Source organism: Paenibacillus sp. FSL R7-0163, assembly GCF_037969975.1.
In the GTDB taxonomy this organism is placed as follows: domain Bacteria; phylum Bacillota; class Bacilli; order Paenibacillales; family Paenibacillaceae; genus Paenibacillus_AQ; species Paenibacillus_AQ odorifer.
The window spans coordinates 1,038,085-1,095,755 of sequence record NZ_CP150224.1; the positions used below are offsets into that span (position 1 = coordinate 1,038,085).

Genomic DNA, 57,671 nt, shown 5'->3' on the forward strand with positions numbered 1-57,671 from the left:
TCCATGGTGGGCGTTCCTTTTTTATGTCGTAGTAGTCGGATTATAATGCTCAACAGGAGATGCTCGCGAATGACTGAACGCACAATGTAGAAGCATGCTCTAAATACTGCGTACTTTTGATTTGCCTTTGGGGCAAATTGCTTCGTAAAGAATTAATCCAGCAATAACTCTAGCCCCCGGTCACCGCGGTTGAGTTTACAAGTACCCACTAAGGAGAAGTAACCGATGAAAACGAAAATACTCTTTTACTATCTGTGATAATTGCATTTACATGCACCGCAGTCACACTGGAGCCAACCACAAGAATAATGAATAGGGTGTGTCTCAGTGCCTAAAGGAGCATGACATCTCCAGCATTTAGTGTGACGTATTCCATATTTCATAATTTGTTTTTCTTTGATATGCGTTTGGAAGTATTCTTTTTGTGATTTTTTTCGTTTTTCTTCCTCTTCTTTCCTAAGTTGTTCATTTTGTTGAATTATGAATTTTCTTTCAGCTTCAATCTTTTTAATAGCGAGTGCTTCTTGAACGTACCCTTGAATTAAGGAAATATCATTTTTCAAGCAACATACTATCTCTGTTACATTCTGTCGTTCATCGGAAATCATTCCATATAGGTTAACGCCATTGTTAAAGTCATCTTGCGATAAATTAAGCATATCAAGATTTCCTGACACTAATGAACGACTTATCATAACGTTTCCAATGGATAAAAATCCTGAACTCAATTTCATGCTCAATATGCTATCTTTATGCAGATAATTATTACCTTTAATTTCAATGATGGCGAATTGTCTGTTTACTGTTGGAGTATAAGTTAATTTATTATCGATTTTTATAGTATTTGATTCCGAAAGTTTCTGATATTCTCTATCTTCTATTATTGTAAGAAGACCCTGTAATACTCCTTTGAAAAATCCCATATTATGTACTCTCCTTTTATTTAAATCAGGTTTATTTTACCATGTGAAATAGTTTAATAGTGAGGAAATTTGAATTGTATTTGACTGAGGATTAGTAACATAAGGACTCTGGAGTATGAAAGATTTGTTATGGACAGAAAAAAAGAAAGAGTTATCCGGTATCCGATAAAATAGCTGTTGGGGCACTCTTTCTTGCTGCAAACTTACTTATACTAAACACCAAACTTCGTTTGAGTAGGGAGCATTTTTGGTATGAGGCTCCTATCGGACCCAGCTGACCCTTAAAGAGGTTTTTCTCCACATTTGCAATTCTAACGGACTCCATAGTCGCTATTGGCATAAAAAGTACCGCATTTGAGTCTCTTTCTAGGCATTAGCGTCCATGGAGTCCGAAACCATGCTCCAAAGGCTGAAAATCAGCAAATAGCGGCATCTAGGTCCGATAGCTCGAGGTGAAGGAGGTTAGTTCGTTAGCTCGTTAGTGCCATGCTCCTCGCAGATGTAGTTGCAGAAATTACAATGAGAAGTAGCCTATAAAGGAACAGTCAGTAGTTTCACCTCTGCAACCAGCATATCTAGTATGCGAGCTCATAAACCATACAGTAAAGCACAAAACGGCACTGCTCCAAACCATGAAATGGTTTGGAAGCAGCGCCGTTTTTGTTAGCAGTCAGCTAAATTCCTCCAATGGAGAGCAAGGCGATCGAAACGATGTACCCAATTGCTTCCGACCGCAGTCCCAATCTCAATCTCAATCTCGATCGCAGTCCCGATCGCAGTCCCGATCGCAATCGCGATCCCAACCGCAGCCCTAGTCGCAGTCCCGATCGCAATCCCAATCCCAATCACACTCCTAGTCGCATTCGCAATCGCAGTCCCGATCACAGTCCTAATCTCAGTCGCAATCCCGATCCCAACCGCAGTCCCAACCACAGGCCCTGGGTTTCCACCAACATCCCTAAAGTTTCATGCTGTCCCACAGCTGCTGGAATGCCCCGGATTCGACCTCGAAGAATACCGGTGCCTGACCGTAGCGTACAAGTCCTTGACCGAACAGCGTCAGCTCTACTCGGGCGTTGTCTTCCAGCTGCAGATAGATGATCTTGCGGTCTTCGCTGTCGTAGATGCCTTGCTCGATCAGCGGCTCTGCTGCCAGCGGTTTAGCCGCTTGGAGTGCTGTCAGGAAGCCATCAAGCGCCTCGCCATTGGCGATTGGCGCCTGCTGCTGGAGGCCGTTGTTCCAGCTGTTGAAGCTTTCCGACTGAGCTGAAGTAACTCGGCCTTCAAGATTCAGCTTGCCGAATAGGTCGGCGCCGCTGTTTATGGTGATGCCGTTCGTGTGCTCATACAGTTCAGCGAATACCTCGCCGTTGATTTCCGAATAGGACATAATCAGGAAGCTGGAATCATAGCCCTTCACGGAATAGAGATCCGTTTCGCCGATGTTCGAGGCTAACTCAATATATTCGTCGTTACCGCTCCATTCGTTGATGCCGCCTGTAGTGCGTCCTAACTTGTCACCGCGCAGAGCGGCAGCATCGGCAGCGTCGATGCGAGTCGCTGACTGTGTGTAAATATTATTTTTATACACGACCAAGGCGATCATATCTGCCTTCACGCCAGATTCCTTATCTGGCAGTTTCAGCTTGGGAATGACAATGCTGCCCGATGTAGCTGTGCCCGAATTGCCAGCATTGCTTACACCCGGAGTTACCTGGGCAACCTGCCCCGGGGAGCTCTGACTGTTCAACTGCTGCCATATACTAGGCCCAGCCAGACCGATTCCTGCGGCGAGCACGACACTTGCCGCGATATAAACCGTCTTGCGCGGACGTTTCCGCTCCTGCCGCTGCTCCATTTTGTCGAACAATTCTTTTTTCATTTCTTCACCTGGTTTCATCGAATCCACCGCTTTCTTATATGTTGTTCGAAACTGATCTTCCTTCACTGTGGTTCCACTCCTTCCAGCTCCAGTTTTAACAGTTGCCGTCCCCGCTGAAGTCTCATCTTCACGGCAGACTGGCTAATCTGCAGAATCTTGCTGATCTCCTGGATGGGATAGTCCTCGTAATAATAAAGATGGATTACGGTTTTATACTTCATGGGCATCGCCATAACTAACTGCAGCAGAGCCCAATCCTCGGGGCTGTCTGCCGCAATTGGCTCAGCGCTCTCCAGCTTAACCTCGCGCTTGCGCCAGCCTCTGCCCAGTAGTGTTTTACAATGGTTGGTGATTACCCGGATCAGCCATGCCTTCTGATGTTCGGCATCTTTGAACTTTGGCGCTTTTTCTATTAGCTTGATGAAGGTATCCTGAGTGGCTTCTTCGGCATCTTGCCGGCTGCCTAGATGGACCAAAGCGATCCGGAACAGCATATCTGCGTAAATTTCGTAACTCTTCATCACATGATTTCCCGGCCGGGTCATGGATCGCTGCATGATACTGTGCCCCCCTTTACCTATAACACCATTTAGGACGGCATTAGGTCACATTTTGTTCCTGAGAAAATTTCTTTGTGTTTGAGAGTAGAGAATGCCTATTCATAAATTATCGCCAGAGGGTTATGGACTCAGAAGTCGTTATTTGCATATAAATAGACTTTTGAGCAAGTTCGCGGACCCCAGTGACGCTATTCCTTAAAAAGTGGGCCTTGTAAGGTGTTTCTCATGCCAATAAAGGCGATGGGGTCCGTTACACTTCGAAATGGAGGGTTATGCAACGCATAAGATCAACTGTGTCCGATAGCTGCTAAGCACCACGCCAATATTGTCTACGCAAACGCTGGTTACTTATTTAGAACAGGGGAGATCAAAAAAACGCATTTGCCCAAGCACCAATTGCTGACTGCTGGACAAACGCGTCTTTTTAATAGAGTGACTCCTTCACGGGAGATCCTCTTCGATATGTTTATATGTATAGCTAGGATCATTACCTTTAACAGGAGCCCTGCTGTATTGATAGATCCTTCCATTTTCTTTTCGATAAAAGTATCTTGCGTAGGGTTCGTCTGCGAAAATCACCGTGGTACTTACGAGGGGAGCTTTGGCAATCTGGGTGTATACTTTATAAAAATCTTCCTTCTTATAATTTCTCGTCTCTATTAGATAATGAATGACTTCTCTGTTCATATGATTTCGGAAGGAGTGGAGGGCTAAGGATGTTATTCCACAGATTAAAAGGATTAGAACGATGAAGATTAGTTTTGTATTTTTCTTCATTAATTCCCTCCATATAGATAATTTGTATATAGTATAAGATAATATACAGAGACTATTATGTCATTCATAGATATCTTGTAAATGTACAAATAAGAAAGGAGGTAAGAATATGACGCAGGAAGAAGAGAAAATACTGGAGCTGGAGCAGCGAATTAAGGTGCTGGAAAACCAAGCAAGGCCGAGGCTGCCGGGGATGAAAATTTTATGGTTTTTAATTTGGGGTTGTGTAATACAAAAAGGCAGCAAATACCGATAGTAATCCAGGCGTAGGCGAATGAAGAATTGCCGGGACATACTATATTTGCTGCCTTTTAACTTATGAAGAATAATGATTCTCTTTTAGTCTTCTTTGGGTTCTTGCAATAAAATGGAGAAGGTCCCCGTTTCGTGATCCACCTCAATCGTCTCAATGCCCACAAAATCCGGGATTTCGGGGTGTACTGCATCTACATTATAATCCGGATGAGTCAGTAATAATTCAATTACTTTAATGGCTTCCATGTCGTTCCCCCTCACGAGAAATTCCACCATAAATGAATATGCAGAGAACTATTGCAACTAAGCTTATTATCTCCGTGATCCGTTGCGAATATGTGTCAGTCGTTCTTCGTTTCTTCCCATCACGGCCAATAATTGCCCTTGGAACACACGTCTTTGGATCTGATCAATCCGCTGTAAGGCCAGCTCGGCAGGTACTTGGAATTCTGCTGCAAGATAGGAGATGGCATCTTCCCGTTGCTCAGGCAATGTCATGCGGGAGATCATGGAGTAAGGCGTCGCCGCATACAAGATAAAACGCTCTGATTCGTCCTCCTGTGCCCGCGTGAAATGCTCTGGCATCAAGGTCTGATTATCGCTGCCATGGCGAAGTAGATGACACAGTTCATGAAGAAACTCTAGCCGTTGAAGATTGGCTGGAAGGCGGTTGTCGATAAACAGGCTGTACATTCCTGCAGACGCTTCAATGCTCTTGCTTCTCACATCCAAATAATGAACCCAGATATTAAGCCGCTCTGCAATATACGATATTGAAATTTGCGAAGGCTGATGAAGATTTAATCGCTTGTATAGATCCTCCGTCCATTTCTCAAGCACAGTCATTTGATAATATGATTTCATGTTCTCCAACTTATTCACCTCGTTTAAAATCACTAATAAATCACTAATGGGATCGTATGTTCGCATAAATGCGCAAAAGAAAAGCCCGAAGGGCTATGTAGAGTAAAAAAAGTCTAAGGATACATAGGAACGTTAGTTCTCATGTACCCTTAGCATAAAGCAATTACACACTAATATCAAGTGTTTTTCCCAAATTCGGAGCAACGCTTTTGCCCAGCATTTCCACCATAGTTTGGCTCTGGGTTTCAGCCTGATTCTTGGCAATATTCATGACCTGTATCCCAACATTTTGAGCTAAGGATGCTTGGCTCATTGCCATTGATAATGCAGCTATATCCATATTGCACCTCCTTTGTGTATATCCTGTTTATCGACTGTCCGCCTTCAATTCATTAGGTGATTGGCATTTGTTTGCCAATTCGCCCAAACGGCTTATCTCCTTTTTACATATCTTGTGCTGTAGTCATTAATCATTAGGAGGAATTGAAAATGGGTATGGAACATGGTTGTGGTTGTAACGTAGGTCCGGTAGTAAGTCCAGCATCAGTAGGTCCGGTGTGTAGTCCTTGGACTTCTACAGGAGCAATCCTGGTACTTTTCATCTTGCTGGTTATCATCACTAAAGCTTGCTTATTCTAAGTTAGCTGATGTGAAGTGTAGCCCCGTCTGGCGAATGCCAGGTGGGGCTATTCTGTTGCCTGGGGATGGTCAGACAGATCGTTATTTAAACATAAATTCCACCCGGGTTCCGTCTGCATAATCCTCCAGCTGATTGCCAACCCAGCTTCCTGCCCCGCGGTTATCGCTTGGCGTTATGTATTCAATGTCGGCACCAACGCCGCCTTCCTCACACATAGCCATTGGCCATTCATCCCGGTCATATCCCTTTTTAGTAGGGATCCCTTTTAAGGACTCTTTGCGGTTCTCTTCAGCCTGCTCTCGGTTAATCGTACATGTGGCGGATTCACCTTTCGCAATGGCATCCTGAATATGCTTGGCGGTCTCAGGATAGCGGTCTGATGGGAAGGTTAGCTGAACAACACTCGAATTGGATGGAGACGAGGGGTCTGTAGGCTCTCCGTTTTGTTCAAACCAGTAACTAGCCAAAGCAAGTAATGCAACAATGATGAGACTGGAGATCCATTTTTTCACTTTCAATTCTGCTCCTCCTTTTTTGGCACTTAAAATAGTATATCTTATATCATAATTCAGTGCGATTTAATATAATTAGGGAAAATAAAGGAGGACGTAACTGGATATGGAGTACATAATTACCATTGAGGATCAGACGCTTATTGCGGCTGCCGAAGATATAATTACCAGACGTTATGAATGGGGGCGTCATCATGTGGGTGCAGCGCTTCGTACTAAAACAGGAGAGATTTTTACAGCGGTACATGTGGAAGCCAGCATGGGGAGGATTACAGTCTGTGCAGAAGCGATGGTGATTGGCAAAGCGATATCCGAAGGTTATAAGGAATTTGATACGATTGTTGCGGTAAGGCATTCTGATCCAGACAGCGAGGAAAAAGAGATTAAAGTAGTCTCTCCCTGCGGCATGTGCCGAGAGTTAATTGCGGATTACGGAATAGACTGCAAGATAATTGTATCGGAGGATGACCGATTAGCTAAATATGAAATCACTGAGCTATTGCCTTTAAGGTACACGAGATAAGAAAAAAGTAATGAGGAGCCGCTGAGCTCCTTTTTTTGTTGAGCCGTGAAATTATTCAGCAGTTCCTTATATCGTCCCAACTTATTTTACAACTTCATGTCCATTCGCTGAGTTCATGTCACTATTGTCCCCATACTATAACTTAAAAAGATTTAAAAGGATGGTGAGAATAGATGGAGCAGCGGATTATTCGTCAGATGGTTGATTCAGCATCAAGGTTCGTGGGCGATGTGCAGTGGCAGATGGCTTTTCGCAGATTACAAATGGCTCCGGCGGATTCGGGACTGTCGTCCTCGGCTCAGCTATTGCTGAATACCCTCTATTACTTGCAGGGAAAGGGTGTGATAAGCGGCCAACATGATTATTTGGAAAGTGCAGACGAGCTCATGGAGAAGCTTAAAAATACCAGTGGGCAATATGCTGCGCTTCATGGCTACGAGCTGGGCGCAATCAATAATCAGTCCCAGGCTCTAATTGACAATCAGCGGAATTGGGTCGTCAACAGTGCGATACGCTGGTCTAGGGCCGGCGGGATCGTAACGATGTGTTATCACGCTGCATTACCGGGGACAGCGCCAACTTGGGGGAATGTAAATACGAGCCTAAGCAATGCTGATTTTGATAAATATATAACCTCAGGTACCACCCAGTATAATGCGCTGTTAGCTGATCTGGATAAGATAGCCCTGTCGCTGAAAAAGCTTAATGACGCAGGGATTCCTGTACTTTGGCGGCCGTATCATGAAATGAATGGTGGATGGTTTTGGTGGGGGCAAAAGAGCAATTACGCTGCATTGTGGAACCTTATGTTCGATCGTTTTACCAATTATCATAAGCTGCATAATTTATTGTGGGTTTGGAGTCCAAATGCAAAAAATCAGTGGTGTGATGAGCCGGCAGAATACTATCCGGGCAGTGATAAGGTAGATGTGCTGGCGCTCGACATTTATGACGCGGATTTCAAGATTAGCCATTATGATAATTTATGGGATCTGGGTCGTGGCAAGCTGATTGCGATTGGTGAGAATGGAGAGCTTCCGTCTGCTGAACTGTTGTCCAAAACGCAGCCCAAATGGTCTTATCAGCTGACCTGGGGGAAACTCCTCTATGAGAAGAACACCGATGCTGTTATAAAAGCTTTTATGAACGACAAAATGGTATTCACACGAGAGGAGTATGCTGCTGAGGCCGCCGCTTTCGCTGCTATCGGGGATAGTGTGCTGGAGAGTGGACTCTGTGGGCAATACTACAATAACATGACGCTTAGCGGTACACCTGCACTTTTGCGCACGGATGCCAATATTAACTTTTCATGGAGACAAGGATCGCCTGATCCTGCCATTCGTGTAGATGCGTTCTCTGTGCGGTGGAGTGGGAAGCTGACGGCTGCTTTTAGCGAGGTTTATACCATTTATTCCTACTCTGATGATGGGATACGGGTATGGATTGATGGCGGGCTAGTCATTGATAGTTGGGTGAATCAGAGCGGCCAGGAACGAAAAGGAAGCATTAGTCTGATAGCAGGTAAGCCGTATGAAATAAAGGTGGAGTATTATGAGAATGCGGGCGACGCCCGGGTTGTTTTGCAGTGGGAGAGTCCTAGCCAGATCAAGGTGGTTATCCCAGCGGGGGCATTTTATCTTCCTTAAAAAAGAGTACTTCAAGTGTACAAGCGCAAGCAAAAAGCCCCGGTTTTCCGGGGCCTTTTTACGTATGAGCGTCTTAAATTTGTTCGCGGTAGCTAATGTTGTTGGCGATCTTCTCGTCACGAACGGCTTTGCGCAGAACATCTTTGACGGTTTGGGCATCATGGATTTTTCGAAAAAGAAGCTGAGGCGCTGAGGCATCATCAGAAAATACAGTTAATGACCCGATGCCAAGCATCCGGTCCATTATTGACTGTTTCACGGATAAATCGCGTACGCGCAGCAATTCGATTTCTTCAACATTTTTACCGATAAGTCCGGTCTTTAACATAATGCGCTGACTTGTAATGGTATATGAAGTTGTGTTAAGAGCTATAATTCCTTTAAGTCGATCTGAGATGCCGGCAGGTTTGCCTTTCCAGAGCACAACTTCTTGATTGACATGATTATCTTCTGCTGGTCGATGGGCGGTCACTGGAGCGGTACCGTTAAGGCTGGTTCCACATTCTCCACAAAATTTAGCGCCCTGCTTGTATTCCGCTCCGCAGGTGGTGCAATAAGGCATAAATACCCTCCTTTTCTGATCACAATTAAAATAATTATAACATAACAGTCATTTTACATATATTTCATTTGCGCTTTACACAAACCGACATTATCCTGTTAAGTGGAGGGATAAATAATGAAAAAAGCTTTACTAATAGGAATGCTGATGATGACTGTCATCCTTAGCGCCTGCAGCAATAATTCAACTTCATCGGCACCTGCCACGGAGGAAGAAGTGCAGGAGACCGTGCAAAACTTCTACAATGAAATGTCTAAACTTGAAGAGTCGGGAAAATCTTCTTTAGCGGAGTTCAATGAAGCCATTGCGGGTTATTCAGCAGGAGAACTCACGGACAAGCAGTTGGAGAAGAAAATTAAGCAATTCCAGAGTACCGCAACTGATTTATCGAATCAAGCCGAGAAAGTAAAAATTTCCTCCAGCTTGCCTGAAGACATTCGTAAGTTGCTTGAAGAGTCTAAAATTTCCTTTGAAAGTGCTTATTCTTTAAAAAAAGAGGCTTCTCAGGGCGCAGATTCCGCAAATGTTACGGCTGAGCAATTTAATGAATTGAATCAAAAAGCTGATATAGCGATGTTGTTCGGTATCTCCAAGCTTAACGAGGCAAGAGAAGCAACAGGACTTATAGACTCCGAAGGTCAGGCTACCTCAGAGTCTGGGGACGTTGTTCAAGAATAAATCAAATCAGGCGCTGCGCAGTTTATCTGTCAGCGTCTTTTTGCTGCGAATTTTAGCTTGAATAGATATACATTAATATACATCTTTTGAATAAAGAGTGACCCTTAAAAAGGTATCTTTTTCCTGATTATTGATTAATATGCGAAGATGCGGATATAATACAAACATACGTTCGTGTTGAGAGGAATAGATATATAATTAAGGAGGGGTTACCATGGGCAAAAAGCTGGAGAAAAACGGGCTGTGGGAAAGCAGCCGCATGATGCTGCCGGAGCATAAGATACGAATTATAAGAGATGAACGGGAAACGCTGCGCCGCATCAAGCCTATTCTGGATGAGCAGAAGCTGGAGGAGATTGAATGTACACTGGCTTTGTCGTTGCGGAGTCATATACGAGTGACAGTTGTTCTTTTTGACCCTTTTGAAAATACGATGTTAAGTGGTTTTGTGACTTCCATTCACACCCACTCGCGTGAGTTTAAGCTGCAGTGGGCGGAGGAATGGAAGTGGATCGATGTGGATGATATTGTCGAGGTCTACATCGTTTAATGCTGAGAACCGTTGCCTTCGCTTTTCTCATAAGCGATTAAGGTAACGGTAGGATTACCGGTCAGATGTGCAATGGAAGCTTCAGCATTCCGAATAATTTCCAGTGCTTCTTCCTGTTCACTAAGGGCTGCAACTTTATAGCTATCGCTATGAATATCCATATGTCTCCCACCTTTCGTTAAATATTTTGTCCTTTTTTGTGGAAATCATCCTAAAGGGGACAGGGGTACAGGCAAATAGGGCAGCGGCATCATTGAATATACCAAAGGGGTGATTCTATGCTGACTTTGGAGCAATTGAGGGAAAAATCCGCGGCGCGTCTGGTCGGGCTTCATCCTGTCTTGGCGGCAGGTGCGAATGTTTTGATTCAGCAAAGCCATGCGAGAGGAGTCCCTATCGTTATTACTCAGGGTCTACGGACCATTGCTGAGCAAAATGCTTTGTATGCGCAGGGGAGAAGCAAACCAGGACCGATAGTTACCAACGCTAAAGGCGGTACCAGCTATCATAATTATGGTCTTGCGTTTGATTTTGCGCTTTTGCTGCCGAATGGCACTAGCCTTTCTTGGGATATCAATCGTGATGGTGATAAGGATAAGACAGCGGATTGGCAAGAGGTTGTACAGGAGGCTAAGCGGCTTGGTTTAGAATGGGGCGGGGACTGGACCTCTTTTAAAGATTATTCACATCTGCAAATGACTTTCGGTTTAACTATAGATCAACTTCGGGCAGGTAAACGTCCAACGACGGACCAAGCCAAAGAGGCTTTAAAAAAGATTACCGGAGGGGATGATCAGGTGAACAAAGACGTTACAGTGACCATTAACCTAAACGGCCGCAAGCTTACCGATGGCGTTCTTGATACCGGAATAACCTATGTGCCCATACGTGCGCTGGCTGAGGCGCTTGGAGCAAAGGTTACTTATGATGCTGTGACTAAGACAGTTAATGTAGTAAAAGAGTAAAACCACCATGCATAGACAGTGCCGTCCAAGGGGAAATTATCAGTGATAACTAACCTTAAAGGGAGGCATAACACTGTGAACAAGCTGATAACAAGCCTTGCATGCGGTACTGTATTATCAATGAGTCTAATGGGAGCTAGCTATGCATCAAATGCCGTGGGATCAGCAGCATTGGGCGGTATCCCAGCCGCGAATACCGGGATGGATGGGACTGCGGAACACACTCGGATGATGAATACGGAAGGCAATTTAATGAACGGCACCACGGGAACAATGAATCAGCATGAGAGCATTATGAAAGATAAGATCCGCATCGATGATAATTACAGACCTAACAACTACAGAACCAACAGCACTGTCAACCCGGCAACCAACACCACACAGACCGGCAAATACCGTGCAACTAGTACAACAACGAATGCTGCAACTAACAAAGGATCTAACTGGGGCTGGCTCGGTCTGCTTGGACTTTTGGGTCTTGCCGGAATGAGAAGCAGAAGTGACGAGCGTAGATAATCCGCGTCTATAATAACCCGTGTCGGTTCTGGCTGAACGGGTTATTTTTATTGTGAATAATTTTTTTTCGAAAAAGGATTGCGCGTTATCGATATTCATGATATTATATTTCTTGTCGCGTTATATGTGAACAACGTATGAAGCTTCAACACATAATATGCCGGGGTGGCGGAACAGGCAGACGCACAGGACTTAAAATCCTGCGGTACGTGAGTACCGTACGGGTTCGACCCCCGTCCTCGGCATCACAGTGAAAACCTTGAGAAATCAAGGTTTTTTTTTGTTTTTCTTGAGTAAAACTTCCGTCAAAAACTAAAGGTTCTGTGTGTCTTGGAATCACATCCGAGCTCACAGAATCAGGTTGATAACACTCCTTTTCAGTGCTTGTTTAATCACAAGCTCTGGAGGGAGTTTTTTAATATGTAAGATTTCATGAACCGCCGTATATCAAACGGTAAGCAGAGTGGTATGAGAGATCCGAGCCTTTTGATTACTGTCGAATAACATCTTAATTTGTTGTATTATTAATTAATCTAGTTTTCAAGAACCAAGGAGGGTTAAGGTTTGCTTACACTGAGAAGAGCTGAGCCGTGTCAAAGTAAAAAGCTCAGTCTCACATCGCTGCTTACGGGCTTGGTTACGCTGGTGGTTCTACTAACCTCAAGCATTCTTCTGATTGGCTCTTACGAGTCCAAAAAACAGTCCTTGATGGAGACTACACTCCATCTGAATTACTACAACGCTGACCGAATGACCAAAACAATGGATTCCTTATTTCAGTCCATGCGCAGCAGTTTGGAATACAGTGCTGACACACTCTCCGATGACGAAACCTCAACGCCGAAGCAAGTGGATGATAATTTGGAACTGATGCGCAATAGTAGCAATTACTTCAATTCTATCGCCGTGCTCGATGCCGACGGGCTGATCCGCAATGTAGTACCGGCTAGTTTGGGGTCAGTAGGAAACCATATTACTTCTAAGGTCGGTTTGGAAGCTCTGGCGTTAAAAAAACCTTACATATCCTCCCCCTACATGACCCAAACCACCAATAGACTAATCGTTTTTATGAGTCAGCCGATTTTTAGCAAGAATGGTACATATCGCGGTATTTTGAGCGGCACATTTTATCTGCAGGAGAACAATATTTTGTCTATGATTTTTGGCGACAATAACGTGGACGATTCTGGCTCCTATTATTATATTGTGGATTCCAGCGGGCATCTGTTGTACCACCCGGATAAGCAGCTCATTGGGGAGGATGTCAGCAATAACAAGGTTGTGCAGAAACTCATGAATGGGGAGAGTGGGGAACAGCAAGTGCGTAACACCCGTGACGTTGAAATGCTTGCCGGATACTCCAGCGTTCCAGCCAACGGATGGGGAATTGTGGTCGTTTCGCCGATTAGTGTCATCCATCATCAACTGATGGGGCACCTTCGGACCATTCTCTGGTATTCGTTGTTTCCGTTCATTATCCTCCTGATGGGCGTCATTCTCGTAGCACGCAAGCTGGCCCGGCCTTTTGTGTACCTGGCAAATCTGGTGAGCAGGATGGGCAAGGAGAAGATTGAATTGCCAGAAGCGAAGCCGCAATGGAGCCGAGAGGCAGATCTGCTGACCAAGGCTGTGTTGCTTGCCGTGACGGATATTCAGAAGCAGACGGATCAACTGACCCAAGAGGCTACGACGGATGCTCTGACCGGTTTAATGAACCGGAGATCGTTAGAGTATACGATGAGTCAATGGATTGACTCAGGACAACCGTTTTCGCTCATTGTACTGGATGTAGACAAATTCAAACTCGTGAACGACACTTACGGTCATCTCATCGGCGACGAAGTGCTGAAACATGTAGCCAAAGTTATAGTTACCTCGGTTCGTCCAGACGATGTTTGCTACCGCTACGGCGGTGAAGAGTTCATCATCTTGCTAGCCCACACAAGACCTGAGGAAGCTTTCATCATAGCTGAAAGAGTCCGGCGGGCAATGGAACAAAGCAGGGGGCCAATCGAGACACAGGTTACAATCTCTCTAGGAATCGCCCATTATCCTTTTCATACATTGGAGCGGGAGGGGCTGCTGGAGAAGGCGGATCAGGCGTTATACTTGGCCAAGAGCAGGGGAAGAAACCAGACTATGGTCGCTGATGTTTGAAACAATGGCTCGAAATATAGAAGCATATAAACCTCCTTTGCTATATCTGACTAAATCAGATGAAGTAGAAGGAGGTTTTGTCAATGGCTATACGTTTAACAAAAGTTAAAAAGGCAGCAATAGCAATAATGGAAGAAGCATTAAACAGTCTATCAATTAGAAGAAAGCGAATAACCTCAATGAACAAGCAGTCCTTGATTACCCATACATATCAATCTACGTTTCAAACATCTACCCGACACTACAGAATCAGATGATGAGTTTAGCCGTCAACTACGCTCATTTGCGCATATCCTGTTGTGCTGTACGTGCTAGCCCGAGCCCCATATGCAGTGTTTGAATTCAGTTTAGTGAGATATAGTTTTCCACCTTGCGGTAAGTTATTTGCATAACCTACATCCGAACCAGTGTTAAGATTTGTGAAACCGGCATTATAGCTTGTCCCTGGTAAAGAATCACCTATCATTGTGACTCTATTAGCGCTGGAATAAAAGGTGTAAAACGGTAGTGACGCTCCAGAATTTGAGGGTTCAAATAAGTAGACAAACCCAACATAATTCGCGGCTAGGGTATGAAAATCATAAGTTTGAGGCTTAGTTAACTGTTCTTTTCGTACATCTTCTTTCAATTTAGGAACATCCCAACCTGGAAAAAGGTCCGAAAATTCTGGAAGTTCTACTAACATTCCATCGGGCAACTCATAGCCAACCTGACCATCAACAGTCCAAGAAGTACTGTATATTATAGAATTCCTTGCATTCAAGATGTCGTCTTTCCATTCCGTAGGAGCTGCGTCAACATCCTGATAAGCGAGCTTCTCTTCCGACAGGGAAGCGAAGTAGTTCTGCTGATTACTTGCAAGCGCAAAGCTTGGAGTGAGGAGGAGGAGGAGAGCCAGGGCCGAGAAAACAAAGAGAGATTTCTTTTTCATTAATTAGTAGCCTCCATTCTAAAATTGGGAATTTGGTTTTTCGTTCAACGTGAAAGTATTCGTTAATTGTTCATCGGAATTGCCTCCGTTTCATTAGTGTTAAACTATGAAAATGCTTCTTCATAATATATATGTCTTAATGTATCGAATTGGGGACAAAGATTTTCAAAAATATCCCAATATTGTTTTTGTGTGTGATAAATAGGATAAAATATTTCTATTTTATAGATTTGACATGAATTCAAGACAAATGTAGAATATCATTGTAGACAGTTGTCTTAAAGGAGTTGATTAATAGAAATAATGAGAAAATTGCCAGATGCAGAGTTTGATATCATGAAAGTTGTGTGGGCCAATGATTCATCTATAACGACTAATGTTATTATGCAACAGCTTGGAAATGATAGGAAATGGAAAGCGCAAACGGTCATTTCTCTTATGTTACGGTTGGTTGAGCGTGGCTTTATTCGAACTGAAAAAAAGGGAAAAGAGCGCACTTATTTCCCTTTAATTAACAAAGAGGAGTACCTGAAATTTGAAACAGGCGACTTTATGGAGCGTTTTCATGCGAATTCATTCGTTAGCTTGGTTGCTACGCTATATGCTAGTAACAAAGTAAAGGACAGTGACCTCGATCAATTGGAAAATTGGCTGAAAGATAAGAGGGAGTGATATGCAGGGATTTTTAGTTACCGTGCTCCAATGCTCTGTATCTATGTCATTGCTGACGCTTGTGTACGCGGCAATACAGCCCTTTATATCCAAACGATATGTCGCAAAGTGGAATTATAGGGTTTGGCTGCTGCTTGCGGTAGGCTGGATATTCCCCTTTCGTCCACAGATTGACCTATTAGTTCTCCCTGTGACCATGCCGGATCTTCCTGCAACGCTTGTTCCATCCATAATCCGTACTGTCCCCTTAATGGACTTTGGGGATAGGGGGGATGCTTGGGCAACAATCTCTTTATGGTGGGTGCTTACAGCGATTTGGGGGTGCGGTATTGTAATCATAATACTGTATCATGCTCTACGGCATAGTCGTTTTATGAAGACGGTACGTCGTTGGAGTGATCCTGTAACCGATGCGAAGGTTCAAGGGATTTTAGACAGTGTAAGGTCGGAACTCGGGATTAAAAAGCATATAGGTTTATGCGTATGTGAAAGCGTTACAAGTCCTATGTTCATTGGCTTTATACAGCCTGTCATTTTACTGCCGCGAGTGAAACTATCAGATGATGAAGTGTATCTAATTCTAAAGCATGAGTTGATTCATCTTAAACGGCATGACCTCTGGTGCAAGGCCATGATCTTGATTGCAACCTCGTTTCATTGGTTCAATCCAGTTGTCTATCTTATGGCAAAAGCGGCAGCGGAACAATGTGAAATCTCTTGTGACGCATTGGTTTTACAAAACGCAGATCATCAACGGCGAATACAATATGGGGAAATCATTATTACTGTTGCGAGGAATGGGGCGAAGCTCCAAACAGCATTATCAAGTAATTTTTATGGAGGGAAAAAAGGTTTGAAAAATCGCATTTCTTCAATCATGGACCTAAAAGAGAAGAAAAATGGTGTTCTATTCCTTTGTGTGGCGCTGATAGGAATTATATGGATAGGGTCCGCGTTAACCGTTTCAGCTAACGCAGATGAACCTCAAGCATCTACTACTACCGAAGTTGTTACTTCGTCGTATGACAGAAATGACAATATTGATAGCGATAGTGAAATTGTTAATGAGGTAACACGCCTCAAAGAGCTATTGCGCCGCTATGCAAATAACCTAGGATATAAATGATGAATAGGAAGAAGGCAACCTTTTAGAGGGTTGCTTTTTTATTTTTAATTTTTTTTGAAAAAGTGTTCCTATTATCTGTTTATAGGGTAGTATTGAAATACCAATATTTATATGTTTATATAAAATTATAACTAAAGTAGATTGTATTTCATAAAAAGGAAATGGTGGTGAGAAGGCGGTGCTAAATGATAATCAACGTCGCACCATAAAAGTATTATATACGGAAATGTATAGTTCATTGTTGGCATATGCACAAAGCAAGTTGAATGACCGCACACTGGCCGAAGAAGCCGTTCAGGACACATTTAGAATCGCATGTGCTAAAGCCGACAAATTTCTATTTTGTTCCAATCCGAAAGGCTGGCTATTTAATACATTAAAGAATGTTATTAAAAACAAAGTTCGCAGTCGGGCATACCTTAAAAATATAGTAGTAACTTCATTCGAAATAGATGAAAACGTTATCTTTGAGGATAGTGACGTACTTGATGTTGACTTTATATTTTCTGACTTAACCAATATTGAAGACTATAAATTACTTAAAAAAATTACTCTGGAGAAGTATTCAATGATGGAGGCGGCTAATGAAATTGGGATTTCTGTAGAGGCCTGTAAAAAACGGGTTCAGCGAGTAAAGAAGAAGTTAAAAAAAGTTTTGAAAAACATAGTTTAACCAGCCAGCAATCATGAAAATAATATAAGTGTTCTGGCGCAAAAAAACAGTGGCGCAGCAAGTATTGTATTCAACCTTGTTATGCAGGAGAGGTTACGGCTATCGTGGAGCTGCTTAATAAGCAGAGAAATGGATAGGACCGGCAACATTTGTTCATCATCTGAAGGATGCGTTCATTATGCCTGGTGTACATGATAACCATGTATTTTTTACCGGTTACATGTCCATGCACCGTGGAGTGGATCTGACGAATGTCGCTACAATCCAAGAGGCTTTAGAGTTGCTAAAACAAGAGGCAAAAAAAACCTTATAGCAAAATGTATACGCTTACGGGTGGAGTGAAGAGTGTTGGGGCGAGCTTCCGGGGCAAAGCTTATTAGACGAAGCTTTTACTGACAGGGCTGTAATCGCCATTAATTTGACGAAAAGCTATTGTTGGATGAACAAGCTTGCCCAGGATAAGTATCAGTTTCTCCCTAACCAATGCAGCGCGGAATCACGCGCCCGTCTCCTTCATGACATGATGCAGGATCAGGAATTAGTCAGACAAGAGTTTTTGGACTTTGCCCGAATGCTTGCTAAGCGGGGTGTAACTTCGATAAAAGATATAGGCTTTGACAGGCATAGCGGTTTGCTGCCGGTCCTTGAAGAGCTGGAAGCAGCGGGAGAGCTGCCGTTGCAGGTCCATTTCGCGCTTGGATGCTTATATGGCTGCTGTGGCCGGAAAAGAAAATGAAAGCCGGTTTTATAATTACAAGTCCATGCTTGAGGCCAATGTTCCGATTACGATGGGTAGAAATGGAAACGGTTAAACTTAAAATAAAATGGTCCCTTCCTCATAGTTATACATTGATTTTTCTGATTATCGTGGCTATTGCCGGATTAACCTGGATTGTCCCGAGCGGCCAATTTGACCGCCAGGAAGTGCTGGTGGATGGTTCCTCCAGAACAGCCATCATCCCGGGAACCTATCATACCGTTCCTAAAATCAGTGAGCAAGGGGATTTGAGACAAGGATTTGCCCAAATTGCCAGTGCGCCGTTGGAGGGAATCATCAATGGTGCTGATGTCGTCGCCTTCGTCCTGATTGTAGGGGGAGCTTTTAGAATTATTCTGCAGACGGGGGCGATTGACCGGGCACTGATAGCTTTAGCCGGAAGACTCAAAAGTAAAGGGATATTACTGATTCCGATAGCCATGGTGATTTTCAGCGGTATTCCAAAATGATATTCTAAACCGCCAACGCTTCATCAAGGAGAACGATGGGATAGAAGTAAGTTTCTCGAATCGGGATAAATTAATTATTGGCGGCTTCATCTTTACCTTGGGACTTATTGTCTGGGGAATACTGAGCAAAGGCTGGTATATGACTGAGATCGGAGCGCTTTTCTTTGCACTTGGTATTTTTTCAGGGATTGTCACCCGGATGAGTCAAAAGGAAATTGCCGAGAATTTTGTTAAAGGTTGCGGAGAATTTATCTACGTGTGAGTTGTAATTTATCTTGTTGCGTTTGTAACGATTTTTGGTACAAGTATCTTAGTCCTGATGGTCAAGAAACCCTTGATTTATCAGGGCTTTTTTAATGGTTTTCCTTGAGTATTATTAAAGATACTCTAAATGGCTAAAACTGATTTTAGGTTCAAAAGCTCGTGGATCAATTGTTGGCACAAATCGTAGTGTGGAGGCGGTTAAATGAACACTATTGGGGCAAATATTAAACAACTACGAAAAATACATAATCTTAATCAAACGGATTTAGCTAATAAAATCGGTGTTTCTCAAGGCAGCCTTAGTGATTTGGAATCTGGAAAAGGTAAGCCGGCAATAGAGACGGTTTTCTCAATTTGCTCTGAGTTCGGTTGTTCTTATGAATGGCTTTTAACCGGGAAGGAGCATTCAACTATTGGTGAATTAAGTGGTACAGTAGTGGAGTTATTGCAGACTGTTAAGGGGCTTAACAATAGAGAACAGCTAGAACTGTGACAGATCGCAAAAATTAAGCGTGATTTACTGTAAAGATGATCAAGCGGAAATAAAAACGTAAAATTGAAATTTTGACGTAGTTTTACATCTTCACATCCAGATGTCGAAGCAGCAAATGGAAGCAGTACATTGTTACCAGACCTATACATGGAATACCACATGAAGCAGACCAGATTGCCCGCCGCCATAATAAGTGAACACTGCGTTGCCGCCAGTATTCAGTTGGGGCAGGACTTCGCTCAACGTTCCCCCCATCTCTGTTTCATGCTTCATAGAATCGCCCTTGAAACCGTCAGTTTGGCTAATTGTATTATTTTTTACGTATGAGGCAACAAAATCAGTGAGCTCTGCTACTGTTGGATCGTTCAACATTTGCCGCAGAAAGGCATCAAACGGAATGGACTGACCGTCACAAGCATAATTACTCAATCGCGCAGCTTCCCGTCAACTTGAGCCATGATTAGTGAATCCGCACCATGTTATGCGGAGGGCCCCCTGCCTATTGATAATAAGGGACGGAATCCGCTAAATAATCATGCCCTGTCTTGACACCGGACTGGAGCAGCCATATGGTACAAGTGACAAGAACATACAAACATAGGGAGATACATGCTCAAGAAGGGGGAACTATGAATACATTCACAGCCTATGGCCGTAAGATCCGGCAGCAGATCGCCGGCAGGTATTACCGGATATCCATCAAACAGAGGATTCTGTTCTCGTTCATCGTGCTGATTACGCTGTCCATCGGTGCAATGGGCAGCTTCTCGTATTGGATTGCCGCGCAGGAGATCGAGGATAATGCCTACGCCGGCAGCCGGGAGACCGTAAGCAAGACGGCACAGCTGCTGGATTCCCGCCTGAATGATGTGGCGCTGTCTGTGCAGTCCCTGATGCTGAGCGATGCGTACCGCAAGATGATGCTCGATGTGTTCAGCCATGATGTGTCGAATTACTATGTCCATCTGTCGGATCTGCAATATGTGCTCTCCCAGGTAACGTTCAATCAGCCGATCATCGAAAACGTGCTGATCGTTACCCCGATTGGCGATTTCTATTCCACTACGCAGATCCGGGCGCAGGACAACTCGTTCTACGGCTCGGAATTATATGATCTGAGCAAGGAGCGGCCAGGCGGCTACTGGGCCAAAGGACATTATGACCGGTTGTTCACGGGCAGCCAGCGGGTGGTCTCCTTCGTAGTCCGGGGGATTTATGAATACCCTTACACGCCGATCAGCAATGTATTTATTGTGGTCAATATCAGGGAGAGCCGGATAGATGAGCTGCTGAATACAGGCGGAGAACAAGCAGGGAGAAATTATTATCTGGTGAGCGGGGAAGGAGAGGCGGTGGTGGAGTCCCGCTGGCCGTTCCGGGGCAGGTTCCCCTGGAAGCCGGTGCTTGCCGAAGCCGGGAAAGCGGCCGATCCGCAGGACCACTACTACAGCTATGGCGGCAAGAAGTATCTGGTTAATTATACAAGCTCAGCGGTATCACCCGACTGGATCATCTCCGGCATGCAGTCGCGGGACCAGCTGCTGGGCAAGCTGCAGCGGGTGCAGCGCATTACCCTCTATGTCATCGTTGTTTTCCTGCTGGCCACCTGGCTGATCTCCAACCAGCTGACATCTGTGCTGCTGAAGCCCCTGTTCAAGCTGCGGCGGCTGATGCGCAGAGTCGAAGAGAACCAGCTCAGCGTGGTGTATGAGAGCCGTTATGAGGACGAGGTTGCCCAGGTCGGCTTTCAGTTCAACCGGATGATGTCAGAGATTAAGACGCTGATCGCGGATGTGAAGACCAAGGAGGAGGACAAGCGGCATGCAGAGATCCGCGCGCTTACGGCCCAGATGGAGCCGCACTTTCTGTACAATACACTCAATACCATCTATTGCAAATCGGTCATGGGGGAGAATGACGATGTAAATGAGATGATCCTGTCGTTGTCGCAGATGTTCCAGATCGGGCTCAGCGGCGGCAAGGATCTGATTACCCTTGCGGATGAGCTGTCCCACGTGCGGCAGTATTTCGCTATTCAGCAGAAATGCTATGAAGGTCTGTTCGAATACACGGTGACGGTAGAGGATGAGGCACTGCTTACCTGTCTGATGCCCAAGATTATCCTGCAGCCGGTGGTGGAGAACAGCATCCAGCATGGATTCAGCGACCGGACTTTAGGAGGCAGGATAGACATCACGGTCAGCCGGGAGCAGGGGCTGCTGCATATTTGCATTACCGACAATGGACGGGGACTTGATGCTGTACGGGTCAAGCAGGGGATGCTCAGTGCTCCGCAGTCGAGGAAAGGTTATGCCCTGTTCAACATCAGGCACCGGCTGGCGCTGTATTACGGGGACGAAGCCCGTATGGATGTGGGCGGCGAACCAAGTAAGGGATCACGGACGGATCTGTGGATTCCCTCAGAAGAGGAGAGATGAAGGATGGACCGGAAGCTGGAGCTGGAAAGGTTCAAATTATGTGTAATCGACGATATTAAAAGTGTGGTGGAGATGGTCTCGAGCAAGCCGCCATGGCAGGAGCACGGTATTGAGGTAGTCGGTACAGCGCTGGACGGTGAAGCGGGGCTGCAGATTATCCGCGAGACCCGGCCGGACATTGTGCTGACTGATATCCGGATGCCAAGAATGGACGGCCTGCAGATGACCCGGGCGATTCTGGAGGAACTGCCGGACTGCAAGATTATTATCCTCAGCGCCTACTCGGAGTTCTCTTATGCCCAGGAAGCCATCCGACTAGGGGCGCTTGATTTCGTCAAGAAGCCCTTTTCCCTGAACGAGATTGTGCAGGCTGTGCTGAAGGCCAGGGAGTTGTGCCGGGAGGAGCGTCAGGAGACCACCAGACTTGCTGTGATGGAGGCCAAAATTAGAGAAAGTCTGCCTATTCTCCGCCAAGAATATCTCATCTTCCTGCTGCACCACCAGACGACAGAATCGGATGCACGTTCCCGCTGGGCCTATCTCGATATCCCTCTGGACCAGCATGATTTCTTCGTGTTTGTCGCCGAAATCGATCATTTCACGGAGAAGCTGAGCGGCCAGCCTGTGCAGGAGGTCGAGCTGCTGCGGTTCAGCCTGCATAATATTCTCGAAGAGACGATTTCCGCCTGGACCCGCGGCGTTATCATCCGGGAGGCGACAGACCGGTACGTCTGCATCATGAACGGCTCGGACCCGGATACGGCCGCGCTGGTTACGGAGGCCTGCTGCACGAATGTAAGCCGATTCTCCCGGCATACACTTTCCATTGGCGTGGGGCTGGGCGCAGCGGCGATTCAGGAGCTGGGCACAGCGTACAGGCAGGCGATTAGCGCGCTGGGTTATCATTTCTACACCGGAGGAAACGGGGTCTACATTTACAGCAATGTCGAGAATAAACCGCTCGCACTTCACAGCTACTCCGCCGCCGTCGAGCAGGAGCTGCTGTTCGCCCTGCGTTCCGGCAATTCTGCCAAAAGCCTGCAGATGCTCGATCAGCTATTCGCGGAGCTGCTGGACAGCGGGCTTTTGCCTGAGCCGCGTTATGTGGAAAGCGTCGGCTATGAGCTGGGCTACAGGATCTGCCGGGTCCTGCTGGAGCAGTTCCCCTACGGGCAGGTGGAGCCGCTGGAGCGCAGGATTGCCGTCATGAAGAACCGGGTGCATCCTTCCCTGCAGGATATCCGGGACCTGCTGTCCGGGCTGTGCCGGGAGGCCTGTGCGCTGGTTACGGAGGTCCGTTCCCTGGAGTCCACACGGATTATCCGCCAGGCCGCCGCTTATATCGATAGCCATCTGGATACGGGGCTGTCGCTGGAGCAGGTGGCGAAGCAGATTAACCTCAGCCAGGGGTATTTCTCCAACCTGTTCAAGAAGGTGCAGGGGATTTCGTTTCAGCAGTATGTGATGCACGAGAAGATGGAGAAGGCTAAGGCGATGCTGATCAGCGGCCGGCAGGTTCAGGAGATCGCCCAGGATCTCGGGTATGAGCACAGGCGCTATTTCAGCGAGGTGTTCAAGAAATATACCGGAATGACCCCGTCCGAGTTCAAACTGCATTATCTTGGAAAAGAATAAAAATGCGCAGGGGAGGCATGTCCGCAGGGCGGAGGTGGCCTCCCTTCACTGTATAAAGCTCCTGCAGAAATCTGCCCTTAAAGTGGGCTTACCCGCCTTATCCGGATACGCCAATCCGTCTATAATCAGGTTGTAAGCGAATACAACAGGGATATATAAGGGGGAACTACCAATGATGAAGCGTATGCTAATAACATCTCTGAGCCTGGTCCTGGCACTTGGCCTGACAGCCTGCGGCAACGGTAACGGTGGCAATGCTGCAGAAGGTAAGGGAGACGGGAAGACAGGCGGCTCGGGGGACAAGACCAAAATCAGCTACTGGACCGGCGACCGTCATGATGCGGATTTCGTGAAGGACAAGGTAGCCGAGTTCAACGCAACCAATACTGACGGGATTGAGGTGGAGCTGGTCGTCAAGGGCGACGACTTCGATACCGCACTCGATCTGTCCTTCCAGACCTCCGATGCGCCGGATGTAATCCGGGTGAAGGAGAATACCATCCAGACCTTCTACAAAAAAGGCTTTCTCGCTCCCATTGACGAGTTCCTCACCGATGAGCTGAAGACGAAATTCCCGGTCATGCCGGATCTGAATGAATTTGACGGCAAGCGTTACAGTCTGCCGAATTATGGAACAACCATGCGTCTAGTATACAACAAGGATCTGTTCGCCAAAGCAGGCGTTGAGCATCCGCCAGCTACCCTGCAGGAGCTGGTGGATACCGCCAAAAAATTGACGGAAGCCGGTAAAGCGGACGGCGCTTACGGCTTCGCCCAGAACTTCAAAAGCCCCGGAAGCGCGTTTGCGCGTTCGGCGCGGGTGATTGCGGAGATGAGCGGCTACGGCGGTTTCGGGTATGATTTCAAGACGGCCCGCTACGATTTCAGCGGCTTCGAATCGATCATCAATGCCTTTAAGCAGATCCGGGACAACGGCAGCATGCTGCCGGGTGTGGAATCGCTGGATATTGATCCGCTGCGGGCGCAGTTTGCAGAGGGCAAAATCGGAATGTATATGTCCTACTCCTCGGAGCCGGGCGTCTACAAGAATCAGTTCCCGGCCAAGATTGACTGGGCAGCCGCTCCGGTTCCGACCATCGACGGCACCGTGAAGGGGGCTTCGGGCTTCCTCGGGGGCCAGTGGCTGGCGCTGAGCTCGAAGTCGGAGCACAAAGGAGCAGCCTGGAAGTTCATGGAGTTCATGTACGGCGATCAGGTGCTGACGGATTATCAGGAAAAAGGCTTTGGCATCTCCATGGTACCATCCGTCAGCGCAGTAGCCAAGACACCGGATGTGAACGGCATTGAAGGCTTCCTGCCGAACAAGCACGATGGAGTGTGGCCGGTCTATCCGTCTGTAGCACCGGAAGGGATGAAATCGGATGACGCCTTCTTCAAGTATATGCTGAACGGCGGCGATCTGAAGGCAATTATCGCCGATCTGAACAAACGCTATAACACTGCACTGGACAGCGTGATTGCGAATGATGGCGTGAAGGCCGAGCCGGATGCCGGCTTTGACCCCGCCGCATTGGGCGGCAAGTTCGCCAAGTAGATGGAAGGTCAGGGATAGAGATATAGGCCAAAGCAGAGGGATGAGGAAGCAGCTTTCCCATCCCTCTGCTCTGGCCGCAAGGGAGAGGAGCCGGAAGAAACCAGATGAACAAAACAAAACAAGCCTTATTTTCATACAGCTTTATCTTTCCAAGTGCCTTGCTCACGTTGGTCCTCGGGATTTATCCGATTGCCTGGGCGTTCCGCTATATGTTCTATGATTACAAAGGGTTCGGAACGGCCCGGTTTACCGGGCTGGCCAATTTCAGCCGCATCCTGAAGGATACCCAGTTCTGGGATTCGGTGGTGAACACGTTTGTCTATGCAGGCGGCAAGCTGCTGATCACTATTCCGCTGGCTCTGCTGCTGGCCTCCATATTGAATCGGGGGCTGCGGGGCAGACAGCTGCTGCGGGGGATTTTCTTCATGCCGACCGTCATCAGTACCGCCGTAATGGCCGTAGTCTTCTTCACGATCTTTAACTCGTATAACGGGATTCTCAACCAGTTCCTGATCCGTTCGGGCCTTTCCGATTCCGGTGTGGACTGGCTGGGGCCGAAATATGCCATGCTCACCGTCATTTTGGTTGCGGCTTGGGGGGCGGTCGGCAATTACATGCTGCTCTTCCTCGCCGGTCTGCAGAATATCCCGGAGGATGTTTATGAAGCCTCTTCCCTGGACGGAGCAGGCAGACTCCAGCAGTTCCGCTATGTCACCCTGCCGATGCTCGGGCCTGTCATGCAGATGGTCATTATGCTGGCGATCATTACAGCTTTGAAGGGATACGAGAGCATTATGGTGCTGACCGAAGGCGGTCCTGTAGGCAAGACAGAGGTGATGTTCCTGTATTTGTACAAATTATTTTTCCCTGTCGGCGGAGGCAGCGCGGCGGTCCAGGTCCAAGAGTTCGGATACGGCAGTGCGGTCGCCTTCGTGTCTGCGGTCATCGTCGGGATCATATCGCTCATTTATTTCTACGCATCCAGACGTATGAATCAGACCGATTGAGGAGAGAGGCTATTATGAGAATAAGAACCATACTGGGCAATATCATCCTGTGGATTTTTTTGCTGGCATTTGCTTTTATCACCCTGATTCCGGTTGTTATCACCATTCTCGGCTCCTTCAAGACAAATGCCGAACTGACTGCGGGAGCCACCTTCCTGCCGGATAGCTGGCATTTCTCGAACTATGCCGAAGCCTGGGCACAGGCGAATTTCTCCAGATATACGCTGAACAGCCTGATTGTCTCTCTGGCGGCGGTGGTTGGCACGCTGCTGGTATCATCCATGGCGGCTTATGTGGTGGACCGGATGGATTTTGCAGGCAAGAAACTGTATATCGGCCTGCAATCCTTTACTATGTTCGTGGCAGTAGGGGCGGTCGTGCTGCGTCCGCAGTTTGATCTGATGGTCAAGCTTCATCTGCACAGCAGCCTGTGGGGGGTCATATTGATTCTGATCTCCGCCCATGCTTCGATCTTCTTCATTCTGTCCAGCTTCATGAAGGGGATTCCCCGTGAGCTGGATGAGGCGGCGCTGATGGACGGCAGCTCCCCCGGCCGCACCTTCTGGCGGATTATTCTGCCGCTGCTCGGACCTGGACTCGGCGTAGGTGCGCTGTTCACCTTCCGCGGCGCGTGGAATGAATATCTGCTGCCACTCGTGTTCACGATGACGAAGCCGGAGCTGCAGACGCTGACTGTCGGGCTGGCGAACCTGAAATACGGGATTTCGGCCGCTTCCCAGACCCACTATATGATGGCAGGCGCCTGCTTGTCCATTCTGCCGATTCTCGTAGCCTATCTGTTCGCCAACAAATCCTTCATGCAGATGACAGCCGGTTCCCTCAAAGGGTAGCGGTCCGGCCCTGCGCAACCCATATTCCATATTTAAAATTCAAGGAGGTACATCCCATGACTCAACACGCTCCGGCAATTCTGCAATCTGCCCCGTTCATCCGGCGGTATCCGGGCAATCCTGTGCTGGATGCAACGAAGGTTCCTTACCCCACCGCACTGGTATTCAATGCCGGTGTAACGAAATTTAACGGCAAGTATGTGATGATCTTCCGTAATGATTACGGCTCACTGGTAGATCAGACGCTTGAGCCGCACCACACCACGGATCTCGGCATTGCTTACAGTGACGACGGGCTGAGCTGGACCGCCGGCCCGAAGCCAGTGTTCAAAATTCATGACGAGGAAATTATCCGCGCCTACGACCCGCGCCTGACCGTGATCGGCGGCCGTTGTTATATGTGTTTTGCCGTGGATACGCACCATGGCATCCGCGGCGGAATTGCCGTTACCGATGATCTGGAACACTTCGAGGTGCTCAGCCTGTCTACACCGGACCTGCGCAATATGGTACTGTTTCCCGAGTTGATCGGCGGCAAGTATGTCCGGCTGGAGCGTCCCTTCACGGTATACAGCCGCGGCGGCCGGGACCGCTTCGATGCCTGGATCTCCGAGTCGCCGGACCTGAAGCATTGGGGCAACTCCAGCCTACTGCTCGCCGTCGAGCAGGTGCCGTTTGCCAATGACAAGGTTGGCCCGGCCGCACCTCCGGTCCGGACGGATAAGGGCTGGCTGACCACCTTCCATGCGGTGGATGTGGACCCGGCCAGAGGCAAGCAAGGTTGGGAGGACACCTGGAAGAAGCGCTATACCGCCGGAATTATGCTGCTGGATCTGGAGGACCCCCGCAAGGTGATCGGCATGAGCAGGCAGCCCCTGCTGGTACCGGAGACAGACTATGAGATTGGCGGGGGATTCCGCAATCATGTGATTTTTCCGGGAGGGATGATTCTGGAGGAAGACGGCGAGGTCAAGATCTATTACGGCTCTGCGGATACGGTGGAATGTCTGGCAACGGCCCATGTGGACGATCTGCTCCGGCTCTGTCTGGAGCCGGAGCATAGATAAGATTGGAAGCAGGCTGAGGGCGGAAATGCGGAGTAACAGTAGGGCCATGTGCCATGATTGGAGCGGCTTGCGCGGAGATTGTGCATAAAATGCAACAATACAGCTCAGTAGTAGCGACCAACGCAGAAATCCTGCACAAGGTGAACAAAACCGGGGCCGTATTTTAAAAGGAAACTTTGCTGATGCAGAAAAGGTTAGTATTACTCTGCCACTTCCGAAGCTGAACAGGAATATGTCGACTTTATGAAAAGAGTAATAGAGCATCACTGGTGAAATCATTATTCACTGATGACAGAGTATTTTCTGAAGATATGAAAGAGGTGTTTATTTATGCTAAAAAGGTTAAAACTATTAAGTTTAATTGTTTGTATGCTCGCCAGTCTTTTAGCTGTCGTTCCTTTGACAGCAAGAGCGGCGGGCACAATTGTAAGCTATCCATTACCGTCGATCTATACCACGACCAGTCAATACACGGTAACAGCAGACTCTACAAATATACCGGTAATCGACACTTCGGCGGTATTTGTAAACTATAATTATTGTAATTTCTCTTTTTCAGGAACTACTACAATCACAATAACAGCAAGCGAGACAATCAATACCTATAATATTTCTCCCAAAGCTTTGGGAATCACTGCAACAAAGAGCGGAAATACACTTACATTTACACTTTCATCACCAACATATCTTATAGTTAAAATCAACAACCTGAAAGATCTGGTTATTGCGGCAGATGCTCTTGAAACCAATGTTCCGGCTTCATCCGGTACAGGTATATACAATGTTAAAACTCAATACGGTGCCGACAGTACCGGTGCCGCTATGGCTACAACTGCAATACAAAACGCCATAAATGCGGCTAACGCAGCAGGTGGCGGTATAGTATACGTTCCAGCCGGTGTTTATAAGTGCGGAAACCTTGTTTTAAAAAGCAATGTTTCGGTTTATCTGGAGGGTGGTTCTGTTATAAGGGGTTCAGGAAATCCAAGCGATTACACTACCCATTTTCATAAGAATTCTCTGGGTAAGGATGGAACATGGTTTATTTATACTGAAACAAATGCAAACAATATTAAGATATACGGCAGGGGGACTATTGACGGCAATGGCCATTATATGAGAAATACAAACAATTATTTGAACAATATTCTTGTACCCTTGCAGTGCAGCAACTTCACGGTTGACGGCATAACAATAAGAGACAGCGGTGGCTGGGCTACAATAGTTACAAGATCTAATAACGTAACATTCCAGAATACAAAGCACTTCAACAACAATGAACTTGATTATGAAAATGATGCAATCGACATTCAAGAGAGCCAGAATGTACTCATAAAGCACACTGTAGCAGTATCGGAGGATGACACATACTCATTTAAGACATGGGATGTAGAAACTACGGATATAGCTGCAAACTGGCCTGGAAGTCCTGAAAGCCAGTCAAATGTAGTTGTGGATGATGCTTTGGCTTGGAGCAGATGTGGAGCATTTAAGGTTGGAGATGGAGTGAAACAGCTTCAGGATGGCATAGTTGTTAAAAACTCTTATGTATACCGGTGCTGGCGTGCTTTAGCAGTAGGTCATCTTTATGGAACTCCAGCAGCACAAAACATCATATTTGACAATATAGATGTAGAAGGCTTCTGGCCAAGATCCGGTGTTCACTCCAGATGGTTTGATCTTTCTGCGAAAACCGGTCCGATAAAAAATGTGGTCTATAATAATATAAATTTACGCGCTTTAGGTGAAGTTTCAATAATGAAGGGTTGGAGTGACACATCTACTGTCTCCGGAGTTACATTAAACAATGTTCGCGTCGGTGGAGTTGCGGCAACTACATTGGCAGAATTGAAAATAACAGATACTAACAGCTATGCTGCAGCTCCAAAATTCAACACATTGAAATTTGAAGCGGAAGGCTATAACCTTAGTTCAGGTGTTATTTCCTATGAGGCAAGCACTGATGGTGGGCTGGATGTTGGTGGAGGGAGTAATGGCGACTATATAGCATTTAAAAATGTAGATTTTGGTAGTACAGCTAAAACAAGTATTGATTTGAAGGTTGCATCCGCTAATTCCGGCGGAAGAATAGAATTCCACTTGGACAGTCCTACGGGCACTATGCTGGGTTATTGGACAGCAGAAAGCACAGGCGGATGGCAGACATGGTCAGTCAAGAATATCCCGCTTAATGCCGGGACCGCCGTAGGGACCCATACCGTATATGTAACTTTTGTTAAGTCAGATTCAACCACAGTTGCAAATTTAACCTGGTTCCAGTTCAAATAGAATGGAAACGGTTTGATTTAATTGCAATAAGATGGATCTAGCTATTGTTGTGGCAGAATCGCCGAATTGAGGCCTTTTTAATGCCAAGATGAAATATAACTCACACTACGCTGCTGTGATCATCGGTTTGGCCCGGGGGATCCTCGTCGTTGCAGAGAACGGGATGATTATCGATACCATTTTGAATGGCCTGGCTACTATGCTTAAGGGTTTGCCGAATTACTTGTTCACCACCATCATGCTGGTCGTGCATAATATTATTACGTTCTTGGTTCCTTCTTCATCCGGAGAGGCGGCCTTGACGATGCCTGTGCTTGCACCATTAGGCGATCTTGTGGATGTTAACCGCGAAGCGGTAGTAACCGCATACCAATTTGGAAATGGATTAACGAATCTCATTTCGCCAACAGGCGGTGTGCTGCTGGCAGGTTTGGCCATCGCCCGGATCAATTTTGGACAATGGTTAAAGGTAATTCTCAAGCTGTTTCCGATTCTTTGGCTGGTGGCGGCAATCTTTGCCGCAGTTTCCTCAGCTGTAGGCATGTAGTGGATAAAAAATATTGCAAAGCCATGCGGGATTCCCCGCAGAAGATAATTAAAATCCCAAGGTCATACTGACCTTGGGATTTTTGACTCTATATATTAATCCTATTCCCCTCACATCCCATCTGTAGAAAATGAATCGTCCTCCTAACTAATTTATTTTTGTTTATTTTAACAATTAATCGCACTCTCCCCTTTGTTGTATATTTCCTCCTGATTTGTGGCCACAAATAATGTATGCTAAGAATTTAATCCGTTATTTACCTATCCGTCAGTTTCTGCCGTTCCAAACAGCAGAATACAAACTGTTCAGAAGATAACGCTTCCACGTATGATGTATTCATAACCAGCTGAGTGCTTCATCCGATACTAGTATCACAAATGAGGGAATTTAAGGTGAGAGAATATACGATTGTTAATATTTTATATACCCGCAAGAGTCCTGTGCGCATGAGTGAGCTGATTGCCGAAGTGGGTTTGTCCGAACGGACTCTCCGTGACGTAATCCGTGCACTCGACAAAACAGGAGAGGCGAATGGTTTTGGTATCCGCATGATCCGCGGCCAGGGTTATCTATTGGAGATTGGTGATGAAGCCAAATTCAGTAGCTACCAGGAAAAAGGAATGCTGCAGCTGGATCAGGTGGATCTAGATAATAAGCAGTCACGCCAGCAGTATTTGCTATTTTATCTCTTGCAGAACGATGGCTATCAGTCTATGGATAACATGGCGGAAGAAATCGGCGTCAGCCGTTCTACCATTATTTCTGATCTGAAGGAAGTAGAGCAGCGACTGGCCGCTTTCCGGCTTAGCTTGAAACGCCGGGCTCATTATGGCATGAAAATCGAGGGGGAAGAGCAAGACTTCCGCAAAGCCTTTTCTTACTTTATCTTGCAATCGGGTCATACGCTGCAGCATACGGAGGATTTTCATGCTTTTAGTAAGGATTTTGATGCTGAGCAGCTTAAGGGATTTCTACTGCAAATCCTCAAGGAAAAAGAACTGAAGATCTCGGATGTGTTTCTGGATAATATCTTGACCCATCTGTTTATTCTTCTATACCGGGTTTCCAAGCACAATTTCATTGTGGCTGGTCAAGCCTTGCAGGGAACACCTGAGCCGCTGTATCAGGATATTGCTAGGAGCATCGCAGATTTTATCTCCTCTCACTACCGGATTAAGCTTCCGGCGGATGAAATTGATTATTTGGCGCTGCACATTTCTGGCAAGACCATTATGGAGCGGATGTCGGAAGAGACCAAATCGCATCTGCGGGAGGGAATTACGGCTATTCTGGAGCGCTTGGACCGCGAGTTCCTCACTGGATTCACTCAAGATCACGAGCTGCGCGAAGCGCTTCTATTGCATATGTTCCCGCTGCTGAACCGGTTGTATTACAATCTTCAGCTCGGCAATCCATTGGTGGAGGATGTTTACAGCCAGTATGCCAATGTGTTCGTCATTTCCTTCCGCTTCGCTGAGATTGTAGAGGAGCAGTACGGGTTTCGGATGTCGCGCGATGAGGCAGGGTATGTCGCGTTGCATTTTGCCACCCATCTGGAACGGATGCAGCAGCGCAATCTGGAGAAGTTCAAGCGAATTGCCGTGATCTGCTCGACGGGAGGGGGCAGTGCCCAGTTAATCCGGCTGAAGCTGGAAGCGGTATTCCCCAAAGCGTCGGTGATCACAGCCTCCATTACGGAGGTGGAGGAGATCAGCAGCAAGCCTGTGGATCTGATTCTCTCTACTGTACCGCTGGCAACAGAGATTAAGGAAAAACCGGTGATCCATATCAAACAGCTGCTGGATGATCAAGAGATTCAGCGGATCAAAGAAATATTGTCTTTGCAGATTAATCGTACAGAACCGTCCTACAAGCTGATGGATTTCAAGGATTTGTTCCGCAGGGAGCTGTTCCATCTGTCTGGTTCGGACGAAGATTACATGGAGCTGTTAAAGCAGCGCTGCCGGGAGATCGTGGGCAATCATTATGCAGCTGACGATTTCCCTGAACAAGTGCTGCTCAGAGAGCAGAAATTCACCACCATTTACAAAAATGGGGTGGCCGGCCCGCATCCGATGCGGATGAGCGCGATCCGCGACTGTATCAGTGTAACCGTGTTGAAGAAACCGCTGATCTATGAGGGGAAGCCGGTCCAGTTGATTTTTCTGATCAATCTGGGTCCGGGGCAGTTGTTCCTGCACAAAGAGATCAGCAAGCTGCTACTGGTTCTAATGGAGAAGGAAGACAGCCGTAACCGGCTGCTAAACACGAATAGTTATGAGCAATTTATGAATGAGATAGAGAACCTACTATAAATAAAATGACGATACGGAGTGGAGAACCCATGGATTATGAACAAACGATTATGCAGATTATTGCCAGCAGCGGAGAGGCTAGAAGCCTTAGCCTAAAAGCGGTAAGAACCGCGCGCGCCGGAAACCTGGAAGAAGCGGGCGAGATGATTAAGAATGCCAAGACCAGCCTGACCAAAGCACACAAAGTGCAAACGGGGCTGATCCAGGCTGAAGGCCGGGGCGAAAAGACAGAAATTACGCTGCTGATGATTCACGCGCAGGATCATTTGATGAATGCCCTGACGGTTAGAGAACTGGCTGTGGAATTGATCGAAGAAATCAAAGAACGCAAAGCACTCGAACTAGAATTGAAAGGATCGGTGAACTAAGATGAAAAAAATATTGCTCGCCTGTGCAGGCGGATTCTCGACAAGTATGCTGGTGGAACGGATGAAAGAATCGGCACGGACACAAGGGGTTGAAGTGGTTATTGATGCAGTGGCGGAGAGTGATATCGCCGATCAAAAGCCTTTTGACATCATTATGCTTGGACCACAAATGGGACACGCCGAAGGCGATCTGGCCGCAGAATATCCGAACATTCCAGTAACTACGATCGATATGATGGACTATGGCATGATGGATGGGGACAAGGTGCTGGCTACAGCACTTGAACTGATGGAGAAGGGGGCTTAAGTCATGGCAGGCGGCGCAGAATGGAGAGCCAAGATCCAGAAAGTCAGCACGAAAATCCAAAAAAACACCTATATCAGCGCTATTTCCAACGGTCTGATGGCCTTGATGCCAATATTGATTCTGGGCGCTATTTTTTCCCTGATTAATGCACTCAAGCTTGATCCTTATCAGAATTTCCTGGAAAGCACTGGACTCAAAACTTATACTTCGATTCCGGCAACCGTAACCACCGATTTGATCGCACTCTACGCGGTGTTCTCCATCGCTTATAATTTTGCTACCCAACATAAGCAGCAAGGCTTTTCGGCAGGGATTTTGGCGCTGATGAGTTTCTTGCTAGTTACACCAAAAGGACTGCTGGATGACGGTGTGACCAAAGCATTTGGTTACTCCTGGTTGGGCGCCAAGGGATTGTTTGTGGCAATCATCCTGGCACTGCTGGTAGGTAAGATCTATACCTTTGTATTGGAAAAGAAATTCTATATCAAAATGCCGAAGGGTGTTCCGCCCACGGTCGAGAAATCTTTTGCCGCGCTTACGCCTGGTTTTATCGTAGCGGTTCTGATGCTAGTGCTGACGGCGATTTTCGCCGCAACGAAATATGGCAATATGCACGAGTTTGTCTTCTCGATTATCCAGCTGCCACTGACTAGTCTGGGGGGTACCTGGTGGGCGATGCTGATCTGCATCTTCGTAATTCACCTGCTGTGGTTCTTTGGAGTTCACGGCACCTTGGTAGTCTATTCCGTTGTCGGCCCGATTTGGGTGGCTTTGGGACTTGAGAATCTGGACGCTTACCAAAGAGGTGTGGAAGGTACGCATATCATTGGTTCACCGTTCTTCCCGGTTTATGTACTGATCGGTGGTGCGGGGGCAACGTTAGGTCTCATTATTGCGATGTTGTTCGCCAAATCTACACGTTATAAGACACTTGGTAAACTGGCAATTATCCCAAGTCTGATCGGTGTCAATGAGCCGGTGATTTTCGGGATGCCATTGGTGCTGAATGTTCGGTTTATGATTCCGTTTATCCTGACTCCGCTGGTGAGTAGTGGTCTGGCGATTCTTCTGACGACGCTGGGTATCCTTCCTGTGCTGCACGGGATTCAGGTGCCGCTGGGCATTCCGGTGCTGGTTAATGGCTGGATGAACGGGGGCTGGCGCGTAAGTGCGTTTCAGCTGGTTATGATTGGTGCAAGCTTCATGATCTACTATCCATTTTTCAAAAAAGCCGATGCCGAAGCGCTGGAGCAAGAACAGCAGGCTGAAGCTAAAGCGGCAGCAACCGCTGCCACCAATTAATAAAAGGAGGCTCAACCGATGACTTATCCATTTCCGGAAAACTTCCTGTGGGGCGGTGCGGTAGCCGCCAATCAGGTCGAAGGCGCGTATAATGAAGGCGGCAAGGGTTTGTCCACTGCTGATGTAGTCAAATATTGTCCTCCAAAGGAACGGCAGAGCCTGGAACAGCTATTGTCCATGTCCGGCCCACAGCTAGAAGAGGCCATACAGGATGATAATCAGGGAAATTACCCCAAACGCAGAGGGATTGATTTCTACCACCGCTACAAAGAAGATATCGCCTTGTTCGCTGAGATGGGTTTTAAGGTATTCCGTATGTCCATCTCCTGGCCACGTATTTATCCGAATGGCGATGAGCAGGTACCTAACGAGGCAGGATTGCGTTTCTACGACGATGTTTTTGATGAGTTGCGCAAATACAATATCGAGCCGCTGGTCACCATTTCCCATTATGAAATGCCGGTGCACCTAGTCACCAAATACAACGGCTGGGAATCCAGAGAACTGGTTGAACTGTTCGTCCGTTATGCGGAGACTGTGTTTACCCGTTACCGGGATAAGGTGAAGTATTGGCTGACTTTCAACGAAATTAACTGTACGCTCAAAGCGCCGTTTCTGGGCGCAGGGATTATTCTGGATGGCAAGTCAAATGAGAAGCAGGTTGCTTTTCAGGCTTTGCATCACCAGTTCGTAGCCAGTGCGCTTGCGATTAAGCGGGGCCGGGAGATCAATCCGCAGTTCCAGATTGGCTGCATGCTGGCCCGCAAGCTGCTCTACCCACATTCCTGTCATCCCGGTGATGTACTGAAAGCGCAAGCGGAGAACCAAATGGCAATGTTCTGCTCCGATGTTCAGGTTAGAGGCTATTATCCTTCTTATATCCGCCGGCATTTGGAGCAGCATGGAGTGACAATAACCATGTTGCCGGGGGACGAAGCTTTGCTGCGGGACAATCTTGTAGATTTTCTTTCCTTTAGTTACTACATGTCCTCAGTAGTCAGTGTGGATGAGAGCATCACGGCCACCACGGAAGGTAACCTGTCCTCAGGGCTGAAGAATCCCTTCCTGAAAACTTCCGACTGGGGCTGGCAGATCGATCCAAAGGGGCTGCGGTTTGTGCTCAAGGAGATGCATGACCGCTACCTGCTTCCTTTGTTCGTAGTAGAGAATGGTCTGGGTGCTGCAGATGTACTCGAACTGGATGGCACCATCCGTGATCCATACCGGATAGAGTATCTGGCACAGCATATTGAGCAGATGGCGGAAGCCATTGCCGATGGCGTGGAGCTAATGGGCTACACCAGCTGGGGCTGTATTGATCTGATCTCGGCTTCCACCTCGGAGATGCGCAAGCGGTACGGCTTCATTTATGTTGATCAGGATGATGCAGGCAATGGAACGCTGCTGCGTCTGCGTAAGGACAGCTTTTACTGGTACAAAAAGGTCATAACCTCTAACGGAGCAAATTTAAGCTATTAGTGCGGCGTTATAGTCCTTGTTCATTTTTTACGAAAACCTTGAGAAATCAAGGTTTTTTTGTTTTTTTAATAAGGAATAGGAAGCTTGTGAGTTTCTTCTTATAACGAAGTTTTATCCGGGAAGGCACTTAACTTATGGGCAAGCCGCTTTTTGGCCGACTATTTTTTTAGGTATTCCGAGAAGTTCTCCTGAAAGTCCAGTGAATGAATATCTTCCCGAAGATGGTGGTGGATTAGCGGACCGATATTGGTGGTTTCCTTTTGCACCATAAGCTCAAGAATGGATTGGTGTTCGCTCCAGATTTCTTCCAGCTTGTCGGTTTTTAGCATGTGCAGTCTGCGGTACCTGAGATAATGTACATTCGACTGCTGAATCAGAGTCCACAGATACTCACGTCCAGCAAGCCTGTACAAGGCCCGGTGAAACTCGTCGTCTAAATTAAGGAAAGAATCTACAGCGTTCTCCTGCCCGATGACCTCTTTCTGGTTCTTAAGAATTTCCTTCAGCTCGTGCACTCCGGGTAGTAAAAGCTGTGCAGAAAGATCCTTGAGGATCTCCTTTTCCAGTGTGCAACGCAAGTATGTGATTTGTTCAACAGATTCAAGATCAATGAAGGAGACAATATTACCCTTTTTCGGATAGATATCGGTATAAGATTCCAGTGCAAGCTGTTTGAGAACATCACGCAACGGCGTACGTGAAATCTGAAACCGCTCAGACAAGGCTGTTTCACTTAGAATGGTACCTGGCTTTAAAGCCAGCGTGAGGATTTCTTGCTTCAGTGTGTTTAGAATATCAGCTTTGATTGACATTTTTGTTCCTGCTTTCAATTATTGATGACAGATACAGTACTAGTATACATGATAAGTTCGTTCATTAAAATCATCGGGATAAAAATAGGGCGGATATCCCTTGTTTTCAGGATAAAATTCCTGATCAAATTGTGATTGACAAAGAATTGTTCTTATTCTATGATCAAGTAAATCTTGTATACAAGATAGTTGAAAACGAATTCACAGGAGGGTTTATCAATGAACATGACGTGGAGATGGTATGGCGAGGGCAATGACAATATCACGCTGGATCATATTCGGCAGATTCCGGGTGTTATGGGGATTGTCTGGTCTTTGCACGAGAAAGTAGCCGGAGAAGTGTGGGAAATGGAACGGATCCAAGAAGTGGCGGATCAAATCACCAGCAAGGGTTTCAGCACGGCTGTAGTAGAAAGCGTCAACGTTCATGATGATATCAAAATCGGCTTGCCGACCCGTGATAAATATATCGATATTTATATCGACACCATTCGTAAACTCGCCAAGGTTGGCGTTAAGGTGATCTGCTATAATTTTATGCCTGTTTTCGATTGGACCCGCACAGAGCTGTATAAAGAGTTGCCTGATGGCTCGAATGCTCTCTTTTATGAAAAGGCTGCCATTACCGATAATCCGCGTGAGATGGTGGACCGGATTCTGAAGGGAGCTGGACAGTTCACGATGCCGGGCTGGGAGCCGGAGCGGCTGGCAAAGCTGGATGAGCTGTTTGCGGCTTATGCGGATGTGACGGAAGATAAACTGTTCGACAACCTCCAGTATTTCCTGGAACGCATTATTCCAGTATGCGAGGAAGTGGACATCAAGATGGCTATTCATCCGGATGATCCGGCTTGGCCGATCTTTGGACTGCCGCGTATTATCCGCAACCGGGATATGATCCGCCGCTTCTTGGATTTGGTGGACAGCCCGTACAACGGTTTGACGTTCTGCACAGGGTCACTCGGCACGAATCCGGATAACGATCTGCCAGCGATGATCCGCGAGTTCCATGACCGTATTCATTTTGCCCATATCCGTAATGTGAAGGTATTTGAGAATGGTGATTTCATTGAGGTGTCGCACCGTGGGCGTGACGGAAGTGTTGATGTGGCCGAGGTGGTCAAAGCCTATCATGAGAACGGATACATCGGTTATGTACGTCCGGATCACGGACGGCATCTGTGGGGGGAAGAGAAGAACTGCCGCCCGGGTTATGGCTTGTATGATAGAGCTATGGGCATCATGTATTTGCTTGGTGTCTGGGATAGCTTGGATAACGTCAAGGAGGCAAAATAAATGCTGCAACTGACCAGAAGCAGTATCCAAGGGGAAAAGGCAGCTTGGAAAGCTGCTGGTGTGGAGCTTCCGCAGTTCGACTATGAGCAGGTAGCAAACAATACACAGCTTAAACCGGAATGGATTCATTTCGGTGCCGGTAATATTTTCAGGGGCTTCGTGGCAAATGCTCATCAGAAGCTGCTGGATGGCAGGAAGTCGGATACAGGTATTATTGCGGTGGAAACCTTTGATTTCGAAATGATTGATAAAGTTTACAAGCCCTACGACAATCTGACCCTTTTAGTGCTGATGAATGCTCGTGGTGATTTTCAGAAAAGAGTAGTCAGCAGTATTGTGGAGGGAATCGCAGCGGACAAAAACCGTGAAGCAGAGTACCGTCGATTGATCGAGGTGTTCGAGAATCCCAGCCTGCAAATGGCCAGCTTCACCATCACGGAGAAGGGATACTCGTTGACGGATCCGCACGATAAATATCTTGGCATTGTGAAAAAGGATATCGAGAGCGGACCGGAGCATCCTGTTCATGTCATGAGCATTGTAGCTTCGCTTGCTTATCGAAGATATCTGAAAGGCCAATATCCGATGACCTTTGTCAGCATGGACAACTGCTCACACAATGGCGACAAGTTGAAGAACGGTATTGTGTCCATCGCTAAGGAATGGGCCCAAAGAGGACTTGTTGTGGAAGACTTTGTGCGCTATCTGGAAGATGAACGATTAATAACCTTTCCATTGTCCATGATCGATAAAATCACACCACGTCCTTCGGAGAGTGTACAGGCCGCGCTTCTGGAACAGGGAATTGGTGATATGGATGTAATCATTACCTCCAAAAACACATATACCGCTCCTTTCGTAAATGCCGAGATTAGCGAATACCTTGTAGTGGAGGACAACTTTACGAACGGACGTCCACCACTAGAGGAAGCCGGAATTATTTTTACGGACCGGGAGACAGTCAACAAGGTGGAGACGATGAAAGTAACGACCTGCCTTAATCCGCTGCATACGGCGCTTGCTGTTTCCGGTTGTCTGCTTGGCTACACCTTGATCGCGGATGAGATGAAGGACGATACTTTGCGGAGGTTTGTGGAGATAATCGGTTACAAAGAAGGTCTGCCCGTCGTAGTGGACCCGGGGATTCTCAGTCCAAAGCAGTTCCTGGACGAAGTCCTTACGGAGCGTTTTGCCAATCCATTTATCCCCGATACTCCACAGCGGATTGCTACAGACACTTCGCAGAAGGTGGGTATACGGTTCGGTGAAACTATTAAATCCTATATTCGACGGGAGGAGCTCGATCCAGCGCAGCTAACAGCGATTCCACTGGCTATCGCGGTGTGGTGTCGTTACTTACTTGGAGTGAATGATGCTGGAGAGGTCTTCACATTGAGTTCAGATCCGTTACTAGAAACACTGCAGGGTTACCTGCAAGGAGTTTCGCTTGGAGACCAAACCGCAAGTGTGCGCCCCATTCTTGAAGATGAGCGACTTTTTGGGGTTCCGTTGTACGCAATTGGTCTAGGCGATAAGATTGAGGTTATGTTCCAGGAAATGATGGCAGGCCCAGGAGCGGTACGGAGAACATTAGAGAACTATTTGAAGTGAAAGCTAGGCAGTTAAGTAGATTTGATTTAATATAGGAGAAAATAAAGCAAAAAAAGTCCCTAGGCAATCAATCGGGGCTTTTTTTGTATGATTTTAAAAAATCCAAACAAAGTGTGAAAAGAATCTTATGTAAAATGAGAAGAACGAAAGTTAAACTAAAAACATGGCGAATAACCGGTGTTCGTCAACAGAGCGACGAATTTTGAGGGGGTTCAACACTATGTTGTGGGGCGGGCAGAAAGGCCGGCAAAGTAGAAGCGGCGAAAAGGAAGCGGGATTTATACCGTAGAATGAGGCGGATGGAGTGGTTGCGGAGACAATAGAGGCATTAATGCCCTAAAATGTTGCGGATCGAGCGGATGTGGCGAAAGGAACGGGATAAATCCCACAGAATGCAGCTGATCGGGCGAATACGGAGAAATCTACGGGATAATTGCTTTAGAATGCAGCGGATGGAGCAGATGTGGAGAAATGGACAGGATAAATCCCGCAGAATGCAACGGATCGAGCATACGGAGAAATCTACGGTATAAATCCCGTAGAATGCAGCTGATCGAGCGAATACGGAGAAATCTACGGTATAAATCCCGCAGAATGTACCGGATCGAGCATATACGGAGAATTCTACGGTATAAATCCCGCAGAATGCAGCGGATCGGGCGGATGCGGAGAAATGAGCGGTATAAATCCCGCAGAATGCAGTCGATCGAGCGGATGTGGCGAAAAGAACGGTATAAATCCCGCAGAATGTACCGGATCGAGCGAATACGGTGAAATCTACGGTATAAATCCCGCAGAATGTACCGGATCGGGCGGATACGGGGAAATGAACGGGATAAATCCCGCAGAATGCGGCTGATCGAGCGAATGTGGCGAAATGAGCGGTATAAATCCCGTAGAATGCAACGGATCGGGCGAATACGGGGAAATGAGCGGTATAAATCCCGCAGAATGTACCGGATCGAGCGAATGTGGCGAAAAGAACGGTATAAATCCCGCAGAATGTACCGGATCGAGCGGATGTGGCGAAAAGAACGGTATAAATCCCGCAGAATGCAGCGGATCGGGCGAATACGGGGAAATGAGCGGTATAAATCCCGCAGAATGTACCGGATCGAGCGAATGTGGCGAAATGAACGGGATAAATCCCGCAGAATATATCGGATCGAGCGAATACGGTGAAATCTACGGTATAAATCCCGCAGAATGCAGCGGATCGGGCGGATACGGTGAAATGAGCGGTATAAATCCCGCAGAATGTACCGGATCGAGCGAATGTGGCGAAATAAACGGCATAAATCCCGCAGAAAGCAAAGGATCGAGCGGACCGGTCCGGATCAATACACCTTAAAGGAGTGATTCCGCCCATTAACCGGAGAACCACTCCTTTTTTATAGCCAACTTTATAATCCAATCAACGACGACCTCCGTGATCGTTAACTGTGTAAATTGCTGAACTCGATTCGCGAGCTGAAGGACCTAGTAAACTCTTTTTCGATTATTGTTTTCATGATATTGTGATGTACTTTGAGTTGTGATTGATCGGCGTGGTCTCTAAGGAGTTCAAAGAGCGCTGCTGATTTTTTGAAGCCTGTATCATCGTCTAGCTTGATGCTTAATAATAAGATTTCTAGAATAGTGTTGATTGTATCGTACATATTCTCTTGTTTATAGTAATACATCGCCAGCAGATAAATGTAATCCTCATGGTATCTGATATTCACAATAGTCTCATGTTCTCCTATGTCATCAACATTGATTTTGAATTCCTTCAGAATCCAATCAACGGAATAATCATGTATTATCGAAGATTCTAAGATTGTAATGAGTCCCGGCAATAACTCTTCATCATCACTTTTTCTAATAAACTCAACGTATTTATGTAGGACTCCCATTTTGCCTTCCAACAGATCGATAACGTATGAATTGGCTTTTGCTATATTGCGGTAATATTCGACTTCATTAATACCCTCTTCATCTAAACCTACTATCCAGCCCAGGTCAGCATACTTCTGAATACATATTTTTGCCTCGTCAAACTTACCGGATTTTTGTAGTGCTATACCTTTTGCGCATGAGCTATATCCAAAATAATAGGGGATACTCCGTTTCAGTTTAGGACCTCTTATGAGGTTACTATTGTTTTCATATATGACGGAAATTTGTTCATGTAGCTTGTCTGCAATTTCAATCATGGCATCCCAATTTTCAAATGAAAATGATGCCTTAAGCATCTGAATCAAGGAATCCACATTCAACCCTTCCAAATCCAACTTCAATCCTATCTCCCTTTCTAGAGCATATCATGCATCGATTAAGATAATTGTATTTCATTTCTAAATTATTCATTTATTTTACATTAAATCATGTGATTTCCATCACGTTACATAAGGTTAAAAGGGTCTTTATTAATAATTTTCAAAATAGATCCAGCCCATATTATCTTCCTTAAGTTTCTATTGTTGGAGGAATAATGTTTGTTCTGTTGTTCATTTGTCCCCTTGTTTTTGGGTTATTTGTACGTAAAATGCGGAAATGTACCTATCGTGGAACTCGTTCTTCCTTTATGATCATCCCGTAAAGAAAGCGCTATCAAATAAATTTTAACCACATTTTATGAGGGGGTAAGGATGATTTGAAGCGAATGGGAAAAAAGCTGGGAATGAGCCTGTTGGTATTTATAATTGCAGCAGCGCAGTTCGGTTTCACAGGAACGAAGGGCAATGTGGCACTAGCAGCTGAGAAGAGTATGGCGCAAAAGCCCTATATGGGCTGGAGCAGTTACAGCATGCAGGTGTACGACGGTGCAGGCAACTGGACCTCGGCCGAAAGCATCAAAAAACAATCGGATGTTATGCATGAGAATTTGCAAGCCCATGGGTATGAATACATCAATATTGATGCGGGCTGGAATGGCAGCATGGATGAATACGGCAGACCGATTCCAAGTGAGACCTTATATCCTAACGGATTTCAAGAGGTCATCGACTATGTTCATAATAATGGACAGAGAATTGGAATCTATATGATTCCGGGGGTATCCATCGATGCCTATAATCAGAATCTAGAGATTTACGGAACGGGTGGCCAATGCCGTATACAGGACATTACAGCCAAGCCGCTTACCATTATGGATTATTGGAATTCCTACACTTATAAAATTGATTTCACGAATCCATGTGCCCAGAAGTATGTGGATTCTATTGCGGATATGATTGGCGAGTGGGGCATTGATTTCGTCAAATTTGACAGCGTGACTCCTGGCTCGGGGATTGACAACTTGAGCCGTGATGCGCGCGGCGATGTAGAGGCATGGTCTAAGGCTTTTGACAGAAATAACATCTGGTTTGAGCTGTCCTGGGCGCTCGATCACAATTACGTGGATTTCTGGAAAAAGTATGCCAACGGTTGGCGAATTGACTGGGATGTTGAAGCTTACGATGGCAGTGGGCTGACAGCCTGGCCGAGTATTTCCCGCTTGTTCCCCAAAGCAGCACTTTGGTGGAGGGATGCAGGTCCTGGTGGCTGGAATGATTTTGATTCTCTGAACGTTGGTAACGGATCTATGGATGGTCTGACCAAAGACGAGCGGAAATCCGCGATGACATTCTGGTCAATCTCTTCCGTGCCATTGTATACAGGTAATGACATGACTAGGCTGGACAGCTATGGTCTAGAACTGCTTACCAATGATGAGGTAATTGCCGTAAATCAGGCAGGACGTCCAGGCCATCCGGTATCTATGGATACCCAGCAGCAGGTTTGGTATGCCAATAATGGAGATGGCACTTACAGCGTAGCTCTGTTCAATTTGGGCAGTCGGAGTGCGGAGGTGAAAGTCAAATGGAGTGATCTCGGCCTTGAGGGCCCGGCTTCCGTTCGCGATTTATGGAGTCACACTGAGCTGGGAGACTTTGAGAAGGAATTTAGCGGAGGGATACTTGAACCTCATGCGTCGCGGATGCTTAAAGTTACAGCATTAGGTGGCACCTCTACAGTCAATGATGATGATACAGGTATGCGCTACAGCGGGGATTGGAAGCGAAATGGTGGCAAAGAGCTGCTAGAAGGAAAGCAAGATTTGAGCATTACGATCAAGGATTCCTCGTCTGCTCCGTCGATGGCTTCACAATCGGATGTTACGAACTATGGGACTGACCCGTCTGAGAATTCGTCTGCTGCGAACAAGGCAACGGTCACTAATGTAGTATACATTAATGATAATGACAGCGGCATTAAATATAATGGCGCATGGCAGGTAAGCTCATCTAGAGGATTGGGTGATTATAAAGACGATGTGCATTATGCCGAGAAGAACGGTGATTCCTTTGAGTACACCTTTACGGGCACTGGCATTGACCTGCTGACCGAAAAGCATGAATCTCAGGGAGATATGATTATTACGCTGGACCATGAGGCTGCACAGACCGTTAGTGCTTATAAAACGGGATCAAGAGAGGTACAGCAAAATCTGTACAGTGTCTCGGGACTGGCTAACGGCTCTCACACACTTAAAGTGGTCAAAAGCTCAGGTGATTTTATGCTGCTTGACGCGTTTAAGGTGACTACAGAAACTCCAGCAGGAGGACAGAATAGTACCATTACTCCGACATCTGCTAGATTCGACCAAGCAACAGAACAACAAGAGGATGTTACTGTCACCCTGAATTTGAATGGTAATACACTGAGCTGTATTGAAAATAATGGCGAGGCACTTTCGGAAGACGATTTTACGGTGACGAATGACAAATTGACCATCCATAAGCAATACCTTGCGCAGCAGCCGGCAGGCACAACCGACTTGATTTTCATTTTTAACGCTGGTGATCCACAGACCCTGTCGATACAAATTAGCGATTCTACAGGCATTCATTATGTGATGATTAATAACGATGATTCGACAGTTAAGTACAATGGCACTTGGAACCGCAGCAGTGGCAGAGGATTGGGCGACTATAAAGACGATGTGCAATATACGGAGCAGAATGGTGATTCTTTTGAATATACCTTCAGAGGAACGGGGATTCAGCTGTTCACAGAGGTAGATGAGTCACAGGGTGATATGGATATTTATGTTGACGATCAATTTAAGGAAACAGTCAGTGCCTATCATCATGGACAAATGTCACTTCAGAACCTTTACAGCATTTCTGGCTTACCGGATGGTATGCACACGCTCAAGGTTGTGAAGAAATCAGGCAGATTTATGCTTCTTGATATGTTCAAGGTAGAAATTCCGAATATGATTAATCCGATCGCTGCCAGCTTTGATAAAGCTGCTTCCGCTCAGGAAGATATTGAGGTGACATTACTGCAGCAAGCGGAAAGCTTTGCCGGCATTACTAACGGATCATATGATCTGGTTCTGGGGACTGATTATTCAGTAGCAGGTAACCGTGTTACACTGAATAAATCTTATCTTGCTGCACAGCCAGTGGGCACGCTGAACCTTAAGTTTACTGTAGGGGGAGATTATCTTAATGATGTTCACTCTACATCAGTGGACGGTGATTCCTTTGAATATACCTTCAAGGGTACCGGAATCAGCCTGATTACACCTATTGGTCCAGAGCAAGGTGATATGGATATTTATGTGGATGGACAACGGGTCCAAACCGTGAATGCGTATAGTCAGAGCCGCCTGAGCCGTCAGGAAATTTATAGTATTTCGGGATTGGAAGGCGGGATACACACGCTTAAAGCTGTGAAGAAATCTGGTGATTTCATGCTGACGGATCAATTGAAATTCACAGTTTCAACGATTCCTGTTGTATCTCCGACACCAACGCCAAGTCCGACACCAACATCAACACCAACATCAACACCAACATCAACGGATTCGGGTGGCTCGTACATTCCAGCTCAGCCTTCTTCCACACCTGCCTTGACTCCGACGCCAACTCCGGCAACTGGAAACGAGGATGGATCTGCAGGGAATGGCGAGTCTAATACGATCCGTCATACAGCATATATCAAAGGTTATCCGGGTGGGTTCTTCCAGCCGGAGCACGAAATTACGCGTGCTGAGATGGCAACGATTCTTGCCAATGTTTCTGAGAAGGGGGCTACTGGAGCAGGTGTCGTGTTCAGTGATGTGCCTTCTGGTTACTGGGGTGCTGATGCCATAACTAAAGTAGCGAAGATGGGACTAATAAAGGGTTACAGCGATGGCACCTTTAAGCCTAATCAAATGTTGACGCGTGCAGAAATGGCCACTCTGGTGACCCTGCTTAGAACGGATTCGATGCAGAAGGGTTCCGGTTTCTCTGACATCAATGGACATTGGGCACAGGCGGCGATTTTGCAAGCCCAAGGTACCGGCATTTTCACTGGTTATAATGACGGGACTTTCCGTCCTAATGCCAAGCTTACTCGTGCCGAAGCTGTTGTGGCTATGAATAGAGCTTTAGGCAGAGGTCCCCTAATCAATGTAACGAATCCACAGTGGGCAGATGTTCCGGCAACGCATTGGGCCTTCGGCGACATTGAAGAAGCTTCGACGGATCATGTCTTTACATCTGGATCAGAGGCCAGAGATCAGAAGAAGAACTGATTGTCTAGCCAAAGTAATGATGAAGGGGGCCGTTACTGGCCCCTTTTTTCTAAACAGGAGGGCCATGTAAGGGTCACACATCGAAACAGCTGACACACTATAGATAAAATATCGGAATTGCCGATAAAAGGCAGTGATAACGGCGTAGATCGCTGTTTTTTTCCATTTCTGAAGAGGTGCAGGAGGGTGAAGTGAGTTCGAACCCTTGACTATGAAGCAAAATGTTTTAATCTATGGTAATGATAGCGCTATCGAAATGTCATATTGAGGGAGGCTAACTACGCTGAAATATTCCAATATCTTTCGTAAATTTCTAATCTCTTATGTGGTCATTTTGGCCATACCCAGCATTGGCGGGTACATGTCCTATCTAACCTCAATCTCCGTGACACAGTCCATCTCGATTGAGAATGGAGTCACTCAGCTTCAGAAAAGTCAGGAGATATTGGAGCGCCGTATGGCGGAGGTTGAAGGCTTTACCAGGCAATTGGCGGTCAACCAGGAGCTAAATGTTCTTATGAATGAAAGTGAAAATGAGACGAATGTGTATGGGATTTGGAAAACGATGCGGAATGTTTTGACTTTCGGCCAGACTAATGATTTTTTGCAAAACTATTATATTTACCTCGCCAACTATAATCTTATCCTAACCCCAGGTTCGACCTATCGTCCGGAGCATTACTACTCTAATTTCAACTATAAGGATCTTTCGTTACAGGATTGGAGAAAAGAAGTGCTTGAGACAACCCACCGCAGCGAGATCAAGCCACTTAGTGATTTTGTCAGCAGGGGGATGCAAACCTCGGTCATTACCTATATGCAGTCACTCCCCTTGGATAGCTTTAATGATTCCTCGCCGGCTGTTGCAGTCGTGATTATTGATGAAAAAAATATTTCCAGCTTGCTCTCAGGCCTGACCGAGCGATACGGGGGCTGGGTGCATATTAGTGACGCTAAAGGGAATACGATTGTTCTGCAAGGAAGCGATGAGCAGAAAATGGTCAAAATGCTCGACGATCCAGCTTTTGATAAGAATAAGGTCAGTCAGTTCTACAAGGATGATCTGGTGGTTACTACCCGTTCCGATTCCAATGGCTGGGTGTATCAGACCGGGATTCCTCAAGATATTTTGATGGAGAATGCTAACAAGATCAAAAGAATCTCCATACAAATTACGGGAGGCACTCTAATTATCGGTTTGATTGCCGGACTGGTATTAGCTTACCGTAACAGCGCGCCAATCAATCGTATGCTCAGCGTCATGAAGGAGCAATTCGGTAAAGAAGAAGCCTCGGAGAGGAATGAATTTGACTTTTTGAGCGGAAATATTGCCGATATGATTACCAAAAATAAGCTGCTCGAGTCCGAGCTTAACCGCCAGCTTCCTCTGGTCCGAGATGCCTTCCTGAAACGGCTGATTGCCGGTGAATTCAAGACGCGGGATGAAATTATCTCTGCAGCCAAGCAGGCGGATATCAGCATGAATCAGGATACTGGCTACGTAGGAATTGTTCAAATTAACGGTTATGCGGGTATGGACAGTGTTGAAATTCTGAACGAGTTGAGCGCTTCCCGGCTGCTGCTGAAACAGACCTTGGCTGATCTTGGCGTGGATGTCTTGATGACGGATATGGGCTCTGATAAAGTTGTAACGCTGTTCTTTTCTAGGGAAGAAGGAGCTGACAAGGAACAGGAAGCAGCGAATATCACCCAGACGATGGAGGAGCTCGCTCAAAATGTCTTTAATGAGTACCGCATTACCATTCTGGCGGGCTTCGGGGATCTATTCACAGAGGTAACGGAGGTTAGCCTTTCATATGATCAAGCGAAGCAGGCGCTGGAATATGCAGTTTACATGAATAAGAAAGGAATTATCTGGAGTAGTGAAGCTCAGATCGAGAATACAACTTATTATTATCCGCTGGATTCGGAGCAACGGTTAATCAGCACGATTCGAGCCGGAGAGCTAGAAGAAGCCGAACGGATTGTGCGTGCGATTATCGCCCAGAATATGGAGCAGCGAGAATTATCCATCGAAATGAAGCACCAGCTTGTCGGGGAAATGAAGGGGACTTTTCTCAAGCTATTGGATCAAAAGGTATTTACCGAATATTCAGAGATCGAGAGTGTCAAACGGCGGGTCATAGACATTGGCTCATCAGAGTCGCTTGAGACGATCCAGAACGAATTTTTTGACATTATGGAAGAGCTGTGCGGACTCATTGCGAATAAAAAGAAAGATATTCATATTCAGATCATCAAGCAAATTAAGGACTACACAGCAAAAAACTATTCGGATACGGAACTGACCCTCTACCGGGTGGCGGAACAGGTGGAGCGGCCGGAAAAATACATTTCCCAGCTGTTTAAAGAGGTAACGGGTGTCAACTTCTCCGACCATTTGATAAAAGTCAGAATGGATCAAGCCATTATCCTGCTCAAAGAGAATGGATTAACGGTGGATGAGATTGCCGTGCGGGTGGGCTACAACAGTTCACATTCCTTCAGACGCGCATTTAAAAGGTTGATGGGTGTCTCCCCGAGTACCTATAGACAATCTGTGGATGAATAAAAAAATATGCCATAACATACGGCTGCACTGTCCACTTTGGACGATGCAGTCTTTTTTCTGATTTCAACCCTGCAATTTGGAAAAATGGCCGTTCTACTGCTATTTTGTGCTCCTCAGATAAGGCGATTTGTACGCTGAAGTCCCCAAGTGTACCTTTCTTTTGGAGATAAAAGTCATCTATGATCAATCCGTAGAAAGCGCTATCAAAAATCACAGACATCTGCTTAGGGGGAATTGTTCTGGAGAAAGAAATAGTATTACATCGCAAGTCGTTGCCGAAAAGCAAAGGCCCCGCATTCTTACAAAATGCTCGCAAAAGCATAAAAAAGCACTGGCAGTTACATCTGCTTGTGATTCCGCCTTTGCTGTTTTTTATCATCTTCAAGTATTATCCGATGCTGAACACTGTCCTAGCCTTTAAGGACTACAACGTCATAAAAGGGATATGGGGAAGTCCATGGGTCGGATTTAAAAACTTCCAGCTCTTCTTTGAGAATCCGCAGTTTTGGACGCTGCTCAAGAATACTATTATGCTTAGTGGCTATCAGTTGCTGGCGGGTTTTCCAATCCCGATTATTCTTGCTCTCATGATTAATGAGGTACGGGGAGGAAGGTTTAAGAAATTCGTTCAGCTTGTATCGTTTGCTCCTTATTTCATCTCGACGGTTGTCATGGTGTCAATCGTTATGCTATTTCTGGCCCCACGGCTCGGTTTTGCCAACATTGCACTCAACTTCTTCGGACTGGATTCTATTAACTTCCTAGGTGAACCCGGCATGTTCCGTTCGATTTATGTGTGGTCTGATATTTGGCAGACAGCGGGCTACAGTGCAGTCGTATATTTGGCAGCGCTTGCAGGGATAGATCCAACACTTTATGAAGCTGCCAAAGTTGATGGAGCCTCGCGGTTTCAAAAAATCCGTCACGTCGATTTGCCAGGGATTGTGCCAACTATTGTTATCATTTTGATTCTGAATGTAGGGAATGTAATGGCGATCGGCTTTGAAAAAGTCTACCTGCTACAGAACCCGCTTAACCTCGTTAATTCTGAGATCATTGCCACTTATGTCTACCGGGTCGGTCTGTTGAATGCCAATTACAGCTTTGCAACTGCGGTGGGCCTGTTCAACTCCATCATCAACCTGGTTCTCTTATTTACAGTAAACGGTCTGGCGAAAAGAATCACGAAGAACAGCATCTGGTAGGAAAGGAGCTTATCTATGGCAGCAGCAGTTCAAAAAAAGATTAAAGAATCCGTCGGCGACAAAGCGTTCCTGATCACAATCTATATTGTGCTCACTCTTGTGGTAATCGCTGTACTTTATCCGCTTATTTTTATCATCAGCAGCTCAATCAGTAGTCCGGCAGCCGTGACCTCTGGTCGTGTCTGGCTCTGGCCTGTGGATATATCTTTCAAAGGTTTTAAAGTATTGCTGAATACGCCTGAGATTATCACTGGTTATGGAAACTCAATTTTCTACACCGCAGCGGGAACGCTGATTAGTATAACTTTAACGGTTATGATTGCTTATCCACTGTCTCGAAAAGGTTTTTTCGGACGAAATACACTGATGATGATCATTACCTTCACCATGATCTTCAGTGGGGGGCTAATTCCCACCTATTTGGTTGTGAAGGAGATGCATCTGATCGACACTCGCTGGGCGCTGTTGATTCCGAACGCCATTTGGGTCTGGCAGGTCATTATTGCCCGCTCCTTCTTTCAATCCTCGATTCCGGAGGAGCTTTTGGAAGCTAGTGAAATCGACGGCTGTAGTGATATGAGATTCATCTGGAGCGTGGTACTCCCGTTATCCAAACCGATTCTCGCAGTGTTGGTGCTTATGTACGCGGTAGGTCAATGGAATGCCTATTTCGATGCGTTGATTTATCTGAAATCAGCAGATTTGTTCCCCTTACAGCTTGTCCTGCGAAGCATCATCATTCAGAACAACAGCGCTGGTGGGGCTATGGACGTGGGGAAACTGGTCGAGAAACAACAGCTTTCCGAGCTGCTGAAGTATTCCTTAATTGTGATTGCCACCTTGCCGGTACTTGTTATCTATCCTTTCGTACAGCGTTATTTTGTACAGGGGATGCTTGTTGGTTCCGTCAAGGGTTGATCTTAGGAATCTCTTTTTTTGGAAAGGAGGTATGCCCGGAGTACACACTTAAGGTATCATCGTATCACCTGCTAAATTACAAAAGGGAGTGATAATATTTGAAGAAGCAAAGCTTGATAACTTTACTAATTCTGGTCATGGCATTTACGGTTGTAATTAGCGGATGTGCAAATAAAAATACAGGTAACGCATCCAGCACGCAGCAGGGCTCTGGTTCGGGTTCGTCTGGCAAGCCGGTTGAGATCAGCGTGTTCTCAGTTCAGGAATCCGGCATCGACCTTTCGACCAATAAATTCACAAAACATGTAGAAGAGAAATTTAATTTCAAATTCAACTGGCAGATCAATCCATCGGATGGTGCTCAGGAAAAACGCCAGATCTCACTGGCGAGTGGCGACTATCCAGATGCCTACCTGCTTACTCACTATATTGATCAATTCTCACAGGCCGATCTACTGAAATACGGCAAGCAAGGTGTACTCATTCCGCTAAATGATCTGATTGATAAATATGCTCCTAATATTAAAGCAGCCATGGAAAAGAACTCTGACCTAAGAACGTTTAATACTGCACCTGATGGCAACATTTACGGACTTGTAGCTTATACAGAATGTTTCCACTGTTCCTATCCTAGCAAAATGTGGCTGAATACTGAGTGGATGAAAAAGCTTAACTTGGAGATGCCGAAGACCACTGAGGAATTTAAAAATGTACTGAAAGCCTTTAAAACGCAAGACCCGAACGGCAACGGCAAAGCGGATGAAGTGCCGCTAAGCGGTTCCATCGAGGAGTTCGGCGTACGGATCGTTCCTTTCTTGATGAACGCATTTGTTTATGATGATGATCGTAATTACCTGAACATGAAGGATGGAAAGGTGCAATCTGCTGCCATTACTCCGGAGTGGAAAGAAGGATTGACCTATATTAAATCCCTGTTTGACGAAGGGTTAATTGATCCGGGTGCCTTTACACAAAACGCGGAAGCTTTTAAGAAAATCGGTGAAAATGCTGATGCAGAAATTCTAGGCGCAGGTGCAGGTATGCACCCAGCGATCTTCGTAAACATCGACCCGGGGAATACCCGCTCAGCACATTACAACCCGCTTCCTCCGATTTCGGGACCTTCAGGAATTTCTTATGCGACTCATGATGGAGGCGGCGTAGTCCCGGGTGCAAAATTCGTGATCACAAACAAAGCAAGTGAAGAAGCGCAAATTACACTGATCAAGATGGTGGATTATATGTTCACACCAGAAGGCCAAACGAATGGCGCAGCTGGCCTGAAGGGAACCGATTGGACCGATCCGGTTGAAAGCGATGTGGCGTTGGGTAAAGATGTTAAACCGATGATCAAATTAATTCCAGGTGAAGAAGGCGCAGCACCACGTAATGCGGGCTGGAGTGGTATGGCTCACTTCTATGAGCCTAAAGAATACCGTGATACTTACGTTCAAGGTACCGACATCTTTGCTTCTGATGGTTACGAACGTAGATTGTATGATGCGACTCTGCTATACGAAGGTCATGAGCCTAAAGAGTTGTTCCCTATCTGGTCGATCTGGATTGATCCAAGTGAGATTGATGAAGCCAGCTTGCTGCAGACAAATTTGAAAAATTACATCGAACAAAATGAGCTGCAATTCATCACAGGCAACAAGGATCTGAACAAGGACTGGGACGCTTATGTAAAGGGATTGCAGAACTTGAAGCTTGACCGTTATCTCGAAATTTTACAAAAGGCTTATGATACTTCAAAAAAATAAATATTGAAATCAGAATCAGGTGCTGTATGATAGACCCCGCACCTGATTTCTTGATTTCAAGGAGAAAATATGGTTTTTTATGGATGGAGGTTGAGTTATGACAGACGAGAAACATTGCAATCATTCATTTGTAGTTCCGCGCCGTGGACTACCTCAAATTAACGGCAGGCTTACGGAAAAAGGGACTGTGACCGTTGCCTTTTTAGGCGGCTCAATTACGGAGGGGGCAGGTGCATCCGAAGCAGACACATATAGCTGGAGAGCGCTCACCGGTAAGTATCTTCAGGAACGGTTTGCAGATCAGGAGTTCCGCTTCATCAACGCAGGAGTGGGAGGAACGAACTCAACTTTAGGTGCTCATCGATTACAGGAGCATGTCCTGCAGCAGGGCACAATTGATTTGTTATTCGTTGAATTTAGCGTCAATGACGGCAGTGACCGGGAAGAATCCATTAGAGGGATGGAGGGCATTGTCCGCCAATGCAGACGGTTGTCACCGGGCACTGATATTTGCTTTTTGTATACGGCAGCAGAGAAGAATCTCTCCGGGAGCAATCCCTTTAATATCGCTGTCCATGAAGAAGTAGCTGAGCATTATAAGCTTCCCTCTGTTAATTTTGCAGCTAGAGTCTATGCGCAGCTAAAGGCGGGACAAATGGAGTGGACTAAGCTGGCACCGGATGGATATCATCCCAATGATGACGGTCATGCGCTGTATGCTTCCTTTTTGCGAGAGTATCTGGAGACAGCGCTTGTTCCTGGCAAGACGAATTTGAGCAGCGAAAGCTCTTTAGATATTCCACCCTTAGCGGAGCAAAATTATGAATATGGCAGTCTGCTTGATTTCCGCGCGGCTGATCATGTGAACGGTTACGAACTTCGCGAACTGTCTGCAGGAGATCCGCTGATGAACTGGCGTTTTGGAACAGAGCATCTGTATACCCATAGCAAGGAGGCTATGTTTTCTTTTACCGTAACCGGGCAAAGCGCAGGCTTGATGCTGCTCTACGGACCGGACAGCGGGATTTTTGAATATTCGCTTAATGACAGTTCTTATAAAGCTGTGAACTTATTCGATGAATGGTGTCCGCTTGCCTTTCGGCCTATTATCGCCATGTTTCCGATCCGGGAACAACGTCAAGAACTGCGGGTTACAGTACGCATTACGGGGCTGAAGGACGAACAGAGTAAAGGTACCAGCCTGCGTATTCTGAAACTGCTGCACAATTGATTATTTTAAGTGGAGATATTATACTGCCAAATATTAAGCGTTTACAAAAAAAGAAAGGCGGTGCCGATGATCACTTCTGCCGAGAACAATGCCTTAACTACTCCTACTGTAATCCGCCTGACGGATTATGGAGTACTGCCGGATTCTGGTTTAGACGCGCAGCCAGCCATGGTTCGGGCTATTCAGGCTGTCGCTGAAATTCCCGGCCCGGGACTACTGGATTGCCGAAGGGCTGCTATCATTTCTATCCGGACGAGGCCATCCGGAAACCTTATTTTATCTCGAATACTGCCAGCGAGGAAGAGAACCGGGATGTCACTAATCCAAGTTTGAGAGTATTGATGCGTTGGCCCTTAGTACCAAGAGCACCTGCGGACTGGTCTTTAAGTGCAATGGAATTCCGGCAGGCAGTGGTGAGGCTTGATGATGCGATTGAATTAAATGCCTGCAGTGAGGTTGAAATTGCTGATAATTTACTAAATGACAGATGGTGAGGAGAGCGCGTATGAAACTTCAATATGACAAGCCAGCATATGTATGGACGGAAGGACTTCCAATTGGGAATGGACGTCTGGGCGGTATGATCTTCGGTGGTGTGGAACAGGAGAAAATTAGTCTGAACGAGGATACGCTTTGGTCAGGATACCCAAAAGAGGGTAACAATCCCGGTGCTAAAAACGTTCTGCCAAAGGTGCGACAGCTGATTCAAGAAGGCCGCTATGTTGAGGCGGACACGCTGACCAGAGAAATGATGGGGTCGTATACTCAATCTTATTTACCTTTTGGTGATCTATTGCTTCGTTTTGAGCATGGCAACGTCTATCATTCTTATCAGCGTACACTGGATGTGGAAAATGCGCTGCATCGCATTGAATATCAGATTGGCAATGTTACTTATACCCGTGAGATGTTCGCTTCTCATCCTGATCAGTTGCTTGTACTTCGTTTGACCGCAAGTGTGCCAGGCGCATTGAATGTGCATGCTACGCTGGAAAGTCCGCTCCGGCACAACCTTTATTCGCAAGGCGACAGCTTTGTACTATCGGGAACGGCACCGGAGCATGTAGATCCAAGCTATTTCGGGAGCGACAATCCCATCCGATACGGTGAATCAGGCAGCAGCAAGGGAATGGCTTTCGAAGGACAACTCTCCGTGACGGCGGATGACGGCCAAGTAACGGTTGATGGCAGTGGGATTCATTTGCTGGGTGCGACAGCGGCAACCTTTTATTTCAGTGCGGCTACAGGCTTTAACGGGTATGACCTAATCCCGGGAGTTCAAGGAAAAGTTGCCTCCACCATTGCAGCTTCTTTCTTGGCAGATGCTCAAGGCAAGTCTTATACCAGCCTGCTTCAAGCGCATATCACCGATTACCGGGTACTTTTCGATCGGGTGAAGCTTCGGCTGGGCAAGCCGCTGGCGCCGGAAGGAATGTCAACCGAGCAGCGGATTACGACTTACTCCGCGCAAGATCCGGGTCTAGTTGAGCTGCTGTTCCATTTCGGACGTTATTTGCTGATCGCAAGCTCGCGCCCCGGAACGCAGGCTGCCAATCTTCAGGGAATATGGAATGCCTCTACTCGTCCGCCTTGGAGCAGTAACTATACACTGAATATCAATACAGAAATGAACTATTGGCCCGCTGAGATTTGCAATCTGGCAGAATGTCATGAGCCACTTTTGGATTTCGTCGGCAATCTGGCGAAGAGAGGGGCGGATACCGCTCGGACCAACTATGGCACCCGGGGCTGGGTAGCTCATCATAACTCGGATCTTTGGGCACACACTGCACCGGTAGGTGATTATGGCGATGGAGATCCAAGCTGGGCTTATTGGCCAATGGGGGGTATCTGGCTGACTCAGCATCTTTGGGAACATTATGCTTTTGGCGGAGACACTGAATACTTGCGGGCTTCGGCTTATCCTGTCATGAAAGAGGCGGCTCTGTTCGCATTGGATTGGCTAATTGACGATGGCAAAGGCAATCTTGTGACCTCCCCGTCCACTTCACCAGAGCATAAATTCCGGACAGCGGAAGGTGTGGCTGCGGTCAGCCCGGGTGCCACAATGGATATATCGCTGATCTGGGAGTTGTTCACGAACTGTATCGAGGCATCTGTGATTCTTGGAACGGATGAAGCTTTGCGTGAAGAGCTGAAAAGTACCCGTGAGCGTCTATTGCCACTGCAGGTTGGCAAGTACGGGCAACTGCAGGAATGGTCCTCTGATTTTGAGGATGAGGACATGTATCACAGACATACCTCGCATCTGGTTGGTATTTATCCGGGCCGCCAGTTGTCAGAAGAAGAGACCCCTGAGCTATTTGCTGCGGCAAGAACCTCGCTGGAGCGGCGAGGGGATGAAAGCACAGGCTGGAGTCTGGGCTGGAGAGTCGCTTTATGGAGCCGCTTCCGGGATGGAAACCGTTCCCTGCGTCTGCTCTCCAACATGCTGCGGCTGGTGAAGGACGGGGAGTCGGAGCAGTATAATCACGGCGGAGTTTATGCCAATCTGCTCGGCGCGCATCCGCCGTTCCAGATTGATGGCAACTTCGCAGCCTCCGCCGGGATTGCCGAAATGCTGCTGCAATCTCACCGCGGCTATCTCGAACTACTGCCTGCATTGCCAAATGAATGGCAGGAGGGAAGCGTTGCAGGTTTACGTGCCCGCGGTGGCTTTGAAGTCAGCATTCAGTGGGACAACGGCAAGCTAGTGGAAGCGCAGATCACTTCCCTGCTGGGCACAGAATGTGTGATCCGCATGGATACTCCACTTAAGGTAACCTGTGGCAGCCACGATTTACAGTGTGAACATTCTGCCGAAGGAAGGGTAAGCTTCGCTACAACCGCGGGACAATCCTACAAGCTTATCATTGGTGATCAGCAATAATCTGTTTTATAAGCGTATGAACAGCAGTAGGACCTGAACGTTTGGTCCTGCTGCTGTTTTTTGTATTTGCAGCATGAAGCTTCAGGACCAGCAGTGTTTAGGTAAGATGTGTTAGATCGTGGTATGGATCGGAAGATCGTTGTATAGAAAACGCTTTATCCGCTCTTTATAATGAGGTCATACTTGGGGGATACAGCTACTGAGACTGCGGCCTTCAAGGTCCAAAATGCAGCAACAAGGAGGCAAATTATGCTAACTGAC

General features: G+C 46.6%; 58 protein-coding genes and 1 tRNA gene (1 of these 59 running past the window's edge). 43 read left to right on the forward strand and 16 right to left on the reverse strand.

All coding sequences use genetic code 11. The features are described from left to right. Positions 1-248: 248 nt before the first annotated feature. From NST45_RS04435 to NST45_RS04455, 5 genes are all read right to left on the reverse strand, one after another. Positions 249-923 carry a hypothetical protein gene (locus NST45_RS04435; protein ID WP_076317116.1) on the reverse strand — a complete coding sequence of 225 codons (675 nt, stop codon included), beginning with the start codon at positions 921-923 and terminating at the stop codon, positions 249-251. 663 nt (positions 924-1,586) lie between these two features. After that, positions 1,587-1,856, reverse strand: a complete 270-nt coding sequence (locus tag NST45_RS04440) for a hypothetical protein (RefSeq protein WP_339824996.1) — start codon at positions 1,854-1,856, stop codon at positions 1,587-1,589. A 25-nt stretch (positions 1,857-1,881) separates the two neighbouring features. Next, the gene (locus tag NST45_RS04445) at positions 1,882-2,871 is read right to left on the reverse strand and encodes a hypothetical protein (RefSeq protein WP_081386857.1); all 990 of its coding nucleotides are present in this window, start codon (positions 2,869-2,871) and stop codon (positions 1,882-1,884) included. Continuing rightward, positions 2,868-3,362 carry a sigma-70 family RNA polymerase sigma factor gene (locus NST45_RS04450; RefSeq protein ID WP_076103793.1) on the reverse strand — a complete coding sequence of 165 codons (495 nt, stop codon included), beginning with the start codon at positions 3,360-3,362 and terminating at the stop codon, positions 2,868-2,870. Before NST45_RS04450 ends, NST45_RS04445 begins: the two co-directional genes overlap by 4 nt. 444 nt (positions 3,363-3,806) lie before the next feature. Beyond that, positions 3,807-4,142, reverse strand: coding sequence for a hypothetical protein (locus NST45_RS04455; RefSeq protein WP_076213969.1), 336 nt, complete (start codon positions 4,140-4,142; stop codon positions 3,807-3,809). A gap of 109 nt (positions 4,143-4,251) precedes the next feature. Between NST45_RS04455 and NST45_RS04460 the strand changes: the two genes are divergently transcribed. Further along, positions 4,252-4,398 (forward strand): hypothetical protein, encoded by a 147-nt coding sequence (locus NST45_RS04460; protein ID WP_170914301.1) that lies wholly within the window; start codon positions 4,252-4,254, stop codon positions 4,396-4,398. Positions 4,399-4,481: 83 nt separating this feature from the next. Here the strand turns inward: NST45_RS04460 and NST45_RS04465 are convergent, their stop codons facing one another. The 3 genes from NST45_RS04465 to NST45_RS04475 all read right to left on the reverse strand — a co-directional run bounded on the left by NST45_RS04465 (position 4,482) and on the right by NST45_RS04475 (position 5,601). After that, positions 4,482-4,643 (reverse strand): hypothetical protein, encoded by a 162-nt coding sequence (locus NST45_RS04465; RefSeq protein ID WP_155288176.1) that lies wholly within the window; start codon positions 4,641-4,643, stop codon positions 4,482-4,484. Positions 4,644-4,709: 66 nt separating this feature from the next. Then, positions 4,710-5,261 (reverse strand): ImmA/IrrE family metallo-endopeptidase, encoded by a 552-nt coding sequence (locus NST45_RS04470; RefSeq protein WP_076142253.1) that lies wholly within the window; start codon positions 5,259-5,261, stop codon positions 4,710-4,712. Positions 5,262-5,424: 163 nt separating this feature from the next. Beyond that, complete coding sequence (locus NST45_RS04475) at positions 5,425-5,601, reverse strand: YjfB family protein (protein ID WP_076098563.1); 177 nt, start codon at positions 5,599-5,601, stop codon at positions 5,425-5,427. Between the two features lie 149 nt (positions 5,602-5,750). Here NST45_RS04475 and NST45_RS04480 point away from each other — a divergent pair, with 149 nt between their 5' ends. Further along, complete coding sequence (locus NST45_RS04480) at positions 5,751-5,900, forward strand: hypothetical protein (protein ID WP_155288175.1); 150 nt, start codon at positions 5,751-5,753, stop codon at positions 5,898-5,900. Positions 5,901-5,981: 81 nt separating this feature from the next. On the opposite strand, the gene NST45_RS04485 is transcribed toward NST45_RS04480, so the two are convergent. After that, positions 5,982-6,413: a NucA/NucB deoxyribonuclease domain-containing protein gene (locus tag NST45_RS04485; RefSeq protein WP_036683407.1), complete on the reverse strand. Its 432-nt coding sequence runs from the start codon at positions 6,411-6,413 to the stop codon at positions 5,982-5,984. Between the two features lie 106 nt (positions 6,414-6,519). Here NST45_RS04485 and NST45_RS04490 point away from each other — a divergent pair, with 106 nt between their 5' ends. Together NST45_RS04490 and NST45_RS04495 are read left to right on the forward strand one after the other, a co-directional pair. Continuing rightward, a complete protein-coding gene (locus tag NST45_RS04490) occupies positions 6,520-6,936 on the forward strand; it encodes a cytidine deaminase (RefSeq protein WP_076103796.1) in 417 nt (138 codons plus the stop codon). A 173-nt stretch (positions 6,937-7,109) separates the two neighbouring features. Beyond that, positions 7,110-8,585, forward strand: coding sequence for a glycosyl hydrolase (locus NST45_RS04495; protein ID WP_339825002.1), 1,476 nt, complete (start codon positions 7,110-7,112; stop codon positions 8,583-8,585). A 73-nt stretch (positions 8,586-8,658) separates the two neighbouring features. Here the strand turns inward: NST45_RS04495 and NST45_RS04500 are convergent, their stop codons facing one another. Then, positions 8,659-9,147 (reverse strand): PH domain-containing protein, encoded by a 489-nt coding sequence (locus NST45_RS04500; protein WP_036683346.1) that lies wholly within the window; start codon positions 9,145-9,147, stop codon positions 8,659-8,661. Positions 9,148-9,264: 117 nt separating this feature from the next. Here NST45_RS04500 and NST45_RS04505 point away from each other — a divergent pair, with 117 nt between their 5' ends. Then, positions 9,265-9,825 (forward strand): hypothetical protein, encoded by a 561-nt coding sequence (locus NST45_RS04505; protein ID WP_339825005.1) that lies wholly within the window; start codon positions 9,265-9,267, stop codon positions 9,823-9,825. A 214-nt stretch (positions 9,826-10,039) separates the two neighbouring features. Continuing rightward, positions 10,040-10,375, forward strand: coding sequence for a YolD-like family protein (locus tag NST45_RS04510; protein WP_076142249.1), 336 nt, complete (start codon positions 10,040-10,042; stop codon positions 10,373-10,375). Here NST45_RS04510 and NST45_RS04515 read toward each other — a convergent pair. Then, entirely contained in the window at positions 10,372-10,536 is a 165-nt protein-coding gene (locus NST45_RS04515) for a hypothetical protein (protein ID WP_169744799.1), read from the reverse strand. The genes NST45_RS04510 and NST45_RS04515 overlap by 4 nt on opposite strands. Before the next feature lie 117 nt (positions 10,537-10,653). On the opposite strand from NST45_RS04515, the gene NST45_RS04520 reads away from it, so the two are divergent. The 4 genes from NST45_RS04520 to NST45_RS04535 all read left to right on the forward strand — a co-directional run bounded on the left by NST45_RS04520 (position 10,654) and on the right by NST45_RS04535 (position 14,013). Beyond that, the gene (locus tag NST45_RS04520; protein ID WP_036683338.1) at positions 10,654-11,340 is read left to right on the forward strand and encodes a M15 family metallopeptidase; all 687 of its coding nucleotides are present in this window, start codon (positions 10,654-10,656) and stop codon (positions 11,338-11,340) included. A 75-nt stretch (positions 11,341-11,415) separates the two neighbouring features. After that, on the forward strand, positions 11,416-11,856 hold the full coding sequence (locus tag NST45_RS04525) for a WGxxGxxG family protein (RefSeq protein WP_036683335.1): 441 nt from the start codon (positions 11,416-11,418) through the stop codon (positions 11,854-11,856). 159 nt (positions 11,857-12,015) lie between these two features. Next, positions 12,016-12,101: transfer RNA gene (locus NST45_RS04530), tRNA-Leu, on the forward strand. Positions 12,102-12,420: 319 nt separating this feature from the next. Next, positions 12,421-14,013, forward strand: coding sequence for a sensor domain-containing diguanylate cyclase (locus NST45_RS04535; RefSeq protein WP_036683330.1), 1,593 nt, complete (start codon positions 12,421-12,423; stop codon positions 14,011-14,013). 262 nt (positions 14,014-14,275) lie between these two features. Here NST45_RS04535 and NST45_RS04540 read toward each other — a convergent pair whose 3' ends face one another. After that, on the reverse strand, positions 14,276-14,944 hold the full coding sequence (locus tag NST45_RS04540; protein ID WP_036683328.1) for a hypothetical protein: 669 nt from the start codon (positions 14,942-14,944) through the stop codon (positions 14,276-14,278). Positions 14,945-15,247: 303 nt separating this feature from the next. On the opposite strand from NST45_RS04540, the gene NST45_RS04545 reads away from it, so the two are divergent. The 8 genes from NST45_RS04545 to NST45_RS04580 all read left to right on the forward strand — a co-directional run bounded on the left by NST45_RS04545 (position 15,248) and on the right by NST45_RS04580 (position 19,399). Next, entirely contained in the window at positions 15,248-15,616 is a 369-nt protein-coding gene (locus NST45_RS04545; RefSeq protein WP_076142248.1) for a BlaI/MecI/CopY family transcriptional regulator, read from the forward strand. A 1-nt stretch (position 15,617) separates the two neighbouring features. Continuing rightward, the gene (locus NST45_RS04550) at positions 15,618-16,742 is read left to right on the forward strand and encodes a M56 family metallopeptidase (protein ID WP_051491285.1); all 1,125 of its coding nucleotides are present in this window, start codon (positions 15,618-15,620) and stop codon (positions 16,740-16,742) included. Positions 16,743-16,920: 178 nt separating this feature from the next. Beyond that, complete coding sequence (locus NST45_RS04555; protein WP_036683321.1) at positions 16,921-17,415, forward strand: sigma factor; 495 nt, start codon at positions 16,921-16,923, stop codon at positions 17,413-17,415. 178 nt (positions 17,416-17,593) lie between these two features. Next, positions 17,594-17,728: a hypothetical protein gene (locus tag NST45_RS04560; RefSeq protein WP_256715948.1), complete on the forward strand. Its 135-nt coding sequence runs from the start codon at positions 17,594-17,596 to the stop codon at positions 17,726-17,728. Between the two features lie 126 nt (positions 17,729-17,854). Then, positions 17,855-18,151 (forward strand): hypothetical protein, encoded by a 297-nt coding sequence (locus NST45_RS04565; protein ID WP_051491284.1) that lies wholly within the window; start codon positions 17,855-17,857, stop codon positions 18,149-18,151. A gap of 62 nt (positions 18,152-18,213) precedes the next feature. After that, on the forward strand, positions 18,214-18,642 hold the full coding sequence (locus NST45_RS04570) for a hypothetical protein (protein WP_051491283.1): 429 nt from the start codon (positions 18,214-18,216) through the stop codon (positions 18,640-18,642). 40 nt (positions 18,643-18,682) lie between these two features. After that, the gene (locus tag NST45_RS04575) at positions 18,683-18,904 is read left to right on the forward strand and encodes a hypothetical protein (RefSeq protein WP_235219493.1); all 222 of its coding nucleotides are present in this window, start codon (positions 18,683-18,685) and stop codon (positions 18,902-18,904) included. A 204-nt stretch (positions 18,905-19,108) separates the two neighbouring features. Further along, the gene (locus tag NST45_RS04580; protein WP_051491282.1) at positions 19,109-19,399 is read left to right on the forward strand and encodes a helix-turn-helix transcriptional regulator; all 291 of its coding nucleotides are present in this window, start codon (positions 19,109-19,111) and stop codon (positions 19,397-19,399) included. 141 nt (positions 19,400-19,540) lie between these two features. Here NST45_RS04580 and NST45_RS04585 read toward each other — a convergent pair whose 3' ends face one another. After that, entirely contained in the window at positions 19,541-19,828 is a 288-nt protein-coding gene (locus NST45_RS04585) for a hypothetical protein (RefSeq protein WP_036683320.1), read from the reverse strand. Positions 19,829-20,028: 200 nt separating this feature from the next. Here NST45_RS04585 and NST45_RS04590 point away from each other — a divergent pair, with 200 nt between their 5' ends. From NST45_RS04590 to ascB, 13 genes are all read left to right on the forward strand, one after another. Next, positions 20,029-21,837 carry a sensor histidine kinase gene (locus tag NST45_RS04590; protein WP_036683317.1) on the forward strand — a complete coding sequence of 603 codons (1,809 nt, stop codon included), beginning with the start codon at positions 20,029-20,031 and terminating at the stop codon, positions 21,835-21,837. Between the two features lie 3 nt (positions 21,838-21,840). After that, entirely contained in the window at positions 21,841-23,472 is a 1,632-nt protein-coding gene (locus tag NST45_RS04595) for a response regulator (protein WP_036683314.1), read from the forward strand. 172 nt (positions 23,473-23,644) lie between these two features. Next, a complete protein-coding gene (locus NST45_RS04600; RefSeq protein WP_036683312.1) occupies positions 23,645-25,027 on the forward strand; it encodes an extracellular solute-binding protein in 1,383 nt (460 codons plus the stop codon). Positions 25,028-25,131: 104 nt separating this feature from the next. After that, on the forward strand, positions 25,132-26,034 hold the full coding sequence (locus NST45_RS04605; RefSeq protein WP_036683309.1) for a sugar ABC transporter permease: 903 nt from the start codon (positions 25,132-25,134) through the stop codon (positions 26,032-26,034). 14 nt (positions 26,035-26,048) lie between these two features. Next, the gene (locus tag NST45_RS04610) at positions 26,049-26,885 is read left to right on the forward strand and encodes a carbohydrate ABC transporter permease (RefSeq protein WP_036683306.1); all 837 of its coding nucleotides are present in this window, start codon (positions 26,049-26,051) and stop codon (positions 26,883-26,885) included. A 56-nt stretch (positions 26,886-26,941) separates the two neighbouring features. Beyond that, positions 26,942-27,952 carry a glycoside hydrolase family 130 protein gene (locus tag NST45_RS04615; RefSeq protein WP_036683303.1) on the forward strand — a complete coding sequence of 337 codons (1,011 nt, stop codon included), beginning with the start codon at positions 26,942-26,944 and terminating at the stop codon, positions 27,950-27,952. Between the two features lie 330 nt (positions 27,953-28,282). After that, positions 28,283-30,241 (forward strand): carbohydrate-binding protein, encoded by a 1,959-nt coding sequence (locus tag NST45_RS04620; protein ID WP_076142247.1) that lies wholly within the window; start codon positions 28,283-28,285, stop codon positions 30,239-30,241. 88 nt (positions 30,242-30,329) lie between these two features. Next, on the forward strand, positions 30,330-30,788 hold the full coding sequence (locus tag NST45_RS04625; protein WP_235219491.1) for a TIGR00366 family protein: 459 nt from the start codon (positions 30,330-30,332) through the stop codon (positions 30,786-30,788). Between the two features lie 392 nt (positions 30,789-31,180). Beyond that, a complete protein-coding gene (locus NST45_RS04630) occupies positions 31,181-33,103 on the forward strand; it encodes a BglG family transcription antiterminator (protein ID WP_339825021.1) in 1,923 nt (640 codons plus the stop codon). Positions 33,104-33,132: 29 nt separating this feature from the next. Continuing rightward, entirely contained in the window at positions 33,133-33,471 is a 339-nt protein-coding gene (locus NST45_RS04635; RefSeq protein WP_038572728.1) for a PTS lactose/cellobiose transporter subunit IIA, read from the forward strand. Between the two features lies 1 nt (position 33,472). After that, positions 33,473-33,778, forward strand: coding sequence for a PTS sugar transporter subunit IIB (locus tag NST45_RS04640; RefSeq protein WP_036683292.1), 306 nt, complete (start codon positions 33,473-33,475; stop codon positions 33,776-33,778). 3 nt (positions 33,779-33,781) lie between these two features. Further along, positions 33,782-35,080, forward strand: a complete 1,299-nt coding sequence (locus NST45_RS04645; RefSeq protein WP_036683289.1) for a PTS transporter subunit EIIC — start codon at positions 33,782-33,784, stop codon at positions 35,078-35,080. 18 nt (positions 35,081-35,098) lie between these two features. Next, the gene (gene ascB / locus NST45_RS04650; RefSeq protein ID WP_339825024.1) at positions 35,099-36,559 is read left to right on the forward strand and encodes a 6-phospho-beta-glucosidase; all 1,461 of its coding nucleotides are present in this window, start codon (positions 35,099-35,101) and stop codon (positions 36,557-36,559) included. A 158-nt stretch (positions 36,560-36,717) separates the two neighbouring features. On the opposite strand, the gene NST45_RS04655 is transcribed toward ascB, so the two are convergent. After that, a complete protein-coding gene (locus NST45_RS04655; protein ID WP_339825027.1) occupies positions 36,718-37,371 on the reverse strand; it encodes a GntR family transcriptional regulator in 654 nt (217 codons plus the stop codon). A gap of 219 nt (positions 37,372-37,590) precedes the next feature. Between NST45_RS04655 and uxuA the strand changes: the two genes are divergently transcribed. Both uxuA and NST45_RS04665 read left to right on the forward strand, forming a co-directional pair. Next, positions 37,591-38,667 (forward strand): mannonate dehydratase, encoded by a 1,077-nt coding sequence (gene uxuA, locus NST45_RS04660; protein ID WP_038572722.1) that lies wholly within the window; start codon positions 37,591-37,593, stop codon positions 38,665-38,667. Continuing rightward, the gene (locus NST45_RS04665) at positions 38,668-40,278 is read left to right on the forward strand and encodes a mannitol dehydrogenase family protein (RefSeq protein WP_339825030.1); all 1,611 of its coding nucleotides are present in this window, start codon (positions 38,668-38,670) and stop codon (positions 40,276-40,278) included. Positions 40,279-40,606: 328 nt separating this feature from the next. On the opposite strand, the gene NST45_RS04670 is transcribed toward NST45_RS04665, so the two are convergent. Further along, entirely contained in the window at positions 40,607-41,692 is a 1,086-nt protein-coding gene (locus NST45_RS04670) for a hypothetical protein (protein ID WP_339825033.1), read from the reverse strand. 22 nt (positions 41,693-41,714) lie between these two features. Continuing rightward, entirely contained in the window at positions 41,715-42,557 is an 843-nt protein-coding gene (locus tag NST45_RS04675; RefSeq protein ID WP_141118619.1) for a DNA-binding protein, read from the reverse strand. 365 nt (positions 42,558-42,922) lie between these two features. Between NST45_RS04675 and NST45_RS04680 the strand changes: the two genes are divergently transcribed. The 10 genes from NST45_RS04680 to NST45_RS04725 form a co-directional block, all read left to right on the forward strand. Beyond that, positions 42,923-46,831: a X2-like carbohydrate binding domain-containing protein gene (locus NST45_RS04680; protein WP_212592231.1), complete on the forward strand. Its 3,909-nt coding sequence runs from the start codon at positions 42,923-42,925 to the stop codon at positions 46,829-46,831. 325 nt (positions 46,832-47,156) lie between these two features. Next, a complete protein-coding gene (locus NST45_RS04685; protein ID WP_256721535.1) occupies positions 47,157-49,403 on the forward strand; it encodes a helix-turn-helix domain-containing protein in 2,247 nt (748 codons plus the stop codon). Between the two features lie 272 nt (positions 49,404-49,675). After that, positions 49,676-50,608 (forward strand): ABC transporter permease subunit, encoded by a 933-nt coding sequence (locus NST45_RS04690; protein ID WP_244886372.1) that lies wholly within the window; start codon positions 49,676-49,678, stop codon positions 50,606-50,608. Positions 50,609-50,623: 15 nt separating this feature from the next. Further along, entirely contained in the window at positions 50,624-51,526 is a 903-nt protein-coding gene (locus NST45_RS04695) for a carbohydrate ABC transporter permease (RefSeq protein WP_036683268.1), read from the forward strand. Between the two features lie 137 nt (positions 51,527-51,663). Continuing rightward, positions 51,664-53,289, forward strand: coding sequence for an extracellular solute-binding protein (locus NST45_RS04700; RefSeq protein ID WP_076142413.1), 1,626 nt, complete (start codon positions 51,664-51,666; stop codon positions 53,287-53,289). A 97-nt stretch (positions 53,290-53,386) separates the two neighbouring features. Further along, on the forward strand, positions 53,387-54,520 hold the full coding sequence (locus tag NST45_RS04705; RefSeq protein ID WP_076142407.1) for an SGNH/GDSL hydrolase family protein: 1,134 nt from the start codon (positions 53,387-53,389) through the stop codon (positions 54,518-54,520). Between the two features lie 66 nt (positions 54,521-54,586). Beyond that, positions 54,587-54,853: a hypothetical protein gene (locus NST45_RS04710; RefSeq protein WP_036683261.1), complete on the forward strand. Its 267-nt coding sequence runs from the start codon at positions 54,587-54,589 to the stop codon at positions 54,851-54,853. Between the two features lie 8 nt (positions 54,854-54,861). Continuing rightward, on the forward strand, positions 54,862-55,014 hold the full coding sequence (locus tag NST45_RS04715) for a hypothetical protein (RefSeq protein ID WP_176462660.1): 153 nt from the start codon (positions 54,862-54,864) through the stop codon (positions 55,012-55,014). An 11-nt stretch (positions 55,015-55,025) separates the two neighbouring features. Next, complete coding sequence (locus NST45_RS04720) at positions 55,026-57,410, forward strand: glycoside hydrolase family 95 protein (protein WP_076142405.1); 2,385 nt, start codon at positions 55,026-55,028, stop codon at positions 57,408-57,410. 249 nt (positions 57,411-57,659) lie between these two features. Beyond that, positions 57,660-57,671, forward strand: partial view of an alpha-galactosidase gene (locus NST45_RS04725; protein ID WP_076179462.1) — the beginning only. It continues 2,043 nt past the right edge of the window; the window shows 12 of its 2,055 coding nt (coding positions 1-12); the start codon lies at positions 57,660-57,662; its stop codon lies off the right edge, out of view.

Bases quoted from the DNA above. Each gene is read 5' to 3' on its own strand.
- NST45_RS04700 (WP_076142413.1), top strand. From the start codon at position 51,664: ATGGCATTTACGGTTGTAATTAGCGGATGTGCAAATAAAAATACAGGT.
- NST45_RS04665 (WP_339825030.1), top strand. From the start codon at position 38,668: ATGCTGCAACTGACCAGAAGCAGTATCCAAGGGGAAAAGGCAGCTTGG.
- NST45_RS04645 (WP_036683289.1), top strand. From the start codon at position 33,782: ATGGCAGGCGGCGCAGAATGGAGAGCCAAGATCCAGAAAGTCAGCACG.
- NST45_RS04720 (WP_076142405.1), top strand. From the start codon at position 55,026: ATGAAACTTCAATATGACAAGCCAGCATATGTATGGACGGAAGGACTT.
- NST45_RS04565 (WP_051491284.1), top strand. From the start codon at position 17,855: ATGAACAAGCTTGCCCAGGATAAGTATCAGTTTCTCCCTAACCAATGC.
- NST45_RS04625 (WP_235219491.1), top strand. From the start codon at position 30,330: ATGAAATATAACTCACACTACGCTGCTGTGATCATCGGTTTGGCCCGG.
- NST45_RS04465 (WP_155288176.1), bottom strand. From the start codon at position 4,643: ATGGAAGCCATTAAAGTAATTGAATTATTACTGACTCATCCGGATTAT.
- NST45_RS04590 (WP_036683317.1), top strand. From the start codon at position 20,029: ATGAATACATTCACAGCCTATGGCCGTAAGATCCGGCAGCAGATCGCC.
- NST45_RS04705 (WP_076142407.1), top strand. From the start codon at position 53,387: ATGACAGACGAGAAACATTGCAATCATTCATTTGTAGTTCCGCGCCGT.
- NST45_RS04450 (WP_076103793.1), bottom strand. From the start codon at position 3,362: ATGCAGCGATCCATGACCCGGCCGGGAAATCATGTGATGAAGAGTTAC.
- NST45_RS04605 (WP_036683309.1), top strand. From the start codon at position 25,132: ATGAACAAAACAAAACAAGCCTTATTTTCATACAGCTTTATCTTTCCA.
- NST45_RS04635 (WP_038572728.1), top strand. From the start codon at position 33,133: ATGGATTATGAACAAACGATTATGCAGATTATTGCCAGCAGCGGAGAG.
- NST45_RS04435 (WP_076317116.1), bottom strand. From the start codon at position 923: ATGGGATTTTTCAAAGGAGTATTACAGGGTCTTCTTACAATAATAGAA.
- NST45_RS04640 (WP_036683292.1), top strand. From the start codon at position 33,473: ATGAAAAAAATATTGCTCGCCTGTGCAGGCGGATTCTCGACAAGTATG.
- NST45_RS04490 (WP_076103796.1), top strand. From the start codon at position 6,520: ATGGAGTACATAATTACCATTGAGGATCAGACGCTTATTGCGGCTGCC.
- NST45_RS04460 (WP_170914301.1), top strand. From the start codon at position 4,252: ATGACGCAGGAAGAAGAGAAAATACTGGAGCTGGAGCAGCGAATTAAG.
- NST45_RS04455 (WP_076213969.1), bottom strand. From the start codon at position 4,142: ATGAAGAAAAATACAAAACTAATCTTCATCGTTCTAATCCTTTTAATC.
- NST45_RS04710 (WP_036683261.1), top strand. From the start codon at position 54,587: ATGATCACTTCTGCCGAGAACAATGCCTTAACTACTCCTACTGTAATC.
- NST45_RS04610 (WP_036683306.1), top strand. From the start codon at position 26,049: ATGAGAATAAGAACCATACTGGGCAATATCATCCTGTGGATTTTTTTG.
- NST45_RS04545 (WP_076142248.1), top strand. From the start codon at position 15,248: ATGAGAAAATTGCCAGATGCAGAGTTTGATATCATGAAAGTTGTGTGG.
- NST45_RS04520 (WP_036683338.1), top strand. From the start codon at position 10,654: ATGCTGACTTTGGAGCAATTGAGGGAAAAATCCGCGGCGCGTCTGGTC.
- NST45_RS04515 (WP_169744799.1), bottom strand. From the start codon at position 10,536: ATGGATATTCATAGCGATAGCTATAAAGTTGCAGCCCTTAGTGAACAG.
- NST45_RS04560 (WP_256715948.1), top strand. From the start codon at position 17,594: ATGCCTGGTGTACATGATAACCATGTATTTTTTACCGGTTACATGTCC.
- NST45_RS04510 (WP_076142249.1), top strand. From the start codon at position 10,040: ATGGGCAAAAAGCTGGAGAAAAACGGGCTGTGGGAAAGCAGCCGCATG.
- NST45_RS04595 (WP_036683314.1), top strand. From the start codon at position 21,841: ATGGACCGGAAGCTGGAGCTGGAAAGGTTCAAATTATGTGTAATCGAC.
- NST45_RS04505 (WP_339825005.1), top strand. From the start codon at position 9,265: ATGAAAAAAGCTTTACTAATAGGAATGCTGATGATGACTGTCATCCTT.
- NST45_RS04500 (WP_036683346.1), bottom strand. From the start codon at position 9,147: ATGCCTTATTGCACCACCTGCGGAGCGGAATACAAGCAGGGCGCTAAA.
- NST45_RS04480 (WP_155288175.1), top strand. From the start codon at position 5,751: ATGGGTATGGAACATGGTTGTGGTTGTAACGTAGGTCCGGTAGTAAGT.
- NST45_RS04475 (WP_076098563.1), bottom strand. From the start codon at position 5,601: ATGGATATAGCTGCATTATCAATGGCAATGAGCCAAGCATCCTTAGCT.
- NST45_RS04540 (WP_036683328.1), bottom strand. From the start codon at position 14,944: ATGAAAAAGAAATCTCTCTTTGTTTTCTCGGCCCTGGCTCTCCTCCTC.
- ascB (WP_339825024.1), top strand. From the start codon at position 35,099: ATGACTTATCCATTTCCGGAAAACTTCCTGTGGGGCGGTGCGGTAGCC.
- NST45_RS04495 (WP_339825002.1), top strand. From the start codon at position 7,110: ATGGAGCAGCGGATTATTCGTCAGATGGTTGATTCAGCATCAAGGTTC.
- NST45_RS04715 (WP_176462660.1), top strand. From the start codon at position 54,862: ATGCGTTGGCCCTTAGTACCAAGAGCACCTGCGGACTGGTCTTTAAGT.
- NST45_RS04680 (WP_212592231.1), top strand. From the start codon at position 42,923: ATGGGAAAAAAGCTGGGAATGAGCCTGTTGGTATTTATAATTGCAGCA.
- NST45_RS04550 (WP_051491285.1), top strand. From the start codon at position 15,618: ATGCAGGGATTTTTAGTTACCGTGCTCCAATGCTCTGTATCTATGTCA.
- NST45_RS04580 (WP_051491282.1), top strand. From the start codon at position 19,109: ATGAACACTATTGGGGCAAATATTAAACAACTACGAAAAATACATAAT.
- uxuA (WP_038572722.1), top strand. From the start codon at position 37,591: ATGAACATGACGTGGAGATGGTATGGCGAGGGCAATGACAATATCACG.
- NST45_RS04615 (WP_036683303.1), top strand. From the start codon at position 26,942: ATGACTCAACACGCTCCGGCAATTCTGCAATCTGCCCCGTTCATCCGG.
- NST45_RS04600 (WP_036683312.1), top strand. From the start codon at position 23,645: ATGATGAAGCGTATGCTAATAACATCTCTGAGCCTGGTCCTGGCACTT.
- NST45_RS04570 (WP_051491283.1), top strand. From the start codon at position 18,214: ATGGAAACGGTTAAACTTAAAATAAAATGGTCCCTTCCTCATAGTTAT.
- NST45_RS04470 (WP_076142253.1), bottom strand. From the start codon at position 5,261: ATGAAATCATATTATCAAATGACTGTGCTTGAGAAATGGACGGAGGAT.
- NST45_RS04620 (WP_076142247.1), top strand. From the start codon at position 28,283: ATGCTAAAAAGGTTAAAACTATTAAGTTTAATTGTTTGTATGCTCGCC.
- NST45_RS04695 (WP_036683268.1), top strand. From the start codon at position 50,624: ATGGCAGCAGCAGTTCAAAAAAAGATTAAAGAATCCGTCGGCGACAAA.
- NST45_RS04655 (WP_339825027.1), bottom strand. From the start codon at position 37,371: ATGTCAATCAAAGCTGATATTCTAAACACACTGAAGCAAGAAATCCTC.